The organism is Ornithinibacillus xuwenensis (assembly GCF_039614845.1).
GTDB lineage: Bacteria > Bacillota > Bacilli > Bacillales > Amphibacillaceae > Ornithinibacillus > Ornithinibacillus xuwenensis.
Genome location: NZ_JBDIML010000001.1, coordinates 975,760 through 1,020,078, shown reverse-complemented (window position 1 = coordinate 1,020,078; position 44,319 = coordinate 975,760). Strand labels below are relative to the sequence as shown.

Below are 44,319 nucleotides of genomic sequence, written 5' to 3'. Positions count from 1 at the left end.
GACTTCCCATCACTTCGAGTGAGTAAGATCCCTCAGAGACGATGAGGTTGATAGGTCCGAGGTGGAAGCGTGGTGACACGTGGAGCTGACGGATACTAATCGATCGAGGACTTAACTAACACTTTTTGAGTCGTTGTGTTGCTTATTTAGTTTTCAGGGTATAAAGCTAAAAGCGTTCAAGGAGGTTCGGGTAAACCGTTCACTTCCTATGAACAAACCCGAACGACCTACGTCGTGTAGGCCTGTCTGGTGATGAAGGCGAAGAGGTCACACCTGTTCCCATACCGAACACAGCAGTTAAGCTCTTCAGCGCCGATGGTAGTTGGGGCATTGCCCCTGCGAGAGTAGGACGTTGCCAGGCAACAAAAAAGCCAAGAAGTGATAATGTTATCACTTCTTGGCTTTTTTCTATCTAAAGAAAATTGCTACCACTGTTTATTATCATTGCCAATTTGTTCTTGCATACTCTGTGAGGTAGCATTAGGTTGTATTGGGAACATACCTTGAAGTGGCTTAGCTATTTGTTCTATGGTTTGATTACTCATCAAATTAGAAATACTTTGTGGCATTTTTTGAAAGGTGCCATTTTTAATCCCTTTTGAGATACCATAGATTGCAGCACCTGCTGCACCAATTGTTACCAATGATGTCATCATCTTTCGATTGTCCATATTAAATACCATCCTTTAAATTGTTGATTTTGAGCAAATATCGCCTATAGTTTCCCATCAAATTTAACTCTTTATCCTTCACGATTTGTAATAGGATAAATAAGGAACAAACTATTAAAGTTTGTTCCTCCTGGGTAATTAATTTGAAACTTCTTCTTCAATCTTTTCTGTTGATTCCTCTACAGTATTACTTTTAGTGGAGGTATCACTTAATTTATAGGATAGTCCATCTCGATCTGATACCGCTAATTTGTTATTTCCGACTAATCCTTCAAGTAATTCCTTGACATCAATCCCAGAAGAAGCTTTTAAGGTTTCCTGTAGTGTTGCCATCAAATCTGTAGCATAACCAGTGACCTTATTAGCTCCACCTTCACTACCGCTACCACCGGTATCTACAACAGTTATTTTATCAATATTTCCAAGTGGACTGGCGATTTCTTTTGCATATTCTGGAAGCATACGGATAACCATATCAAGGATAGCCGCTTGACCATATTGTTCAAACGCTTCAGCAATCTTTCGCTTGGCTTCTGCTTCGGCTAACCCTTTTAATCGGATAATATCTGCTTCGGATTCACCTTGTGCTCGTTGTGCCTCAGCTTTGGCTAGACCGTCAACACGTACCTTTTCAGCTTCTGCCTTTGCTTCGGATTCAATACGATATTGGTTCGCATCTGCTGTAGCGATTTGTTTCGCTTTATCAGCTATGGCAGCTTGCTCAACTGCATAACGATCAGCGTCTGCCTTTTTCTTAACTTCAGAATCGTACTGCTTCTCGCGACGAAGAATTTCTTTTTCTTCTAGTTCAATTTGTTTTTGACGCTCAATAATCTTAATTTGCATTTCATGCTCTGTAACCTCTTGTTTTGCGCGAGCTGTTTCTAAATCATAGGCTTGGTCGGCACGTGCTTTTGCAATGTCCTGCTCACGTCTATAATCAGCAGTTTTTAACTGATTTTCTTTTTCAGCCTCAGCAATTTCTGTCGCTCGTTCAAGCTCTGCCTTTTTTGCGTCTTTAGAAGCCTCTGCTTGCTTGATGCGTGTTTCCTTGTCTGCTTCAGCAGTGGCAATATCAGCATCTCGCTTTACTTGAGCAATACGTGGTTTACCTAGGGATTCCAAGTATCCATTTTTGTCACGTACATCTTTAATCGTAAACGAGACAATATTTAACCCCATTTTAGCTAAATCCTGAGAAGCAACACGTTGAACTTCTTGTGAAAATTTCTCTCGATTTTTATAAATTTCTTCAACAGTCATAGACCCAAGTATAGAGCGAAGATGACCTTCTAGTACTTCTTTTGCTTCATTTTCTCTATCTTCTTTCGTTTTCCCTAAAAACTGTTCAGCAGCTGTGGCTATTTCGCTAATAGTTCCTCCAATCTTAATGATTGCAGTACCATCAGCCATAACGGGTACACCCTGTTCCGTATAAACTTCGGGAGTTGTTACATCAAGCTTACTGGACAAAAGACTCAAAGGTTCAGCTTGCTGAAAAACTGGAAGTACAAATGTACCTCCACCACGTATAATCTTAATTTTGTTTCCAGATTCATCTGTATGTACGGTTTTTCCTCCAAGATAGCTACCAGTTACTATTAAGGCTTCATCTGGCCCTGCTGTTCGATACTTCTTAATAAATACGGCTATAAGTGCAATTACAAGAAAGACTGCAACTGCTATTAAGATTGTAAATCCATTAAATAAATTATCAATCATGACTATTCCCCCTTAATCATTATTTAGTTGCTAATCGTCATTTCAGAATCTAGATCGTAAGGAATAACATATAACACGCCTTGTTCAATTTCTAGAACGAGTACATCTGTTCCTTCAGAGATGGGCGTATTTTCATAGCTGGCTGCTGGTTTGGAAATCATGCCACTTTTACTATCAATGACAATTTCTCCGAAACCATCTATAGGGATGGAAATAATGATCTTGCCAACCCGTCCCTTGAGGGACTCCTCAGTATATGCAAGGGATTCCTCAGCTGATGATAGTGGTATTAACACAAAGAAGTTAAGTAAAACATCCATAATTAATGCAAAAGAAATGGATAAGAAGAGTATAAAAAGACTTGAAAAGGGAGTAACTAATTCCAATATATAGCCTGATGAGGATAGGAAAACAATAAAGGCTAAAATAAGTGTCGGATTTAAAAAAGCGATACCTTCACCGACTGCATCCAGGACATCCCCGAAGAAGATGTAAAGGACGGTAATACATCCTGAGATAATAAGTGTAGTTAAATAAATAGTTTGAATATCCACTCCAAACAAAGTCATATACATCATCCTAACTCTAGATTCAAAATTCCGATTAATTATTATACGGTTCTATTGTATATTAAGTTTCAAAAAATATAAATAATTTTCAGAAAAACGAACCAGCACCCAAGGGAAAGGGGTGCTGGTGCTGAATCCGTTATAGTAGGTTTTCTGCATTTAGATAACCATTTCCTTCGAGGCGGGATGGTTGTCCTAAAGTTGAACATGCTTCAATTAGCTTTTGTTTTACTTGAGATGGTAATAAATCTGGTTCTTTTTGTAGTAGTTGAGCAACAATTCCTGCACAAATAGGTGTAGCCATTGAGGTTCCAGATAATGAAATATAATTTGCATTCACTCGAGCTGACTTATTCGTTTTATCAAGAAAGGATCCAGGGGCTCTCAACGAGATAATATTCACTCCAGGGGTTACTAAATCTGGTTTCATAATACCATCAATTGTAGGACCACGACTGGAGAAGTCAGCGATGGAATCGTCTGAACGGTCTGGCGTTCCGTTATCGTCAGTTGCACCTACTGTAATTACTTTTGGACTTATACCTGGACTAGCGATTGTTTCATTTGACGGCCCTGAATTACCAGCAGCAACACATACTACAATTCCGTTGTCCCAGGCTTTTTCAACAGCCTTTACTACTGGATCATCATGTGCAGATTCTACTGCATCTGATCCAAGTGATAACGAGATAATATCAATGCCGTATTTTGATTTGTTTTGAATGCACCACTCTATTCCAGCAATGACAGTTGATAGTGAGCCTGAACCCATTTTGTTCAGAACTTTAACTCCTACTAGCTTTGATTCTGGGGCTGGTCCAACATAGCTTTTGCTTGAAAGCATTCCATTGCCAGCTGCATTACCTGCACAATGTGTTCCATGACCGTTGTCATCATATGGTTCTTGTTTATTACTGACAAAGTCTACAAACCCACTTATTCTGCCTTGTAAATCTTCGTGTGGATAAATACCAGTATCAATTACAGCAATGGTTTTACCAACTCCAGTATAGCCTGATTGGTGTAACTGGTGTGAATTTACGGAAGGCGTTGCGACATCAAGTAATGTCGTAACCTTTCGATCATAATATACTTTTTTAATAGTAGAACAACTTTCTAGCAACCCTTCAATGCTTTCTAATGACATATGCGCTGAGCAACAGGATATTGTTGGGAATTCCTGATAGCTTTTGCATCTAGAATTTCGAACATCTAGCATACCAGCTTCATAGGAATCGGGATTAAATTCGATGAGGATAGGAAATGTCTTCATTTTTTTACGATAGGTTTCAAGTGGCTTGTGAAGAATGCAAGGAATAGATTGAAAAGGGCGGTAAAACTGAATTAATTCCTTACGCAGAGTTTGATCCATTTTTTGACCATTGCGCCTTACCATTTGGATGACAGAATATCCAAGCATTTGTTTTCACTCCTTTTCTATTAAGATGTTGTACGGAATAGCTTACGTAAGTTAATAGAAAAGAGAGTGAGTAATTCGTATAAATAATGGATAAAAAGGCTTTAACATAATAGAAGCTAGCAATAGATAGTCATCCATTGCTAGCTTCTTCTCAATAAATTCGGCCTTCCAATTGGGTAGTATTCTATTTTTTCGCATTCTAATAGCTGCTCTTCTTTTAAACAATTTCTTCCATCAAATATTACTGGCTGCTTCATAAGACTTAGAACCTGGAATAAATCCATCGATATGATTTCGTCCCATTCTGTAATGATAAAAAGAGCATCTGCATTTTCTACGGCTTCATAGAGTGATGTGCAGTAATTAACATTGTCATGGTTTATTACTTGTTCCATATTATTTGATGCAGCTGGATCAAAGGTGGCTACATATGCCTCACTTTTGATGAGTTCTTGAATAATTGTTATGGATGGTGCCTCACGAATGTCATCGGTACCAGGCTTGAATGCTAAGCCTAGCACAGCGAAATTCATGTCTTTTAGCTCTCCAAACCGGTTTTTGGCTTTCTCAATAAGAACCAGCTGTTGTAAATTGTTGATATGCATGGTTTCGCTTAAGAGGTCAAATGTCATCCCGGCATCCCTTGCAGAGTGCTGTAAAGCTAATACATCCTTTGGAAAACACGAACCTCCATAGCCAATCCCAGGTCGTAAAAATGATTCACCGATTCTTCTATCCATTCCCATCCCCTTTGATACGTCCATTACATCAGCACCCACTAGTTCACAGAGATTGGCAATTTCATTAATATAACTAATTTTTAAAGCAAGGAACGCATTTGATGCATATTTAATCATTTCTGCACTACTTATATCCGTTTCGAGAATAGGGATATTTAAGGTACTATATAGCTCCTTCACCTTAGCAATTGCGGAAGGCTTATTAGAGCCAAGGATTATTCTGTCTGCTTTAAGCGTATCTACTATTGCTGATCCTTCCCTTAGAAATTCAGGGTTAGAGACAATATCAACTTTTATATCATCTGCAATATGCTTATCTATTATTTCTTTGATGTGGTTATTAGTCCCAACAGGAACCGTACTTTTAATAACGATAATAGTGTCCTCATTTAGATGACTAGCAATATCCACTGCGGCTCTTTCTAGATAGGATAAGTCAGGCTTTCCTTCAGGACCTTGTGGCGTACCTACTGTCATAACAATAATATCGGAACCTATTAATCCTTCTTCATAGCAGGTTGTAAATGATAATCTTTTAGTATTGATATTTTTTTGGAGAAATCTTTCTAATCCTGGTTCGTAAATAGGAGATATCCCTTTATTCAGCTTTTCAATTTTAGATTTATCAATGTCAATACAAGTTACTTGATGTCCAATTTCCGCCAAGCATACACCAGTTGATAGTCCAACATATCCAGTGCCAATTACTGAGACATTCATCGTTATACCGACTTCCTTTCTGATGTGGACCCTGCTTGCGAATATAATTCTTGTAGGTACACTAATATCTCATCTCGGATGTCTGGTCGAGATAATGCGACATCAACAGTAGCTTTAACGAAACCTATTTTATCGCCAATATCATAACGATTTCCATCAAAATGGTAAGCTAATACTGCTTGCATTTTATTTAGTTCATTGAGGGCATCTGTGAGTTGTATCTCTCCACCTCTTCCAGCCGGTAAATCTTGAAGAATGTTAAATATTTCAGGTCTTAATATATAACGCCCCATAATAGCATAATTTGAAGGGGCATTTTCAATACTTGGTTTTTCAACTAGAGCATCCATATACAATAGATTTGAATGAATATGTTCTCCTTTTGGTTGAATAATTCCATACTTATTTACTTCTTTATTTGGTACTGGCTGTATGGCGACTACAGAGCTGTTGTAGTATTCGAATACCTCAATCATCTGTCTAAGACATGGTTTTTCAGAGAGGACAATATCATCTCCTAGCAGAACAGCAAAAGGATCATTTCCAATAAAACTTCTAGCACAAAGTATGGCATGCCCTAAGCCTAATGGTTCTTTTTGTCTGACATAGTAGATGTCGACTAGATTCGATATTCGTTGTACCTCCTCAAGCATTGAAAACTTGTTCTTTTTAATTAGTGCTTCTTCCAATTCAAATGTCTTATCAAAATGGTCTTCGATCGGCCTTTTACCTCTTCCTGTAACAATGACTATTTCCTCAATTCCAGATTCAACAGCCTCCTCAACAATATATTGGATAGTAGGCTTATCAACTATTGGGAGCATTTCTTTTGGTTGTACCTTCGAAGCTGGTAAAAATCTTGTTCCTAACCCACCAGCAGGAATAATTGCTTTTTTTATCTGCATAATATTCTCTCCCCATACCTTCTTACAACCTTATATATGCTCCGCAGGTGTTACTAGTAACGTTTCTAGCCTATTAAAAGATAAAAAACCTAATTAGTTTTGGTATTAACAAAAGAAGTAAATCCCCAAAGAATATGGTGTATTGTACCTTCCTATTTGTCCATACGCCTTGACCAATAGATGCATAAATTAATGAAAGAGAAGAAATATTTTTCTTGAAAGGGGATTGTTCATGCGAAGAGTATTGCATTTAAATTTACGGGTAGATCCCACGCAGTATATTCCGCAAATACGACAGGTACCAAACTATGACTATATTCATCTTGTTCGACAGCCAAAGTATATGGTAGATAAAACACTATTGAATGAAAAGGTCTACTATTTAAGTGAGATTTTTTCCAAAAAGGATTATGTGGAAAAGCAAAAAATATCACTTATCCATGCTCATCACGGACAACTGGGGATGTTATTACTTCCATTTAAAGAGGAAACAGGATTACCAATAGTCACAAGTATACGTGGAAGAGATGCTACGCTAGCTAATCAACCAGTAGGTTATCTTGAGAATATGAAAAAATTATTTGCTGAAGGCGAACAATTTTATCCAGTATGTAATTATTTAGCAGAAAAAATTATGGACTGGGGATGTCCACCTGAGAAAATTCGTGTGTTATATGGTGGAGTTGATCTAGAACATTTAAGGTATCGCCGACCAATTATTGGTGACACACAAAATATCTTATCGATGGGACGTCTAGTGGAAAAGAAGGGTCATCATATTCTGATGCAAGCCTTTAAAAAGGTTAAAGAAAAGTATCCAAAAGCAACACTTACCATTGTAGGTAGGGGAGAGTTAGAAGAGCACTTAAGAAGATTAGCTGTACAACTGAATTTAGGAGATTCCTTTCAACTTCTTCAACATTTGCCAAAAGAAAAAGTAAGGGAGCAAATGGCGAGGGCTGATTTATTCTGTGCTGCAAGCTTAGAGGCATCCAATGGTGATGTAGAGGGGATACCAAACACGGTAAAAGAAGCAATGGCAATTGGGGTTCCGGTACTTTCAACCAACCATGCTGGTATTCCAGAACTTATTACGCATAATGTAGACGGCTTTTTAGTAGAGGAGAATAGTGTTGCTGAGCTTGCAGATGGCATTGAATTTATGTTTGAAAACAAAGGCTTATGGCGGACATACACGTACCAAGCACGTAAAAAAGTACAGGAGAATTTTGATCAACGCAAACAGCTTATACAACAAAGTAGATTTTATGACGAGTTACTAGAGGGGGTTCATCATGGAAACCTTCAAAAAAATTAAGGTCACCAAAGGTGAAAAGATGTTAGAAATTGAGAACCCAACAAGCTATCCTCTAATAGGAATGGGTGCACAAGGAGCGGTTTTTCAACTATCTGAGGAGAAATGTGTAAAAATTTATCCGGATCCATTAAAAGCAGAAATGGAAAAAGAATCTCTCTTGGCAGGTAAACATCTTGATTTCTTCCCAAGCGTGTATGAATCAGGAGAAAATTATATCGTGATGGATTATTTCAATGCCCCTACTTTAAAGGAATATCTACGAAACTGTACGTATATTCCGGAGTCGATTGCGAGAAAGCTTCTTGAAATTTTAAAGCAATTAAAGGAAGCAAAATTCACCATGATTGATGCCCCACTTCGGCACATTTTTGTATTAGAAAATGAAGAATTAAAGGTAATTGACCACGTAAACGCATTTAAACGACAACATCCAGTTCCACTGAAATTATTACGGGATTTAAATATCATCTTGCTTAAAGAATCATTTCTATCCTATGTAGAGAGTTTAGAGCCAGAAATATACCAAGAGTGGGATGATTATTTTCACAAAAATCAACTGGATTATAAAGAAATTCCTGTTGGTGATGCGAGTGGAAAGGTTAAGACCGATAGTGCGGTTGCACAGCCATTAATCGGAAAGGGGCATCAGGGAGCAGTATACCGAGTATCGGAAGGTAAATGTGTGAAAATATATGGTAAAGTAGACCATGCCAAATTAGAGCAAAAGGTACTCGTATCTGGACAGGAATTATCCTTTATTCCCAAAGTTTATGAAACAGGGAAGAACTATACGTTAATGGAATATTTAACAGGTCCGGATATGAATTCCTATCTAAAGAAACAGTCATCACTTTCACCGGAAACTTCTCAAGGAATACTAGCAATATTAACAGCGATGAAAAAGAGAGGCTTTACGTTAATTGATGCACCATTACGTCATATTATTATCACAAATAAGGGCTTTAAAGTTGTGGATCATGTGTATTCCTTTACGAGGGAACAAAGTCGTCCATTAGAATTATTTGAAAATCTTCACGAGAGAGGATTTTTAGATGATTTTTTAAACCATGTAAAGGTTTTAAATCCACAAGTATATGAGGAGTGGACGAAAGAACCTATTCCACTTCCTGAACCAGTAGAAGAAGTAGGGTGAGGCCCTTGGAAATACTAGTTACAGGTGCAGCGGGATTTATAGGCTATCATGTATCGAAGGGCTTACTGGAGAAAGGATATCGAGTTATTGGTATCGATAATTTAAATGCGTATTATGAAGTTCAATTAAAACAGTCAAGAGTAGAGATGTTAAAAAAACAGGATAACTTTATCTTTTATCCCGATACAATTTGTAATGAAAGTGTATTAGACGATATCTTTACTAATTACAATATTAACATTGTGATTCACCTAGCAGCTCAAGCAGGTGTCCGCTACAGCATAGAAAATCCTCACGCTTATATTGATTCCAATATAAAAGGTTTTATGAATGTACTAGAGGCTTGCCGAACTTATCCCGTCGAGCATTTAATATATGCATCCTCTAGCTCCGTATATGGGGCGAATAGTAAAGTGCCGTTCTCTATAAGCGATAATGTTGATCATCCAGTAAGCCTATATGCTGCCACGAAGAAGTCAAACGAACTAATGGCACATACCTATAGTCATTTGTATCAAATTCCTACTACAGGCCTTCGTTTTTTTACTGTATATGGTCCATGGGGGAGACCGGATATGGCTTATTATATGTTCACAAAAAATATTATTGAGGGAAAACCAATTCAAGTATTTAACCAAGGTGACATGAAGCGAGATTTCACCTATGTGGATGATATTATTGAAGGAATAGTATTATTAATGAATCATACTCCAGAAACAAATTACAATTCTTCTAATTTAGCCATCCGTAATACTCCCTATCAGCTCTTCAATATAGGAAATAATCGTCCTATTCCATTAATGGATTTTATTCGAAAAATAGAGGAATTAATTGGTAAAAAGGCCATTATAGAATATTTACCAATGCAACCAGGAGATGTGAAAGAAACCTTTGCTGATATTACAAGTTTAAATGAAGCAATCGGATTTTCTCCAAGTACACCAATCGAGGTTGGATTAGAGCAGTTTGTTAATTGGTATCGCAGTTTCTATCATCATTAATATAAAAATGTGCTCACTGTAATTATTTGGTGACATAAACTATATTAAAACTACAATAATTAGGTGATTGGAATGGGAAACCATCCTGCCAAAGCATGTCTTCTTGATGATTTGCAAGCAACTAAAAAGGGGAAGATACTGCTATTGCATATTGGGAAAAAGGTTATGCCAATTAAATTTGTATGTGTCATAAAAGAGAACAGTTGTCTCGTAGGTACAACTTCGGATGGCTGCAAGCTTTTTCTAAATAGTGGATGTATTATTGGTATCTCCATTTTAGAAGATTGGCCAATAACTTTGTCTGATAAAACGTTAAAACTAGATCATTCAAACCCTAAAAAGCTTGCAATAGAAGCGGATTCCAGTAAGAGGAATAGTAGAAATCTGACAAAATCAAAGAAGAGATATGGACTATTGGATAGTCCCGAAACCACAGAAAACACGAGAAATGCAATAAACTCAGGAAGTACTAAATTCAAAAGAAACAGGAGAGACTTTGTAAACCCAAGTGATGCAAGTTCCAGAAATAACAGAGGGGCTTTAGAAAATCGAAGTGATTCAAGATTTAGAAAAAACAGAGGAGATTCTGTAAACCAAAGTGATATAAGAGCCTCAAAAAACGTAAGTGAATCAATTAACTTAAAAGACACATTAGAGTCAAAAAGCAGAACACCACTGGAGCGAAAGCAGTCAATAGCTAACAGCTTATTAGATAATAGTACAACAATAAGTAATCAATCAAATTCTTCTATAAAACAGAGCGGAAAATTTTTTACAAACTAGCAAAAAGACAAGAGCACTAAGCTTCTTGTCTTTTTTTAGGATTTCATGAATAAGTGCGAAGTTTCTCTGGATATATGATGATAACATCTATACTCTTTATGGCATTTATTCATAGGATAAAGTAACAGAGAATGGGAGGGGAGAAATATGAATTCTCGTCAACGTGATATCGATTCAACCATTGAACAACTGGTAGAGAACTCTGTTCATAAATATCTTGATGATGTATTAGGTAACTTGGCCATGGATATAAAAAATGAAAATGCTCGTTCAAGTATAAAACAAAGTGGCAATGGAATTGTATATATTGATAACTCCGGCATTGCATTTGCGTTCCTATTGTTCTTTCGATATTTTATGAAGGATCAAATAAATGAAGAGGATTTTCAGGATTTGCAAAGCAAAATTGAAACATTAATGGAAGGAAATCGAAACTCCTTCGTGCAAGCACTCAATAGTTTAAAAGAATCCTAAAATACGAGTGAGTTGTTATCTGGAATACCCTTGCTTAGTGAAGAATTTACAAAGATGTAGCTTCAGCGCCCTGAGAAAAGGAAAGGAATATGCTGATATATTTCCACTCCAAAAGTCTCTTACTAGGGCGCTCTCACTTCTTTTTAGAAAAATGGACATAAATCGAATATTTCTTGACAAAATTGTGAACAAGATGAATAATATAAGTATAAAGGGGGATTTATCATGATAAATTCTAAGAAGGTACTAAGGGCAGTAAGTTTTGTTTGTGGAACATTAATAACAATTGGAATACTTTCTTTTCTATATGGTTTTTTTGCAAACGGTTACGAGGCGTTAACAGGGATTGGAATCGGAACGATCATGGGTGGCGTATTTATTTTCATCATGGGAATCTTCCTCGTAGCGACGGAAGAAATGGTGGATAAGAATAAAGGAAAAACAATATCAAATCAGTAAACTATACTTGACTAATAAAAAAGCTCTGTCACTAGACAGAGCTTTTTTGGTTTTGATTATAGACGATTTTACATATAACCCCATATCAAAGTAAGCAGGGTTCCGAATATCGTTACAAGGGCAATGGCTACACCATAATAAACATTGGTATAAATTGCTTTTTTATCCTCTGTTTCGCCAGCGTGCATAAAGAATACCAGCTGAAGAGTAGCCTGTGCAAATGCTGTCACTAACAGAATGGTCATCCCAACCTCAAATGACATATCAAGGAAGTAAACAGTAAGTGCTACGGCAGTAAGGACTAAAGAAAAGATAAACCCCATTACCTGTTTTACTGGAAATAACTCTTTCATGTTTACATCATTCCTTTCAGGTAGATGAAGCTGAAAATAAAGATCCAGACGACATCTAGAAAATGCCAATAAAGCGAGAAGATAAATGATTTATTCGTTGTTTCTGGTGTGAAACCACGTTTTTTGATCTGAAGGAATATGAAGAATCCCCAGAATAAACCAAATGTTACGTGTGCCCCGTGAGTTCCAAGGGTTGTTAATAAAATGGCAGTAAATGCACTAGTTTGAAGTGTTGCTCCTTCATGATAGTAATGCATGAACTCATATATTTCTGTACTAATAAAGGATAGACCTAAAAGCAATGTGATTCCTAAGAATACTAGTGTTGCTTTTTTATTTTGAATACGCATTGCATGTGTTGCTAATCCAATTGTAAAGCTACTTGTTAGAAGTATGATTGTTTCAATTAATACTGGTGTAATTTCAAACAGTTCAGAACCGGATGGGCCAGAACCGACACCATTTTCTAAGGTGAAAAACGATGCAAATAGTGTACCAAATAGCATAATTTCCGCACCTAAGAAAATCCAAAAACCAAGAATGTTCATTTGATTTTGGTGGGTGCCATATTCAAGAGGTTGCGAGTGATCGATTTTCATTAGTTAGCACCTCCAAATTTATTTTCAGTATCATTAATTTCTTCTTCTGAAATATATCGTCCATGATCAATTTCAAATGTACGATATGCCATACATCCAAGTATTCCTAGTAATGCTACAACAACACCAAGCCAAATACTGAAGACAAAAGAAAAGCCTAGAACAAAGAATAATCCAGCCATGATTATTGGTACACCACTGTTATTTGGCATATGGATTTTCTTGATTTTTCCTTTAAATAGCTTATGTCCATTTTTCTTTGCATCCCAGAAAGGTTCTGAAGAATTAACTTCTGGTGTAATTGCAAAGTTATATTCTGGAACTGGGTTATGCGTCGCCCATTCTAAAGAACGTGCATTCCAAGGATCTTGCCCTACATTTCTAGGTGAGTTACGGAAGCTGTAATACACATTATACACGATAAGAATAAAGGCAATTGCCATTAATCCTGCACCGAAGAAAGAAAGCATATTTAATGGACCAAAACCAGTTTCTTCTGAGTACGTGTACATACGACGAGCTTGCCCATCTAATCCTGTCACATACATTGGGAAGAATGCGAAACAGAAGCCAATGGATAGGAACCAGAAAGCCCATTTTCCGATACGTTCATTAAGCATAAATCCAAACATTTTTGGCCACCAGTAGGTTAGACCAGCAAGCATTGCAAAGACAACACCTGGAATAATAACATTGTGGAAGTGTGCTACTAGGAACATTGTATTATGATATTGGTAGTCAGCACTTGCAATAGCAAGCATAACACCTGTTACACCACCAATTGTAAATAACGGTATGAAGCCTAATGAGTACAGCATTGGTACCGTGAAGCGGATTTTTCCTTTCCACATTGTCAATAACCAGTTAAATATTTTTATTCCTGTTGGTACCGCAATTGCCATCGTAGTGATGGAGAATATCCCATTTACAAGTGCGCCATGTCCCATTGTAAAGAAATGGTGTACCCAAACTAGGAAGGAAAGGAACGAAATAATTACCATTGACCCGACCATAGACTTATAACCATATAGATTACGTTGTGAGAAGGTCGAAATTATTTCACTATAAATACCAAAGGCAGGAAGTATTAAAATATATACCTCAGGATGTCCCCATACCCAGAACAGGTTTGCCCAAAGCATATCCATTCCGCCATTTGTACTTGCAAAGAAATGTGTTCCGAATTGACGATCAAAGGTACCCATTATTAGTGCAATGGTTAACACTGGAAAAGCAAAGACGATAATAACGTTTGTTATCAATGCTGACCATGTAAACATTGGCATTTTCATTAATTTCATACCTGGAGCACGCATTTTTAGTATCGTTACAATAAAGTTAATACCCGTCATGAGAGTACCAATACCTGAAATCTGTAATGACCACATGTAGTAATTAACGCCTACAGACTCACTAAAGTCAGTTCCTGCAAGTGGGAAGTAGTTGGTCCAACCTGCATCAGGTGATCCACCAATTACAAACGAAATATTAAAGAGCATTGCTCCCGCAAAATATAACCAAAAACTAATCGCATTTAATCTTGGGAATGCCACATCACGTGCACCGATTTGAAGCGGTACGATGAAGTTCATTAACCCAATAACAAAGGCCATCGCCATAAAGAAAATCATAACAACACCATGTGTTGTAAATACCTCATTATAGTGTTGTGCATCTAAAAACGTATTATCTGGTACTGCAGTTTGTAACCGCATCATAACAGCATCCGCACCACCACGGAATAGCATTAATAGTGCAGAAATCATATACATAATTCCTATGCGTTTATGGTCAACGGTTGTTAACCATTCACGCCATAGATAACCCCATTTTTTGAAGTAGGTAAGTCCTATGAATATTGCTACGACGGTAAGGCCGATAGCAACCATGGATGCATAAATTAATGGACTTGGATGGGGAATAGCAAACCGATCAAAGAATTCCATTTTTGTTTCTCCTTTCGAGATTGTAAGTTTTTAAGTCTAGTTGATTTTTCCCAAAGCTTTATCAATTAGTGACTTGAATGGTCATCATGTTCACTATGATCCTCATGCTCACTATGGTCTTCATGTTCTTGATGTTGCTCATGTAATTCTTCTTCTTCGGAAGATCCATGGTGGTGACCAGAATTTTCACCTTCAGGAGCTGGTGCAAATTCTAAGTGTGTTCCGGTAAATGTCATTTGTCCTAGGTGACCAGGCTCAAGTAATGTTTCAAATGTTTCCTTGGTAATCGGTTCAGCTGTTGCATGTATTTCTTCTACCCATTTATCGAATTCATCCTGTGATAATGCAGTTGCATTAAAGGTATTTTCAGCAAATCCTTCACCGCTGAAGTTTGCATTACGCCCCATATAATCTCCAGGGGTTTCAGCTACAATATTTATTTTTGTTACCATATCCGCCATTGCATATTTTTGACCTGCAAGCTGTGGAATCCAGAAGCTTGTAATTGGTCCATATGAATAGAGTCTAAACTCAACTGGTTGGTTAGTTGGAATAAATACATAGTTTACTGTTTCAATATCTTGTTCTGGATAACTAAAGTGCCATTTCCAGTTCGAAGAAGATGCATAGATTACTAATGGCTCCTGATTTTCATATCCATCTGGAACTGACTCAACTTCATAGGTTGATTTAACGGATACAATGGATAAGAAAATTACTATTAATACAGGAATACCTATTATTAGTGACTCTACAATTGGGTTCCCCTCAATGTGAGGTGGTTCATAGTCATCCGATTGTTTGGATGCACGATATTTAACAAGCATTACAATAAGAAGTGTAATTACAACAATAACAATTACTGCCATGGTGAAAATGGATATCCATATCACATTAGCTGTTGTTTCTGCTTGAGGACCTTTTGGATTTAATACCAATAAAGGTTCACAACCAGCTAGTATTGTTGTAATCAAAATAGCAAACGTTATAAATGCCAATTTGAGTTTCATGTTCGTTCTCCCTTCACCATGTATAAATTTCTCTGGACAAATTGTAAATTTATTCACAAAGTACTGCTACCATATATTATTACGCTGTGAAGATTATTACAATAGATTGAGAAATCCTTCACAAAATGTTCAAGAACCTTTGTACTTTTTGTGGAGACAGAGGAAAAAGTTGTTTAACAAGGGAATTACCGGGGAAAATCGGTTAATGATATGAACATAGTTTGAGCGGTGAAAAGCTAAAGAAGTAGCCGAAAAGGCTAAAGATCTAACGATAAAAACGAAGCATAGGACTAAAAAAGTTAAGATTCAAAATTTCAAAACTCATTACCTCCCCAAAAGCTTACGCTACGATAAACTATACATTATATTAATACCAACATTCTATGCAAGATGAAACATAAAAAAGAGCACCGCTGTTGATAGCGTATGCTCCTCTAATCATTAATGCCGTTTTATGGCCCACCTCATGGCCATTAGCTTAGAAGAAATATAGGAAATTTCCTAGTTAGCTGTTCCGGTCCATTCTGACATAACTACCTTGGACGGGGAAAGTTCCCCGTCTTCATGTAGTTGCGTTTGGGTGGAAAGTGAGTAAATGCTTTAGATTATAACCAAGCAGCACCTACGATGATAAGAAGGATAAATAATACGACGATTAGCGCGAAACCACCGCCATATCCGTATCCTCCACCGCCGTAGCCGTAACCTCCGTAGCCACCACAGCCGTATCCGAATGACATTCTACATCCCTCCTAACTTGTGATAATGCATGAACGTAAGAGCTGTTACAATAATTTGGTAAACTTTTGCTTACTTTTCATTGGTTAAGGCAGCTCTTTTGTAAACACCAGAATATAGTGTTTGTTAATACTATATGAACGCACAGTTTAATTGATAGGGATAGATACCTAGATAATAGGTAAACTGTTTGAATGCCTAGAATTAATATTATATGGACAGTAATCCAAAGGAGGTTTTACGTTAAATCTAAACCATTTCTTCTGAAGGTGTCACAAATAGATCCTTACTTTTCTTACGTGTTTTCTCAGCATACCTATTTACTAAAAAATATCCAACACTATAGCCAGCCATTTTAGGATAGAAGTTCGTACCATATAATAATTGGTTATGTTTTCGCGATGTTCTTGTTAGATCTTTATTTGGTTTTATTAAATTTTTCCATATATCGTTTAACACATCAGTTGAATAATAAGATGTCCATGGTGCTAAATATTTCTTTCCAAACCGCTCATGAACTGCATTTTCTGCTAGTCCCTCTAATATGATTGCATCAAGAAGTTGGTAATCCTCTTCATTCTTTGGGTCCTTCTTTAGTCGGCAGCAATGGTTATATTCATGTGTGAATAATGCTTTAAGTTCTGTTTCTGAAGTATCCTCAGAGATAAATAGAAATAGCTTATCTTTAAATGCTAATCCAGATTTTCCATTGTAGTGGTGCATGATTTTTCTGTTGTAGGTGTTGGAGGGGAGGATAAAAATCGAGACGTTTTGTCCATTCCATTGTCTTTTGAGTGTTTGCTCTTCTTGGTTCACAATTTGCCAAACATTCTTTTCCTGATAGGATTGAAGTAGGGATTCACTATTAGCAACTGGTTTTTGATACATTCCATGCTGTGTAAGAAGTGAAGCTACCTCTTCTGGATTAGCGCGATTAAAATAACTTGATAACTTCTTATAAAGGTGATGGGGATTGTCATAATCCTTTTCAAGCCATTTGTCGGTTGCGATTACAGTCATAATATTCACTCCTAATTATGTTATGTAGAAATGAAAAGGACTCGACTAAATAAACATAGCCGAATCCGTGAGCATCAATCAGCATCGATGTCAATGAAATTTCTGGCAGAGTTCTGTTTCGGGATTGTGATGACTAGAACATGGTTACGAAAAGAGGCTTTTGTTTCTTTTTTTGGAATATCGAATGGGAGAGTAATGACACGTTCATTTTTATTCAATCGCTGTTTCCTATAATGGTATGCACGCTTTGAATCCTTTTCATCCTCTATTTCATGGTCCTCAACACCAATTCGAAGTTGATTCCCTGTTACTTCAATTTGTATTTGATCCCTTGTGTATCCGTCTAGATCTGCCTCGATTATAAACTGTTTTTCATCTTCTGTTACATCTACCCAAAAAGGCTTAAACTGAAAATGCTCATTCATCTGTTTAAAGGAATTGTTAAAGAAGGAATCCATTTGTCTCATAAAGTCATGTAAAGGAGTCATGTCAATTTCGAAGCGATTCGGATTTCTATTATTCCTAGAACTCATTAACATCACCTCAGGTAAGGTTAATTTTTACTATTAAACTATGCGCATGCAAGTAAAAGTAGTGGGCGAATAGGAATAATTTGTGAAAGGAAAGAGGGAAGTTAGGAGAAGTTTATTGATTACTTCATCCTAACTCCGGTAAAGGATAGAATTTGCTTCCACAATTCATTAGGCTTTTCCTCTGTAATTAAGTGACCGGCCTTATCATATGAAATAAGCTGAGCGTTTGGGAGGTCTTGGCATAGCTTTTTGCCAATAGTGAGTGGTACCACTTTATCTTCTTCTCCCCAAAGTAATAGAGCTGGAATATGAATATTCCGAAGCTCATTACTACTCAAATCACCTTCACGATGTCTTAGCAAGCGAATGAGTGATTTAGGGAAGTTCTTATCCTGAAGCGGTTTCCCGTATTCTTCAATTTGATCTTTTGTTATTAAGGAGTGATCATAAAATACATTCTTTAGATTTCTTACAACACTTTGGGCATTTATTTTTCGTTTGGCTATCAGTTGGAAAAAAGGTAAGTAAGAGCTGTAAATCAGATATGGATTTGCCCTGGGTAAATAACCTGAACTGCAAAATAAGATAAGCTTCTTTACTCTCCTTGGTGATTTTATTGCCGTATACATTGCAATTTGTCCACCCATAGAATGACCAGCAATAAATGCTTCGTCAAGCTGAAAATGGTCCATGCACTTTAACACTAGCTCAGCATAATTATCGAATGAATAGGTGAAGGTTGTGGATTTTTCACTTTTGCCAAACCCAGGAAGGTCAATGGCAATTACTGAAAAATCGTTTGCAAGCATGGGCTTTAACCGATTAAATGTATAGGAAGATGCCACAAATCCATGTATTAATAAGATTGGTGGCTTATCTTGTATAGCATGTTCACAATAAATATTGGTATTTAATAATCGTATGTATGTTTTTGTATAGTCCATTTCTTCTTCGTCTTCACCACCGATTTGTAAAGTCATTATAGTATTTACAGTATACAGTATAGTCTAAAAGAAGGTATTTCAAAAATAATATTAAAGCACGAGGGGAGGAAACGTTAATAGCTAGAAAATTATGCAGTGCGAGTATTACTGCGTTTTTGTGCGGGATAAATGAAAATAGGGCAAATGGGTATACTTTACCTAAGTTACAATAAAGGAGTTTTTTTATTAATGCTTGTCCGACTTGGTTATTCAGCGATCAGTGTAAACTTACAAAATAGCTCAACCTCCAAAACAATGACATATTCCACTTTTTCAAAGCTAGAAGATCGTGAGGCAGCAATACGAAAATTAGAGGATATTGCAAAAGCAAATTTAAATAATTTATTGCGAGTGCTGAAGTATAATCTTGCCGAAGACATTCACTTTTATCGGATATCGTCAAAATTAATCCCACTCGCCGATCATCCGGATACTGCCGATTGGGATTATATTGAGGCTATTAAAGAATCGCTTATGGCGATTGAACAGTTTTTAAAGGCTCATCAATCCATGCGAGTAGACTTTCATGCGGATCACTTTGTCTTAATTAATTCCCCAAAATCTGATGTATTAAAAAATTCGATTAAGACATTACGCATGCATTATAAACTTTTAAAGGGAATGGGCGTAATTCCAAAGAATCGTTGTGTCATGCATGTTGGTGGAGGATATGGAGATAAAGACCGTGCATTAGAGCAATTCATATTAAACTTTGCTTTTGTTTCGCCAGATTTACAGCAGATGCTAATGCTTGAAAATGATGATAAGACATTTAATTTACTGGATACACTGTATTTATGTGAGAAACTGGCAATTCCTCTTATTTTTGACTACCATCATCACCTAGCTAACCATGAAGAGGAAAACTGGGTTAAAGATTGGGACCGGGTCATTCAGACATGGAGTCATTCATCATTACCAATTAAAATGCATATATCTAGTCCTCGGTCAGAAGAAAAATTTCGCGCACATGCCGATCATGTCGACCCAGCGATGTTCTTAACCTTTCTAAATGAGATTAAAGGAAGTGTTCCGCAGATTGATTGTATGATTGAGGCAAAACAAAAGGATGAAGCACTGTTGGTATTAATGAAAGAGCTAGCGAAATACTCTGAAATTGAAGTCGTTGATGGTGCGAGTTTTTATATGAAATAGTGATTTTAGTAGCTTGGAATCAATCCAAGCTTTTTTTATGTCCGTAGGAATTTTTGACTACAACTTCAAAAACATATTCTGTTACCTTTCCCACTTTTTATAGGATTCCATGCTTACATGAAACTTCTAGTTGCGAAATATAAATCTTAACGTAACAAAAAAGAGGAGGGGTTTCATGAAGAAAACTTGGTTAGGTGGTTTGGTAATTGCGGTTCTAGTATTGCTATTCCCAGTGGTAGGAAGTGCTGCTGAGAGTGAGGGATTGCTTGGGAATAGTCCTGGGGAATCTGCAGTTAACAAATCCATAGAAAAAGGGAAATATGCAAAAGGTGAGGTAATTGTTAAGTTTAAAGATAAGGTATCGGTTTCTTCCAAGAATAAGGTATTAGCAGATGTTGGTGCAACGTTACAAGCAGATGTTGATGCGGTTGCATCGCCATTTTCAGTGCTTGAGGTTAATAATGTGGAGGAAGTAGTAAAGGCGCTTAGCAACAACCCAAATGTTGAGTATGCTGAGCCAAACTATGAGCTGCATGCTACTTGGACTCCAAACGACACATATTTTAGCACAAGTTATCAATATGGGTTATTTAATACAGATGCCAACCTTGCATGGGATGTAGCTAGAGGAAGCTCAGGTCAAGAAGTGGCTGTTCTTGATACAGGTGTTGATTACAATCATCCAGATTTAAATGGAAAAGTAATCCGTGGGTATGATTTTGTTCAAAATGATAATTATCCGATGGACCAAAATGGTCACGGTACACATGTAGCAGGGATAGCTGCGGCAGAAACAAATAATGCTACTGGTATTGCGGGTATGGCACCGAATACTAGAATTCTAGCGGTTCGTGTATTAGATGCAAATGGTAGTGGGTCTTTAGCGGACATTGCAGATGGTATTATTTATGCTGCTGATGCAGGTGCTGAAGTTATTAATCTATCACTTGGCTGTAATTGTGATACCCAAACATTAGAGGATGCTGTAAACTATGCTTGGAATAGCGGTGTAGTTGTAGTCGCTGCTGCCGGTAATGATGGTGTTAGCACAACATTTGAGCCTGCGTCTTATGCAAATGTTATCGCAGTTGGTGCTGTTGATTCTAATAACCAGAAGGCAAGCTTTTCAAACTGGGGAACATGGGTCGATGTAATGGCACCAGGTGTTGACATTGCCTCCACATATCCAGGCAATAGTTATGTATACTTATCAGGAACCTCAATGGCTTCACCATTTGTTGCTGGTCAAGCGGCACTATTAACCGGTCAAGGTAGAAGTAACTCACAGGTTCGTGCCGCTATTGAAAATACTGCTGATAGCATGAGCGGTGTCGGTTACTATGTAGAGCATGGGTTAATTAATGCAAACGATTCTGTTCGATATTAATAGTTAATACTAACAAACGGAACAGCTTATAAGATAAGCTGTTCCGTTTGTTTTCTGTTGTTATATGTTTTTAGGAAATACTTGACCTTTCTCCTATTGTTTTCTTGATTTGTTCCACTGTTCCAGGATCTTCAAGACCAGTTATATCCCCCATGACTGAGCCATTAATGATTATTTCTTTTAATAGGCGACGCATGATTTTACCACTTACTGTTTTCGGTAGTGCATCTGACACAATGATTTCTTTTGGTCTTGCAATAGCTCCGATTTGGCTTACAATACTGTTGCTCATTTCTTCTATGAGTTCTTTTGTTTCCTCAAATCCATCAGCTAATCGAACAAAGACGATGGGGACTTCTCCTTTTATTTCGTCTGGAACACCGATTACTGCTACTTCTGAAACACCTTCTACTTCAAGCACGGAACTTTCCATTTCCATGGTACTAAGGCGATGTCCAGCTACATTAAAAGCGTCGTCAGATCTTCCGACAACCCAGAAATAGCCATCTTCATCTTCTAATGCAAGGTCACTTGCGAAATAACAACCTTCTACTTGGCTGAAATACGCATTATAATAACGTTCAGGTTCTTTCCATAACGTTCTACACAGCATAGGAAATGGCTTTCGAATGACAAGGTTTCCTAATGTTCCGGGTTTTACTGGGTTTCCTTCATCATCAACAATTGCAACATCGGCACCGAGGAACTGTAAACCGGCTGATCCAGGCTTCATTGGTGTCAACCATGCTGCTCCTGCTATTGGGCAACCAGCAGTTTCAGTTTGTCCCCATGTGTTGTTGACACTAATTTGTTTTTTTCCTAGTGTTTCATAGGTCCAATGCCATGTTTCAGGATCAAATGGTTCTCCTACAAGAGAAATAACATCAAGGCAGGATAAATCATACTTGTCCAGTACTTTTTCTCCCATACTCTTTAACATGCGTAATGCGGTTGGAGCTGTAAAGAGTTTATTTACACGATATTTCTCCATAATTTGATAGAAGCGATCTTTAGAAGGATAATCTGGAGCTCCTTCATAAACAACGGTTGTGACCCCATTTGCTAATGCACCAACGATTCCCCAAATATGCATCGTTAGCCAACCAATATCAGCAGAGCACCAAAACACGTCATCTTCTTGATGAGCCATATGGTACTTTGCATACATATAATTTTGAATAACAAACGCCATCCCGGAATGAACGACACCTTTTGGCTTACCAGTTGTTCCACTAGTATAGAATACAATACCTGGCTCATTGGCTTCGATTCGCTCTGGTTCACACTTCATACTCATGTTTGCGGTTATTTCCTGCCACCAAACATCACGTCCTGGTTGCATGGATGTGTCTGTTCCAAAGCGATTTACAACAATCACTGCTTCAATGGATGGGATTTCTTGTATAACATGATCTACTTTTTCTTTTAGATGAATCATTTTACCACGGCGCTGTGTTGCGTCTGCGGTTACCATTACCTTTGGTTCAAATGCTGTTAAGCGGTCTTTGAGCGACTTTTCTGAGTATCCAGAGAAGATTGTGTTATAGACAGCGCCGATACGAAAGCAGGCTAGCACAGCAATGAATGCCTCTGCCAAATTAGGTAAATAAATCGCAACACAATCTCCTTTTTTTACACCGAAAGATTTTAAGGCATTTGCAAATCGATTTACTTCTGCAAGTAGCATGTGATAAGTGAAGAACTTTGTATCGCCATTTTCTCCTTCCCATATTAAAGCCGTGCGATTGCCAGCTCCATTTTCAACATGTCGGTCAATTAAGTTAACACATGGGTTACTAATTCCATCCTTAAAAAAGCGGAAATCTGGTAGTTTTCCTGTAATGGTTTCCTTCCATGGTTCGTACCATACAAGCTCCTGTGCGACAGACTCCCAAAAACTAGCTGGATCTTGTTGGGATTGCTTTAATAATTCTTCAAATGCCTCTGTAGAGCCAATTGCAGTGTTTTTTACTTTTTTTTCATTCGGATAAACCAATTTACTGTTTTCTACGACCTGTAAAATACCACTTACATCCATCAGAATTCCTCCTCTAAAAAGAAAATGCCTGCCTATTGTATTAGTATACATAATTTTCAGACTAAATAAATGAAACTTTGGTAGGAATTATTAATACCTGGTACTAAAAATAAGGATAACAGAAGGACAAAGCAGATATATATTGCTCTGTCCTTCATCAATTATTTTGTTTCCTTTGATTCAGGTATGTTTCTACGGTCAATATAAATGGTAGGGGAGCGATATTCTTTCATCGCTCTAATATCCTGCCCAGCTGCTTTAACAAAGGAAAGCGCGAGTAATATCATGATAAACATAACTGGAAACCCAGCAACAATACTTGCTGTTTGTAAGGATTTCAAATCACCTATGAACATGAGTACTAACGGAAGTAGTAGCAATGCAAATGCCCAAAAAAGTCGATTCCATCGCATCGCCTCTCCACCGGGTACATGTTTTTGTACGACTGCAGCTAATATATACGATGCCGAATCAAAGGTGGTGGATAGAAATACAATGGCTAATATCGTAAACACAATGACAATAAAATCAGCAATTGGCAATTGGGTGAGTATTGCAATAATCGTTGCTGGTGCACCATTTTCATTCATAAAACTAATTACATCAAATGAGTCAGAGAGCTGTAAGAATAAGCCGAAGTTTCCAAGTATACCGAAGAAGAGTACACATCCGAGTGTTCCATAAATCATCGTACCAAATATCATTTCACGGATAGTCCGCCCATGGGATATTCGTGCAACAAACAATCCGACGAATGGCGCATAAACAACCCACCAAGCCCAATAAAAGACCGTCCATGTTTCTGGGAAGCCTGTTTCTTTAAAACCGTTGATTTGTGCCAATGGTTCTAGCCAGGTTGCCATATGGAAAAAGTTATCCGCAAGTATACCTAGACTTGTAAAGGTTGTCTCACTTATAAATACAGTTGGACCAAAAATAAAGATAAAAATTAGTATAAAAAGCGCGAGCCATAAATTGATATCACTTAAGACTTTAATTCCCTTATTCAACCCTGAATAAGCGCTTATGGCGAAGATTAGCGTACATAATATCATGATTCCAGCTTGAACTCCAAGCGTAACCGGTATTCCTGTAATATCATGCACACCTTCTGCAATCATAGGAGTACCAAGTGCAAGTGTGGTTCCAGCTCCGCCTAATAGACCAAATATAAATAAGACATCAATTAGTACTCCTAATGGACCGTCAGCAAGCTTTCCAATTAGTGGTTTTGTAGCTGCGCTTATTTTTAGAACTGGCTTTTTTCTTACGTAATAGAAATAAGCAATTGGCAATGCAGGTAATGTATATATTGCCCAAGCAATGGGACCCCAATGAAATAATCCATAGGTGGCAGCCAGTTCAATCGCTTCTTTTGTTTCTGGTGTTACACCAAAGGGAGGACCTTGATAATAATAAGCCCATTCAATCATTCCCCAGTATAAAATACTTGATCCGATACCTGCTGAAAATAGCATTGCAGCCCAAGAAAATGAACCAAATTCTTTTTCTGTTCCTCGCTTGCCTAATTTTATTTTGCCAAATTTACTAAATGCAATATATAGCAAGAATAAAAAGGCTAATAAGCCAAGCGCTAAATAAAGAACGCCGAAATTTCCTGTTAAAAAGCTATTTGCCATATTTATCGCTGCGGCTCCAGCTTCAGGGTAAAAAATTAATGGTAATGATACGGCAAGTAATACAAGTATCGCTCCGATAAACGTTGGCCAGTCAATGAGCTTTGCGTTCATGTAAACATTCCTTCCTTTTAAATAGTACATAACCTTAATATGCTCACTTTCCTAAATTCCATTAGGAATTGAATATGGATGAAAAATATCCCACTAATAATAAGCTAAAATTGATTCAGTCTATAAATGAAAGGGGAGGTTATTACATGAATCAGCAAATCCGTAAAATTATGACATCAAATGTAGTAACGGTTAACGATTCACAAACTGTTCAAGAGGCCGCTGCGTTAATGAGCCAGTACAATGTCGGTTCACTTCCAGTTGTGAATAATAACGGTCAAATGGTAGGGATGATTACTGACCGTGACATCACACTTCGTACAACGGCACAAGGGGAGAATCCCGAAGAAAGAGTAGCAGACGTTATGACAGCACAACAGATTGTGCAAGCAACTCCTGATATGGATGCTCATGAAGCAGCTCAACTAATGGCACAACAACAGATTAGACGCTTGCCAGTAGTTGAAAATGGACAGGTTGTCGGCATGGTAGCATTAGGTGACCTAGCTGTTGATAATCAGCTTGATAATGAAGCAGAACAAGCATTATCAAGTATTTCTACCCCTTCTGCACCACAGAAATAACTTTTTTATGGTACAGAAAACAGGCCTTCTTAGCTGTTTTCTGTACCTTTTTTGTTTCATCTTCCACATGAATCATGTAAATTGATTGTAAAGGTATGAAGGAGGGGTAGGGTTGATTCAGAAAGTAGGAATTGATGCTGGTGGTTCACTTGTTAAAATCGCTTATGAGGAGCAAGAAAGGCTACATACGAAAATCTTTTCCAGTCTTGAAATAGACCAACTTATTCAGTGGTTAACGACGTTAGCTCCGAATACTAAGCTCGTTTTAACTGGTGGAAAAGCTGGTTATATAAAGCGTCTTGCTACGAATAATTGTTCTATCGTTAATGAGTTTGATGCAGTAACTGCAGGAACTAGATATTTGCTGCAAACAGAGAAGGATATAAGAGAAGAGGATTTTATTTTAGTTAACATTGGTACGGGAACGTCTTTTTTTCATATGACAGAAGGCTCCTTCGAACGTGTTTTAGGTAGTGGGATTGGTGGAGGAACTCTGATGGGATTAGGCCATCTTATTACTGGAAAACAGGATTTTCAATTATTTACATCGATGGCTGAAAATGGCGATAATCGCAATGCTGATTTATTAGTACGAGACATTTATGCACCGGAAGAACCTCCAATTTTTGGCGACTTAACTGCTGCTAATTTCGGAAAAGCTCATTTAAATGAACATGCTACTGAGCAGGATTATTTAGCAAGTGTGATGCAATTGATAGGGGAAACAATTATCCTGCTTGCTGGTCAAGTGGCATCTTCGAAACAAGCTAGTAAGATTGTATTTGTTGGGGGAACGGTTTCAAATAATAAGGCCTTACAAGATGTCTTAGGTCGTTTTCGTGACATGATGTCCTATGAACCTATTTTTCTAAAGAAGGGCTCACATGCTGGTGCAATCGGTGCTTTAATTAGTTAGACGCTTAAATTATGATGTAGCTGCCAACATGTTTACTGGCAGCTACGCACGATGTCCCCCAATTTTCTTACTGCGATCTAATGTGACTCCAGCATCTGTGTAGCTACTTGCTCGGAGTATTGCTGTGGCCCCATATTTATCACGAATAGCGTCCATGACATAACCAATATCCGTTTTTTTCGACCGGTCCTCAAATAAATTTAATTGCGTTTCTGCTTTTTCAAATAAGTTATCTAATGTTACGTAGACATGGCGGATATTACTTTGACCATCGTAAAATTCTTCAAACAGCTGTAAGCAAACCTGGTACATATCCATGGTTACATTAGTAGGAATTGAAATCGACCTGGAGCGTGAAAATCCTCCTCCAGTTTCTTTGGAATAGGCAATACCAAGATGAATCGTTTTTCCGATTTTACCTGCTGTTCGCGCTCTACGGCAAACCTCCTCACAAAGGTCTAGCATACAAACTGCGACTTCATCCTTCGTGTAATCTCGTAAAAGAGAAATGCCATGACCAAAGCCTTTTTGTTCATGCTTAACAAAGTCACCATAGACTGGACTTAAGTCGATTCCCCATGCATGCCAGTAGAGTTGCTCACCCATAACACCGAATCGTTTTTTGAGATGATCGAGGTTGAATTTAGCGAGTTGTCCGAGGGTAACGATTCCCATTCGATTTAAATTGTGTTTCATGCGACTACCGATTCCCCATATATCTTCTACAGGGAAGGGCCATAGTTTTTCTTCAACATCCTCATATCTACATTCAGCAATTCCAACCTGTTTTGCGTGTAAATCCATGACAACCTTGGCTAAAAACTTATTATCGCCAATACCAATTGAGCAAGTGATTCCGAAGCTGTCCAGAATATCTTGTTTAATCTTTTCAGCAACCTCCCAGTAACTCCCGAATAGCTTGTGAAGCCCGTTCAATGTGACCCATACTTCATCTACAGAATATTGATGGATTGCTTCTTTTGGAGCATATTGATTAATTAATCTTGTAATTTCTACAGAGACTTGAAGATAATCAGCCATATGAGCCGGCACAATATGAATATCTGGATCATTTGGTAATTCAAAAAAACGGCTCACATTGCTAATGCCGTACTTTTGCTTTAGGGCTGGGGAAGCAGCTAACACGATGCTTCCAGATCTACTCGGATCGCCGACAACTGCAAGCATCGTCTTCATCGGATCATGCCCTAGCTTAACAGCCTCGACACTAGCATAAAAGGAACGCATATCAATACAAAGCACATCATTACGAGGATAAGCAGAGTAATCCAATCTAATTCACCACCAAGTAGAACGTTTGTTCTTATTATATGATGCTAGTATTGGATTATCAATGGAAATTTATGCTAGTGAAATGAGAGTTTTTTATTAAAAGCTGAATATGCAGCAGGAAATGCTGAAGATTCGCAGAAAAGCTAAAGTCCTAGCTGAAAAAGCTAACTCCCAGTCGAAAAAGCTAAACATCAGCTTCCAAACACTAAACATATAATGAACTGTGTGAATTTTGCAAAAATGCGCAGGCGGGCAACGTATATGTGCTATTCTGTAAGCGAAAGAAGCATAGGGAGGGGAATAAATAATGAAAGGCTTTATTCGAACTGCTGAATTACTATTAGGTATCTTATTTTTAGGGGCGGGATTAAACGGCTACTTCGTGTTATTCGGCTTTGAGCCATTTGCACCAACAAATCCAGCTGCAATGGAATTTTTAGGGGATGGCTATTTACTGGCAATGGAGAAAGGTGTAGAAATCATAGCAGGAATTTTACTAATTATTCGCAGGTTTATTCCATTGGTATTAGTTGCGCTAACAGGCATCATTGTAAATATTTTTGCGTTTCATATATTTGTTGACCCGGAGTTATTGCTATTAGCAATCGTATTAGTGGTTCTAGAAGGAATCTTGGTATGGGCTTATCGAGAAAATTACAAAGGAATAGTGGAAAGTAAGCCTCATTGGAAGAGTTAATAGAAAAGGAGTCCCTCCAGCATTTATCATGCATATAGTGTTATATGGAATTTTTAGGGAGGGAAATCTAGGTGTACTATTGCTATCCAGTGTATTATTACTCAGCTTATCCATATCGTTATGATACGAATCGTCAGTTTCCAAATGTGAATCCGGATCATTTGTATGAAGCTGCCAATGAAACAAGGGTATTAATGCGTGAAGCTAGTGTTGTATTAGATCGGTTTGCAGGATCGAAGGAATTTGGGAAGCGCGTCATGAGTGCGGCTCAGAAATCCAATATGCCAGAGGTTAAACGGTTAATTAAGTCAATAGGTGTAACATCAGATATTGATGTGAATTATAACCCAGACGAATTAAGAATGGCGTTTATATCCAAGATTAAGAATACAGAATGCTGTAGATTAACCGTTGCATTACGGTGGAGCTAGCAAATTAAAAAATGCCAGTTATCTAAAAAGCTGCATCTTGTTAAACAAGGCTAACAATTGATACAGTTTTTGGAAACTGGCATTTCTTCATTAAAAAGTCGAGTATTGATTTGTTTGTTGAAATTTAATTTCTCCACCTATAATGGTCATTTCAACCTTGGTATCTAGCAACTCATCTGGGTCGAGCATGGAAAATGGATTGTTAGAAAGTACTGTCATATCAGCAAGTTTCCCTCTTGAAATGGTTCCTTTCATCGTTTCTTCATTGGTAGCATAGGCTGTTAAATCAGTAAATAGGCGAAAAGCTTCGTACATCAATAATTTTTCTTTAGGATTCCAACCACTATGAGTTTCTCCAGGTGCTCTTCTTGTAACGGCAGCGTGAATTCCAAGTAATGGATCTGCTGGTTCAACAGGGGAGTCTGATCCTCCCGTACATATTACGCCTTTTTCCATTAAGGTTTTCCAAGCATATGCAAGCTCAATTCTTTTTTCCCCAAGTCGCTCTTTGACCCAAGGAAAATCACCAACAACGAATCTTGGTTGGATATCCGCAACTCTTGAAGGAACTGCTAGACGCTCAATTAGTTCCTTACGAAGTACTTGTGCATGGATTAGTCGATCACGATGGGAGACAGCTGGGAATAAATCGAGAACATCCAATACATTTTCAAGTGCTTGGTCACCAATCGTATGCACTGCAATTGGCATCGACAGTTCTCGTGCTTTCCTGACAATCGCGATTAATGACTCTTGATCTAACATGGCTTCTCCATAGTTATTGGGATCATCGTGATACGGTTCTGTTAATAGTGCGGTTCTCCGTCCGAATGCACCATCAGCAAAGATTTTGATTGCGCCAATATTAAGCGTTTCATTTCCGAATCCAGCGTACATCCCAGCAGCTCTAATGTCTTCTATAAAGTCATGATTAATTAAGAGGTTAGCACGGAGTCCTAGTTTTTCTTGGTTTAAAAGTGTGTCATAAATTCGATAGGTCTGTTCAAGCCCACCTAGAAAAAGAGGATCATTAGTATGCACACTAGTTAAGCCTCTCTCCATTGAATAATGAATCGCTTGACGCATGGAACGTAATAGTTCCTCATAGGATTTCTCAGGAATATGCTGTTGAAAAATTTCGGAAGCAGATTCTAAGACAAGTCCAGTAGGTGTTTTCGTTTGTTCATTTAATACAATGCTCCCCCCTTCAGGAATAGACATTGATGGGTGATAGTTGCTTCTTTCTAGTGCTCTCGTATTGACAACTGCAGCATGTGTACAAATTCTAGTTAAGAATAAAGGATTATAAGGAGAAACATAGTCGAGCTCCTCAATTGTTGGAATTAATCCTTCTATAAATAAGTTCTCATCCCAACCACCACCGAGCAACCATTCATTCGGCTTTAAAGTACGTGCTTTATCCCTGATTTTTTCTAACATCTGGCTTTTGGAGGTAACACCGGTAAGATCAAGGTTCATGAATTGATCGGCAATCAAGGATAGGTGAAGGTGGCTATCTACTAATCCTGGTGTTACTGTTTTACCACCAAAGTTAATCACCTCACATGTAGGATTACTCCAATGAAGTAACATTTCACTGTCTGTCCCCATATCAATAAACCGACCATTTTCGATAACCACGGACTGAACAAGTGGTTTTGTAGAGTCCAACGTGTAGATATTTCCGTTGGTATAGATTTTTCTCATGGTGCATTCTCCTTAACTATGGAATGTGTTTTCTTACTGATATCATATAAATTTAAAATTAGAATGGGATTGTTTTCGATAAAAGGGCAGATTGATTGTAAAGAGGATGAAGAGAGGGTGGATGTATCAATATACAAAAAAGCAACAATAGCTTGAAAATAACCTATCATTGCCTTAACAATATACGCTATCATCCAATTCGATCAGTAGTTCTCCATGCAAAATTCTCTTTACATGACAGTCTGCCCCTTGTTCAGGAAACATCCCAACATAAATAAGCTTGACTCTTATTATGCTTCGGCAAGTAATCCTTTTATCCAATCATCATAGTTGTCATTCTCCGATGGACTACTAATATTACTCGCGCCTCTACCTCACCGATCTGATAAGGTAACTTATAAAATTTAAGTCAATCATACTAATCAAGTGGTAGTAAGTCAATAGAATAGTACTATAGTAGATATAATGAATGAAGAAAACAGGAAATATACACGGGAATTTTATCGGGATTTGTTGTAATTTGATGATTATTCTATTATTATTTGATTAGTAGGATAAAAGAAATAGGAATATATTCTTAAAGAAATGGAGTTCAGCTATAAACCATAAATACCTGGCTATTTATACGATAGAATAATATTTTAATTAGACATATACATACTTGGGGGATGGACATGGCTAGAAAACTTAAAGTAAAGATACCAAAAGTTAAATCAATAAAACTACGAAATATAAAGATAGGATGGAAATATGGTCTTACATTAGCACTTGTAATATTGCTATTTATTGGTTCATCAACAATCGTATCAAATTCCATCATGGGAATCGGTAATGATATTAAACGATTAGATGAAAAAAGCAATATTGCCATGAATATTTCGGAAATGGGTTCACTAACTCGTAATATGGGTATTTATGTTGTGTCTTACTATCAGGAACAAGATGAAGGATATGTTGAGGCATTTAAAGAAAATCAATTGCAATACAATGAGTTAGCTAATGAAGTTCGAATTAATTTACAAACTAATGAGCAAAAAGAAATTTTTCAAAAGGTGTCATCGAATAATCAAGAGCTATACCGAGTATTTACGAATTATATTGTTTCTGCTATTGAGAATAATAGCATGACTTCTGCGGAATCATTTGTCATGCAATCAAATGAATTACGTGAAGAAACAGTAGGGTTATTAGATCAGTTAGTGATAACAATGGATTCTGATCGCAAGAATGCGATTAGTAATGCACTTGATAATCAAAAGCAGACATTTATTACACAGATTGTTTTTATAACTGCATCGATTATTATTGGAGTTATATTAATGATATTAATCAGTCGTGCTATTTCTCGTAATTTGAAAAAGGTTGTTCAAGTTAGTAATCGTATAGCAGAGGGAGATCTAACCGTCTCAGATATTGAATATGTTGGTAAGGATGAAATCGGACAGCTCGCTTCTTCTATTAGTAAAATGAGTGCATACTTGAAGGATATTATTAAACAGGTTTCCACTGTATCGGATACTGTAACAGGTCAAAGTGAGCAATTGACACAGTCGGCTAATGAGGTTCGTGCAGGAGCTGAACAAGTTGCAACTACTATGCAGGAATTAGCATCAGGATCAGAAAAACAAGCGGACAGTGCAACTAATTTATCACAAAAAATGCATAGTTTTTCATCAAAAGTACAACATGCGAATGAAAACGGTGAGAAGATACAATATTCATCTGAATCCGTTTTAGACTTAACTGGACATGGAAGTCAGCTAATGCAAGCATCTGGTGAGCAGATGAAACGAATTGACCGTATCGTGAAAGAGGCAGTAGGTAAAGTTCAAGGTCTAGATGAGAATTCACAAGCAATAACACAGCTTGTTTCCGTAATACGGGATATTGCAGAGCAAACGAACTTGCTGGCGCTAAATGCTGCAATTGAAGCAGCGCGTGCAGGTGAGCATGGAAAAGGATTTGCAGTAGTAGCAGATGAGGTAAGAAGATTATCTGAACAGGTGTCCTTATCCGTTACAGATATAACAGATATTGTGAAGAAAATCCAAACTGAAACGAGCGCTGTAACCGAATCATTAGAAGAGGGTTATCAAGAGGTTCAACAAGGTACAAAGCAAATCATTACAACGAACGAAACATTTGCGGATATTACTCAGGCAGTGAACGAAATGGTTGACAGTATCAAGGAAGTTAAAGATAACTTATTCGAAATCTCAGGAACTACACAAGAAATGAGTACATCTGTAGAAGAAATAGCTGCAATTTCTGAAGAGTCCGCAGCTGGTATCGAACAAACATCTGCTTCCTCACAGCAAACTAGTGGTTCAATGGAAGAAATGGCCAAAAGTTCAGAGGATCTTGCGAAATTAGCAGAGGAGTTAAATACGCTTGTTCGTAAGTTTAAACTATAAATTGAAGGAATAGACCGTGAATGTGAACGGTCTATTCTTTTTTAGTATTGACAATCAAAAATGATTACATTATAGTAAACGTAATTATATCGGAAAGGGTGTTACTTGGGCAGATGTTAAATTAATCCATTCTTAAACGTGAATCGAATCATTGCATTTAATAATATGGGGACACCCATTATTTGTCATGCAATTCATTCGTACACGAAGAATAGGATTAAAATCTGCACATGTAAACACAATTAATCGAATCATTAATTTGTTTATTTGGCATGGCTTTTGCTTCCTATTCTTCGTGAACAGGGAGCTTTTTTTGTTCAAAAAGAATTGGGGTGAATATATGCTTTTATTAGAAGCACAGAAAATAACATATGAAGTGGACGGCAAAGAGATACTAAATACTGATCTTTTACAAATTCAAAAAGGTGACTTTATTGGCATTGTAGGTAGAAATGGTAGTGGGAAAACCTCTTTAGTTAATATCTTAACGAAACAAACTTCGAACTATAGTGGAACGGTACAAACAAATGCAAGTGTTGAACTACTTCCACAACTTAAAAGAACGAATACAACAAAAAGCGGTGGAGAAATCACACAGCAATATATTAATCAAATCCTTGCGAATAAGCCCGAAATCCTATTTGCAGATGAGCCAACAACAAATTTGGATAGAGAACATATAGAGAAGTTAGAAAAGCAGTTAAAAAGATGGGTAGGAACAGTGGTTATGGTTTCCCATGATAGAGCATTTCTAGATGCTCTCTGTACTAAAATATGGGAAGTGAAGGATACGAAGGTCACAGAATATAAAGGGAATTATACAGAGTATCAGGAACAAAAGGAATTGGAAATCCAAAAACAACAAAATGAGTACAATCAATACATCTCTAAGAAGAGACAGCTAGAAAATGCGTTAGAATTAAAAAAGAAGAAAGCTGCACGTGCAACAAAATATCCAAATAAGAAAACGGATTCTGATGCTAATCAAATGGGAGGGAAACCGTATTTCGCCAAAAAACAAAAAAAGCTTGAAACGACAGCAAATGCTCTGAAAACCAGAATAGAGAAGTTAGAAAAAGTAGAAAAAGTGAAGGAAGAGCCTCCATTAAATATGGACGTTATCCATGCTGATGTATTGGATAATAAGGCAATTATTCGTATCGAAGAGCTTGAAGGGAAAATAAAGAATAGATTGCTTTGGGATAAAGCAACCTTTCAAATACACGCTCGTGACAAGGTTGCTATTATTGGAAATAACGGTGCGGGTAAAACTACATTTATCAAAAAGCTACTGTCTCGAGAAAAAGGGATAGAAATATCACCATCTGTGAAAATAGGATACTTCAGTCAGAACCTTGATATTTTAAATGTGAATGAGACTATTCTAGACAATGTTACGAGCACTTCATCACAAGAAGTGTCATTAGTGCGAACTGTTTTGGCTAGATTACACTTCTTTAAAGAGGATGTATACAAACAAGTCCACGTATTAAGTGGCGGAGAGCGAGTAAAGGTTGCTTTTGCTAAGATTTTTTTAAGCGATATTAATACAATTGTTCTAGATGAGCCAACTAACTATCTGGATATAGCCGCAATGGAAGCCCTAGAATCATTATTAATTGAATACGAGGGGACAGTTATTTTTGTATCACATGATAGAAGATTCATTCAACATGTCGCACAAAAGGTTATCCATCTAGATCAACAGAAGATGAAATTATTTGATGGAGACTATGAAGCATACTTGCGTTTTAAACCTGAGGTATTGGATGAGTCAAAGCAAAGTTTATTGATTATTGAAACGAAGCTTACAGACGTATTAAGTAGGTTAAGTATTAATCCTACTCCAGAACTAGAAGAAGAGTTTCAGCTACTCTTACAGCAAAAAAAGAAATACTTGAAAGAGGAAGAGTTGTAGTCTGTCTACAACTCTTTTCTTTTTATGGTAAACTAAACGAAAAAGAGGGTATTAATAGGTGAGGTGAAAATCGATGAAAAATGAGCCTATTTATGTAGAACTATCAATAGATTCGGAAATGGACAAGCTTTGGAATGCAACTCAAAACCCTGATTTGCACCAGCAATGGGATTTGCGTTTTTCGGAAATTAAATATTTACCAAAGGAGGAAGGAAAGCCACAGGAGTTTCTTTATCGAACGAACATCGGGTTTGGTAAATCAATTGAGGGTTGGGGGAAAAGTGTTGGAAGTCATCATACAGAGGATGGATCGAAAACGTCATCCTTACATTTTGGGACGGATCAGGCAATTTCTATAATAAAAGAAGGAAGAGGCTATTGGAAGTACATACCGCAGTCAGATCATTCAATCCAGTTTTTAACACAATATAACTATGAACCCAGTTTCGGTCTTCCTGGTAAACTATTTGATCGTTTCATTTTTAGACCCATGATGGGCTGGGCCACTGCACTCAGCTTTGATGTGTTAAAGAGATGGATGGAGACAGGTGAAACACCAGCTTCCCAATATACTCGATTCTTCAGCAATGTATTGCTATCATTTTTCTTTAGCTTTTTATGGATTTATCATGGAATTGTTCCAAAGCTTATAGCAATGCATCCAGATGAAGTTTTGATGGTCACTAATATACTTCCATTAACAAATAATGAGGGTGAATTAATCGTATTAGTTGCCGGTGTTCTAGAAGTGTTAGTTGGTATTACATGGATGCTTTACAAGAATAAGAGAAGACTGTTCTGCTTTCAAGCAATAGCCTTTCCAATTTTAATGGCTACCGCTATTGTTTCTGATATACATTATATATTTCTTCCGTTTAACCCATTGACTTTTAATCTCGCACTATTGGTTCTATCTATAATTGGTATACGCATAAGTGCTAATATACCAACTGCAACAAGCTGCAAAAGAAAACCATAGGGGGTTTTGATATGTCAATTTATTATAAAGCTCTAGGTGATCGATTCGAGGATCTTCACCCGAAACTTCAAGAACGTTATCGCTTAATGGGAAGAGAGACCTTCTATGGAACCGGACTAATGAAAGAAATCAAAGGTGGTCCAAGATGGTTGTATCCTTTCTTTCGTTATGGGATTAAGTGGAAGTTGCTTTTTCCAGAACGCGGGGAAGATATTCCGTTCACGATTCGCAATACACCAATTCTTGAAAAAGGTGGTGAAGCAAAAATTCACTGGGAGAGAGTTTTCATGTTCGGGAAGAAAAAACGGTATTTTAATGCGCTAATGAGCTTCGATAAGAAACGAAATATTATTAAAGATTACTTAGGTGAACCCACAAGGCTTTATTCTGATTTGGAGCTTATGATAAATGAAGACAGGAGTCTCACAATAATATCAAATAAACAGCGTATTGTAATTGGTAAATTTGAAATACCATTGCCAAAGTTTTTGCAAGGAATTGCTAAAGTACGTGAGGGGTACAATGAAAGAGAACAGGTATATACAATAAGTGTGGATGTACGTAATCCGATTATTGGTACATTGTTCTCGTATGAGGGAGTGTTTCTTCAAAATGAACTTTCGTAGTGTTACTATCGTGAACTTTGTGTTATTAATCCTATTATTATTGCTTCAAGAATCTACATGGTATTTATACTTGTTGACGGTCGCACAAATAATCTATGTTCCTCTTATACTCGATATCATTACAAGAGATGAAGTAGGAAATTATGAACGTTTTCTCCCTTATGCTACCTTGTTTGCTTCATTTGCTGTATTCTTCATGCAGTTATTTTACCAACCAATTCTACATATGATTTGCGCCGGTATTTATTTGATCTTTACTATATTAGTTGCGATTTATGGTGTGAAACGGTTCCTAGATAGAGGTTTTATATATTTTGAAGAATTTATGATTGATATTGGTCTAATTTATTTAGCAATAGGTGGATTATGGTTCTTTGCGTATGAGGTAAACATTGACACCGGTTTTTCACCAATTCTTACTTGGTTAACAAGTATACACTTCCATTATTCAGCTTTTTTATTTCCAATCTTTCTAGGTCTACTTGGTAGATTAATAAAAAATAAACTGTATCAATGGGCTGGAGCAATTATTCTAGTATCTCCAATCGTTGTTGCACTTGGTATTACTTTCTCTGTGCTTTTGGAAGTAATTTCCGTTCTTCTCTACATAATAGGTATTTATGCTTGTATTCTATTAAGCTCTAAGGTCCCTTTTATAAGCAGGATTCAGAAACTTTTTGTAAGGCTTTCCTTTGGTTCTATAGGTATTACGATTTTATTTTCATTAGCTTATGCTTTTGGTAATTTTACAGGTTACTATACTATAACAATTAATTTCATGTTAGTTTTCCATGGCTTGATTAATACAGGATTATTTGGGCTTGTAGGAATTATCGGATGGTTCATAGTGGTTCCTCGATCAAAAGAAATAAAACCCTCATTTCCAATAAGTAAAATCAGAGGAAGGTTTGTAATAAGTGAAACTGTATTAAACGAAAAAACGGATGATAAAACCTATAATGGTCTAGTAGATAAAATGGGGGTCTATCAAACAATCGATTTAGAAAAATTGGCACCATCAATTGCTGATTTTTATGAGAATACAAATAATTATAGACTTATGGCTGAAGTAAAATGGCATAAATGGTTTATACCATTTGCTGGTATATATAAATTGTTTAGTAGAGTCATAAAACAGTTGAATTTACCATTATCGAATAAAAAAGTAGAAATGCCAGGAAATATTATTTCGGTTATAGATAAGAAAGATGGGAGAAATGAAGTACGTGCCTGGATTAGGAAGATAGAAGAAGAAACAGTATTTATCGCATTGTATTCCCAACATTATTCTAATGGGAAAACATATATGAATATTGCTTTGCCCCTGCCATACTCAACCATGATAGGTGTACTTGATCTTCAGCAGATAGGTGAAAATCTCCGTCTAACCAGTAAAAGACAGACCAATGGGTCTGCCAATTCTGGTATTTATCTGAGTTTTGGTAACCTTGTAATGAAGTTACCATTAGAAGAGCAATTTGATGTTTCTGAGGTGAGGAAGGATGTCTTAGAAGCAAAACATCAAATGTGGATATTTTCTTTACCATTCTTATCGATAAAGTATGTAATACAGAGGAAGTGAAGCGGGGATGTATAAGTCAGTGGAACTGTCTAATTTCATTCCTGCTTTGTCAGGAGAAGGTAAGAAAATTTTTTGTTTGCTACAATTTGCTTGTTATTAGTACCAAGGATCCGGCTCTTCATCATTTAAATCAGGGTCTGCAAACTCATTATCTTCATTAAAAGAAGATATGGAATTTGCAGTAACGACGAGACTCCCTGATACAAAAAGAAAAGTCAACAAGAGTACTGTTAGAATAAAATGCTTCAATTTAGTTCACCTCCTTTCAAATATTAATAATTTTGGAAATAGTTTTGAATGCTTCTTCATAATAGTAAGTAGATAATTTATACTTTCGGTTTTGTTTATAATAATTCGCAAGAAGTTCTAAGTAGACAGATTTTTCATAGTAAAGTTCTCGCGCTTCAAAAAATGGAATGATTTTTTTAATAATTAGTTTTTCAAAAGAGTTATCATAACCAGTAATTAAAAAATTATAGACGTCAAATTCATATACATAAACTGAATCAATAGGCTCTAAAGACTTGCACAAATTTAATCCAATCTCAAGCCAAACTTGTGAATTTTTTATATCACCTAAAGAGTAATATTCCTTCATTAAACTTGAAACGGGTACAATTCTCCTATCAACTCTATCGTTTTTTCTTAATTCGTAGCTTTTTAGAAAGTAATCAATTGCTTCTATAGAATCTTTACCAATTGAGTTAAGTGTTCCGAGGTTTTGATAACCTAGTTTTAGAGTTTCCTTATCCTCAATCTTCTCAGCAATATTTATTGCATATCGATAGCTTTCTTTAGCTTTTTCAATTTCGTTTATTCTTCGATAAGAAATACCTTGAAGAATATGGCATTCAGCACATTTTTTTAAGTCATAGTTGCTCTGATAATATTCAAGTGCGCGTATCGTATAAAGTAGGCATAAGTGTGTTTGCCTAACCTTACTCGCCACATTACCAATTAAATAGTAAAGATTATTGATTTCCTCGTTTTGATGAAATATTTCCGATTTACCATATTGTTCTGCTGTTTGGTAGTATTCCAGAGCCTTTTTGAAAGACAGTAGGGAATAATGATAGTTTCCAAGAAACTTGTAGTAATAGTATTTTTCAACTTCGTTAAATCGCTTGGAACTTTTTTGTAGAGAAAAGACGAGGTTCTCTGCCTCAGTTTTGTCATTAATTAGGATGTAGTAATGAAGCTTGTGTATCTCAATGAGTGATAGTAATTTTTTGTCAATTGCGTTCGTTAAATTATGTCTGAGCTTGTTGTAGATTCGAATGGACTCATCAACATTTGAACGAAGAAGATGATGAAACCATCGGATTACGGTATTGTGATCAATTTGTATTCCAGGTTCCAGAGGATTTAATTGTAATCTTTCACTTAGAAGCTCAAGTACCTCATGTGGTGGCTCTGCAGTACCATTTTCTATTTTGGATAAGTAAGAAACCGATATTATACCTTTTGCTAAATCAGATTGTGTCATATTCAATCGCAGCCGATTAATTTTAATAGCTTGTCCAACATCAATTCCCACATTCTCACCTCCATGGGTTTCATTATAATGAAAAACAACTTAGAATACTATATCATCGTGGCAATATTCAATAAAGTGTAGAAAAGGGTAGAATTTTGCTTCTTCTGGAGGAAAATCAGGAAAGTTTTCCTGAAAAAAGGGCAATTTACTTTAAAATTTAATTGAATTTTCAGTGATTTAGTGAATATCCTTCAATTAATACATTAAATAAATGAAAAAAGGTGGGGATTTTTTGAATGAGTTCTGGGATAGTTTTGAGTCCAAATTTAAGAAAGAAGCAAAATTAACTGGTTCTCTAATTGGCGTAAGTATACGTTCTAGGAAGTCAGGTGAATTAGAGTATGAACATATGGGAAATATTCGATTACATCCAGCATCTAATTTGAAGCTTTTTACTTGTGCAGCGGGTTTAGATGTATTAGGAGAGGATTATTTATTTAAGACAGAGCTGTGGACGGACGGTGAAATAGTTGATGAAAGGTTATTAGGAAATCTTTATCTGAAAGGAAAAGGAGATCCAACGTTATTAATAGCTGACTTTGAACGATTCGCTCACGTTTTAAAAGAGCGAGGAATCAGTCAAATTACTGGAAACATCATTGGTGATGATTCTTGGTATGATAGTGTTCGATTATCAAAAGATTTAAATTGGAGTGATGAGCATTGTTACTATGGCGCTCAGGTTTCGGCATTAACCGCTTCGCCAACTGAAGACTATGATTCGGGTACAATCATGCTAGAAATTTCTCCAACTAATCATGCTGGAGATAGTCCCAATATTACCGTGACACCAGAGAACGACTATGTACAGATTATAAACAAAGCAATTACTAGCTATTCCACGACTAGTGAAGAGGAGCCAGAGCTGACAATAACCAGAAGACATGGCGAAAATCTTGTTATTGTAGAGGGGATTATTCCAACAGACTCAGAAGCTGTTCGAGAGTGGATTGCCATATGGGAACCAACATATTACGCCCTACACTTGTTTCAACAAGCCCTATCAAAGAAAGAAATTAAATTAAATGGAAATATTATCACAGGAACAACTCCTAGTCAGGCATTGTTAATAAGTGAGTGCCAATCTATGCCATTAGCAGAGCTTTGCACTCCATTTATGAAGCTAAGTAATAATGGTCATGGAGAAGTACTCGTTAAAGAAATGGGAAAGGTAATGAAGGGAGATGGAAGCTGGGATAGCGGATTAGAAGTGCTAAACTCAAGAATCCAGGAATGGGGAGTAGATATAGAAAAGTTAGTTGTCCGAGATGGATCAGGTATCTCACATGTTAATCTTGTACCAGCCAACGAAATATCAAAATTATTATTTCATGTGCAAAAAGAAAAGTGGTTTCCCTCTTTTTATCAATCACTACCAGTTGCGGGGGATCAAAATCGGATGGTAGGCGGAACATTACGAGATCGACTGGATGGGTTAAATGTAAATGCCAAGACTGGTACTATTATGGGAGTCAGTACATTATCCGGATACTTAACAACAAGGGAAGGAGAAGAGTTAATCTTTTCCATAATGCTAAATAATTTATTAGATGAAGAGGATGGTCCACCAATCATTGATAGATTAGTAAAATATATCGTCACAGAAAAGAACAGAACAATCGTTTCATGATTGTTTTGTTTTTTATGTACAGCTCTCTAGAAGTAACAACACCAGAGGACATATCGTAATTGGGCTTCTTGGTAGTCACCAATCACTTTGATGATGAATACCTAATTAAAGAGTGGTTATTTTACCTAGAATAGAAGGAGTGAGGGTGTTGTTTTATCACGTAAAGGAATTACAGTATCGAGCGAAGCCAGACCGTCCAGATCCAGTGTTTGCACGTAGACTGCAAGAAGTACTTGGTGGGCAATTTGGTGAGATTTCGGTTGCGATGCAGTATTTATTTCAGGGATGGAATGTTCGAGGTGGCGAAGGTAAATATAAAGATTTATTAATGGATACAGGGGCAGAGGAATTAGCACATATTGAAATGTTAGCTACTATGATTGCTAGATTATTAGATGGCACGCCTGATTTAGAATTAGATGATTCTGTAAATCCAGTAGTAGCTGCTATATTAGGTGGGTCTAATCCTCAACATACAATTGTTTCCGGATTAGGAGCAATGCCAGCTGATAGTAATGGAAATCGGTGGACTGCAAACTATATTATTGCCAGTGGGAATCTATTAGCAGATTTCCGTCATAATCTAACAGCAGAATCTCAAGGAAGATTACAGGTATCTAGACTGTATGAGCAGACTGATGACCGTGGCGTTAAGGATATGCTATCTTGGTTAATAGCAAGAGATACAATGCATCAAAATCAATGGTATGCAGCAATTCGTGAATTGGAAGAAAAAGAAAATATTGTTGTACCAAGCACATTCCCTCGTAAGCTAGAGAAGCAAGAGGTTTCATACACATTGTTTAATTACTCAAAAGGTGATGAAAGCGCAAAAGGTCGATGGGCTCATGGACCGAGTATGGATGGATTAGGCGTATTTAATTATGTTGATCATCCTGTGGCATATGGTAAAAAACCAAAACTGTCACCAGCACCACCATATATCTTTAATACGCCACCAGCAGTATTGAGGAAGTCAGATGATACACCAGATCCAAATACGAAGTAATAGCTCTTGGTATCGAACTGTCTTAGTTAAATTGCTAAGACAGTTTTTAACTTACATTATTATTTTCAATTATAGTATAATAGATTCACTCATGTATTCTTCTATAAAAAACTCCGAAAAACAATCGCTTTTATCCTTCCGATTTTTTTCTAATTGAAAGTAGGTGTACCAATGAAATTAATACTTGCAGAAAAACCTTCAGTTGCCAAAAATATCGCCGATGCACTTGGGATAAAGGTTAAGAAGGATGGCTATTTTGAGGGAAATCAATACCTTATAACCTGGGCATTTGGACATTTGCTACAGTTGAATGATGCAAAAGACTATGATAATAAAATGGCCAGGAGGAAAATGGATAATTTTCCATTTATCCCAGCCAAGTTTGAATATAAAGTGAAAAGTAACCCAAAGAATAGACAATGGGCAGACCAAGGTGCGAAAAAGCAACTGAGCATCATCCATTCCCTTATGAAAAGACAGGATATTTCTGCAATTATTTCGGCTTGTGATTATGATCGAGAAGGGCAATTAATTGGAGACAGTATTATTTACCGAGCTAAGCCGGTTAAGCCTGTATACCGATTATTATTAAATGAATGGACAAAGGATGAAGTACTGAAAGGATTAGAATTATTACGTCCAAATGAAGAGCTACGACCTCTACAAGATGCTGGTGTTAGTCGACAGTGGGCAGACTGGGTAATAGGCATTAACTTAACCTCAGTAGCAACCTTAAAATATCAAAAAGGGAAGGGGAAGGCGTTAAACATTGGGAGGGTATTACTTCCTACTTTGAAGATTATTTATGATCGTGATAAAGAAATTAAATCTTTTGTACCAGAAGATTATTTTAAACTTATGGCTACTTTTCAAACAGAAAATAATGATATCTATGAGGGAGCCTACATCGAAAATTCTGAGGATAAATTTAAGCAAAGAGAAAATTTGGATACATTACAAGAACTAATTCAACAAAAAGAAGCAATTGTTATCGATAAAAAAGTTGAGAAGAAAAAGGAATTTCCACCATTTCTGTTTAATCTCTCAAGCTTACAAGGACATATTACTAGTAAATATAAGGGATGGACTTCGGACAAGGTTCTAAAGGTTGCACAGTCACTATATGAGAAAAAGTTTATTACCTATCCTAGAACATCGAGTACTGCTCTAGAAGAAACCTTAGTAGGGAAAACAGCTAAGGTATTAGACACGTTAGCAGAGGATTTACCCTATAAAAGTGAAATTAAATTTATGAAGACGAATCGTGTTTTTAATAATGCTAAAGTAGAAAGTCATAGTGCGATAATTCCAACATATATGAAACCAAAACGGTTAAGCGTTGACGAGCAAATTGTTTATGATGGAATCAAGAATCGCTTCATAATGCAATTTATGCCGGTAGCTGAATTTGAAGAGACAAAGATTCATACGAAAATAGTTGATGAAGCAGTAAAAGGGATATTTGAATCAAAGGGGCGTGTGCAGCTTGTTGAAGGGTGGAAGAAGGTAGAAAAAATCGTTTCAAAGGACAAGCTATTGCCAATCGTT

General features: G+C 36.9%; 40 protein-coding genes, 2 rRNA genes and 1 riboswitch (1 of these 43 only partly in view). Of the genes, 22 read left to right on the top strand and 20 right to left on the bottom strand.

Annotated features, from left to right (window positions below):
- A 23S ribosomal RNA gene (locus ABC228_RS05790) occupies positions 1-119 on the top strand; the annotation flags it as partial.
- A 126-nt stretch (positions 120-245) separates the two neighbouring features.
- Positions 246-361, top strand: a 5S ribosomal RNA gene (gene rrf, locus ABC228_RS05785).
- Positions 362-425: 64 nt separating this feature from the next.
- On the opposite strand, the gene ABC228_RS05780 is transcribed toward rrf, so the two are convergent.
- From ABC228_RS05780 to galU, 6 genes are all read right to left on the bottom strand, one after another.
- Entirely contained in the window at positions 426-671 is a 246-nt protein-coding gene (locus ABC228_RS05780) for a hypothetical protein (protein ID WP_345824137.1), read from the bottom strand.
- Between the two features lie 138 nt (positions 672-809).
- Entirely contained in the window at positions 810-2,393 is a 1,584-nt protein-coding gene (gene floT, locus ABC228_RS05775; protein WP_345824136.1) for a flotillin lipid rafts scaffold protein FloT, read from the bottom strand.
- A gap of 23 nt (positions 2,394-2,416) precedes the next feature.
- On the bottom strand, positions 2,417-2,962 hold the full coding sequence (locus tag ABC228_RS05770; protein WP_345824135.1) for an NfeD family membrane protein: 546 nt from the start codon (positions 2,960-2,962) through the stop codon (positions 2,417-2,419).
- Between the two features lie 139 nt (positions 2,963-3,101).
- Complete coding sequence (locus tag ABC228_RS05765; protein ID WP_345824134.1) at positions 3,102-4,382, bottom strand: S8 family peptidase; 1,281 nt, start codon at positions 4,380-4,382, stop codon at positions 3,102-3,104.
- A gap of 140 nt (positions 4,383-4,522) precedes the next feature.
- A complete protein-coding gene (locus tag ABC228_RS05760) occupies positions 4,523-5,842 on the bottom strand; it encodes a UDP-glucose dehydrogenase family protein (protein WP_345824133.1) in 1,320 nt (439 codons plus the stop codon).
- Positions 5,843-5,844: 2 nt separating this feature from the next.
- On the bottom strand, positions 5,845-6,747 hold the full coding sequence (gene galU, locus ABC228_RS05755) for a UTP--glucose-1-phosphate uridylyltransferase GalU (protein WP_345824132.1): 903 nt from the start codon (positions 6,745-6,747) through the stop codon (positions 5,845-5,847).
- A gap of 232 nt (positions 6,748-6,979) precedes the next feature.
- Between galU and ABC228_RS05750 the strand changes: the two genes are divergently transcribed.
- The 6 genes from ABC228_RS05750 to ABC228_RS05725 all read left to right on the top strand — a co-directional run bounded on the left by ABC228_RS05750 (position 6,980) and on the right by ABC228_RS05725 (position 11,935).
- The gene (locus tag ABC228_RS05750; protein WP_345824131.1) at positions 6,980-8,065 is read left to right on the top strand and encodes a glycosyltransferase; all 1,086 of its coding nucleotides are present in this window, start codon (positions 6,980-6,982) and stop codon (positions 8,063-8,065) included.
- The gene (locus ABC228_RS05745; RefSeq protein WP_345824130.1) at positions 8,043-9,218 is read left to right on the top strand and encodes a hypothetical protein; all 1,176 of its coding nucleotides are present in this window, start codon (positions 8,043-8,045) and stop codon (positions 9,216-9,218) included. Before ABC228_RS05750 ends, ABC228_RS05745 begins: the two co-directional genes overlap by 23 nt.
- A 5-nt stretch (positions 9,219-9,223) precedes the next feature.
- Entirely contained in the window at positions 9,224-10,219 is a 996-nt protein-coding gene (locus ABC228_RS05740; RefSeq protein WP_345824129.1) for an NAD-dependent epimerase, read from the top strand.
- A gap of 72 nt (positions 10,220-10,291) precedes the next feature.
- Complete coding sequence (locus ABC228_RS05735) at positions 10,292-11,002, top strand: hypothetical protein (RefSeq protein WP_345824128.1); 711 nt, start codon at positions 10,292-10,294, stop codon at positions 11,000-11,002.
- 147 nt (positions 11,003-11,149) lie between these two features.
- Positions 11,150-11,476 carry a hypothetical protein gene (locus ABC228_RS05730; RefSeq protein ID WP_345824127.1) on the top strand — a complete coding sequence of 109 codons (327 nt, stop codon included), beginning with the start codon at positions 11,150-11,152 and terminating at the stop codon, positions 11,474-11,476.
- Positions 11,477-11,701: 225 nt separating this feature from the next.
- Positions 11,702-11,935, top strand: a complete 234-nt coding sequence (locus ABC228_RS05725; RefSeq protein WP_345824126.1) for a hypothetical protein — start codon at positions 11,702-11,704, stop codon at positions 11,933-11,935.
- Positions 11,936-12,003: 68 nt separating this feature from the next.
- Here the strand turns inward: ABC228_RS05725 and qoxD are convergent, their stop codons facing one another.
- The 8 genes from qoxD to ABC228_RS05685 form a co-directional block, all read right to left on the bottom strand.
- Entirely contained in the window at positions 12,004-12,288 is a 285-nt protein-coding gene (gene qoxD, locus ABC228_RS05720; RefSeq protein WP_345824125.1) for a cytochrome aa3 quinol oxidase subunit IV, read from the bottom strand.
- 2 nt (positions 12,289-12,290) lie between these two features.
- Positions 12,291-12,887: a cytochrome (ubi)quinol oxidase subunit III gene (locus ABC228_RS05715; protein ID WP_345824124.1), complete on the bottom strand. Its 597-nt coding sequence runs from the start codon at positions 12,885-12,887 to the stop codon at positions 12,291-12,293.
- Positions 12,887-14,833 (bottom strand): cytochrome aa3 quinol oxidase subunit I, encoded by a 1,947-nt coding sequence (qoxB, locus tag ABC228_RS05710; RefSeq protein WP_345824123.1) that lies wholly within the window; start codon positions 14,831-14,833, stop codon positions 12,887-12,889. Before qoxB ends, ABC228_RS05715 begins: the two co-directional genes overlap by 1 nt.
- Positions 14,834-14,898: 65 nt before the next feature.
- Entirely contained in the window at positions 14,899-15,843 is a 945-nt protein-coding gene (gene qoxA / locus ABC228_RS05705) for a cytochrome aa3 quinol oxidase subunit II (RefSeq protein WP_345824122.1), read from the bottom strand.
- Between the two features lie 605 nt (positions 15,844-16,448).
- Positions 16,449-16,583: a YjcZ family sporulation protein gene (locus ABC228_RS05700; protein ID WP_345824121.1), complete on the bottom strand. Its 135-nt coding sequence runs from the start codon at positions 16,581-16,583 to the stop codon at positions 16,449-16,451.
- 247 nt (positions 16,584-16,830) lie between these two features.
- On the bottom strand, positions 16,831-17,601 hold the full coding sequence (locus ABC228_RS05695; RefSeq protein WP_345824120.1) for a DUF2268 domain-containing putative Zn-dependent protease: 771 nt from the start codon (positions 17,599-17,601) through the stop codon (positions 16,831-16,833).
- A gap of 74 nt (positions 17,602-17,675) precedes the next feature.
- Entirely contained in the window at positions 17,676-18,134 is a 459-nt protein-coding gene (locus ABC228_RS05690) for an Hsp20/alpha crystallin family protein (protein WP_345824119.1), read from the bottom strand.
- 119 nt (positions 18,135-18,253) lie between these two features.
- Positions 18,254-19,114: an alpha/beta fold hydrolase gene (locus ABC228_RS05685; RefSeq protein WP_345824118.1), complete on the bottom strand. Its 861-nt coding sequence runs from the start codon at positions 19,112-19,114 to the stop codon at positions 18,254-18,256.
- A 192-nt stretch (positions 19,115-19,306) separates the two neighbouring features.
- Between ABC228_RS05685 and uvsE the strand changes: the two genes are divergently transcribed.
- Together uvsE and ABC228_RS05675 are read left to right on the top strand one after the other, a co-directional pair.
- A complete protein-coding gene (gene uvsE / locus ABC228_RS05680; RefSeq protein WP_345824117.1) occupies positions 19,307-20,272 on the top strand; it encodes a UV DNA damage repair endonuclease UvsE in 966 nt (321 codons plus the stop codon).
- A 175-nt stretch (positions 20,273-20,447) separates the two neighbouring features.
- Positions 20,448-21,659, top strand: coding sequence for a S8 family peptidase (locus ABC228_RS05675; protein WP_345824116.1), 1,212 nt, complete (start codon positions 20,448-20,450; stop codon positions 21,657-21,659).
- A gap of 70 nt (positions 21,660-21,729) precedes the next feature.
- Here the strand turns inward: ABC228_RS05675 and acs are convergent, their stop codons facing one another.
- Both acs and ABC228_RS05665 read right to left on the bottom strand, forming a co-directional pair.
- On the bottom strand, positions 21,730-23,697 hold the full coding sequence (gene acs, locus ABC228_RS05670) for an acetate--CoA ligase (RefSeq protein WP_345824115.1): 1,968 nt from the start codon (positions 23,695-23,697) through the stop codon (positions 21,730-21,732).
- A 161-nt stretch (positions 23,698-23,858) separates the two neighbouring features.
- On the bottom strand, positions 23,859-25,448 hold the full coding sequence (locus tag ABC228_RS05665) for a BCCT family transporter (RefSeq protein WP_345824114.1): 1,590 nt from the start codon (positions 25,446-25,448) through the stop codon (positions 23,859-23,861).
- A gap of 146 nt (positions 25,449-25,594) precedes the next feature.
- Here ABC228_RS05665 and ABC228_RS05660 point away from each other — a divergent pair, with 146 nt between their 5' ends.
- Positions 25,595-26,032: a CBS domain-containing protein gene (locus tag ABC228_RS05660; protein ID WP_345824113.1), complete on the top strand. Its 438-nt coding sequence runs from the start codon at positions 25,595-25,597 to the stop codon at positions 26,030-26,032.
- Positions 26,033-26,144: 112 nt separating this feature from the next.
- On the top strand, positions 26,145-26,948 hold the full coding sequence (gene coaW / locus ABC228_RS05655; protein WP_345824112.1) for a type II pantothenate kinase: 804 nt from the start codon (positions 26,145-26,147) through the stop codon (positions 26,946-26,948).
- 42 nt (positions 26,949-26,990) lie between these two features.
- Here the strand turns inward: coaW and ABC228_RS05650 are convergent, their stop codons facing one another.
- Complete coding sequence (locus ABC228_RS05650) at positions 26,991-28,241, bottom strand: DNA polymerase IV (RefSeq protein WP_345824111.1); 1,251 nt, start codon at positions 28,239-28,241, stop codon at positions 26,991-26,993.
- Between the two features lie 307 nt (positions 28,242-28,548).
- Here ABC228_RS05650 and ABC228_RS05645 point away from each other — a divergent pair, with 307 nt between their 5' ends.
- Complete coding sequence (locus ABC228_RS05645; protein ID WP_345824110.1) at positions 28,549-28,938, top strand: hypothetical protein; 390 nt, start codon at positions 28,549-28,551, stop codon at positions 28,936-28,938.
- A 71-nt stretch (positions 28,939-29,009) separates the two neighbouring features.
- On the top strand, positions 29,010-29,369 hold the full coding sequence (locus ABC228_RS05640) for a YuzC family spore coat inner layer protein (protein ID WP_345824109.1): 360 nt from the start codon (positions 29,010-29,012) through the stop codon (positions 29,367-29,369).
- 90 nt (positions 29,370-29,459) lie between these two features.
- Here ABC228_RS05640 and ABC228_RS05635 read toward each other — a convergent pair whose 3' ends face one another.
- Entirely contained in the window at positions 29,460-31,076 is a 1,617-nt protein-coding gene (locus ABC228_RS05635; RefSeq protein WP_345824108.1) for an amidohydrolase, read from the bottom strand.
- Between the two features lie 199 nt (positions 31,077-31,275).
- A riboswitch (Lysine riboswitch) is annotated at positions 31,276-31,456 on the bottom strand.
- 294 nt (positions 31,457-31,750) lie between these two features.
- Between ABC228_RS05635 and ABC228_RS05630 the strand changes: the two genes are divergently transcribed.
- The 5 genes from ABC228_RS05630 (at position 31,751) to ABC228_RS05610 (ending at position 38,595) form a co-directional block, all read left to right on the top strand.
- Positions 31,751-33,490 carry a methyl-accepting chemotaxis protein gene (locus ABC228_RS05630; protein ID WP_345824107.1) on the top strand — a complete coding sequence of 580 codons (1,740 nt, stop codon included), beginning with the start codon at positions 31,751-31,753 and terminating at the stop codon, positions 33,488-33,490.
- A 340-nt stretch (positions 33,491-33,830) separates the two neighbouring features.
- A complete protein-coding gene (gene abc-f / locus ABC228_RS05625; protein WP_345824166.1) occupies positions 33,831-35,408 on the top strand; it encodes a ribosomal protection-like ABC-F family protein in 1,578 nt (525 codons plus the stop codon).
- A 73-nt stretch (positions 35,409-35,481) separates the two neighbouring features.
- Positions 35,482-36,387 (top strand): DoxX-like family protein, encoded by a 906-nt coding sequence (locus tag ABC228_RS05620; RefSeq protein WP_345824106.1) that lies wholly within the window; start codon positions 35,482-35,484, stop codon positions 36,385-36,387.
- Between the two features lie 11 nt (positions 36,388-36,398).
- Positions 36,399-37,013, top strand: a complete 615-nt coding sequence (locus ABC228_RS05615) for a DUF4166 domain-containing protein (protein WP_345824105.1) — start codon at positions 36,399-36,401, stop codon at positions 37,011-37,013.
- A complete protein-coding gene (locus ABC228_RS05610; RefSeq protein WP_345824104.1) occupies positions 37,000-38,595 on the top strand; it encodes a YndJ family protein in 1,596 nt (531 codons plus the stop codon). Before ABC228_RS05615 ends, ABC228_RS05610 begins: the two co-directional genes overlap by 14 nt.
- A 96-nt stretch (positions 38,596-38,691) precedes the next feature.
- Here the strand turns inward: ABC228_RS05610 and ABC228_RS05605 are convergent, their stop codons facing one another.
- Positions 38,692-38,844, bottom strand: a complete 153-nt coding sequence (locus tag ABC228_RS05605; protein WP_345824103.1) for a hypothetical protein — start codon at positions 38,842-38,844, stop codon at positions 38,692-38,694.
- A gap of 16 nt (positions 38,845-38,860) precedes the next feature.
- Positions 38,861-40,132 (bottom strand): helix-turn-helix domain-containing protein, encoded by a 1,272-nt coding sequence (locus ABC228_RS05600; RefSeq protein WP_345824102.1) that lies wholly within the window; start codon positions 40,130-40,132, stop codon positions 38,861-38,863.
- Between the two features lie 232 nt (positions 40,133-40,364).
- Here ABC228_RS05600 and dacB point away from each other — a divergent pair, with 232 nt between their 5' ends.
- From dacB to ABC228_RS05585, 3 genes are all read left to right on the top strand, one after another.
- A complete protein-coding gene (dacB, locus tag ABC228_RS05595) occupies positions 40,365-41,762 on the top strand; it encodes a D-alanyl-D-alanine carboxypeptidase/D-alanyl-D-alanine endopeptidase (protein ID WP_345824101.1) in 1,398 nt (465 codons plus the stop codon).
- Positions 41,763-41,910: 148 nt separating this feature from the next.
- On the top strand, positions 41,911-42,771 hold the full coding sequence (locus ABC228_RS05590; RefSeq protein WP_345824100.1) for a manganese catalase: 861 nt from the start codon (positions 41,911-41,913) through the stop codon (positions 42,769-42,771).
- 171 nt (positions 42,772-42,942) lie between these two features.
- Positions 42,943-44,319, top strand: partial view of a type IA DNA topoisomerase gene (locus ABC228_RS05585; RefSeq protein ID WP_345824099.1) — the 5' portion only. It continues 789 nt past the right edge of the window; the window shows 1,377 of its 2,166 coding nt (coding positions 1-1,377); the start codon lies at positions 42,943-42,945; the stop codon falls past the right edge of the window.

Bases quoted from the DNA above. Each gene is read 5' to 3' on its own strand.
- ABC228_RS05780 (WP_345824137.1), bottom strand. From the start codon at position 671: ATGGACAATCGAAAGATGATGACATCATTGGTAACAATTGGTGCAGCA.
- floT (WP_345824136.1), bottom strand. From the start codon at position 2,393: ATGATTGATAATTTATTTAATGGATTTACAATCTTAATAGCAGTTGCA.
- ABC228_RS05770 (WP_345824135.1), bottom strand. From the start codon at position 2,962: ATGACTTTGTTTGGAGTGGATATTCAAACTATTTATTTAACTACACTT.
- ABC228_RS05765 (WP_345824134.1), bottom strand. From the start codon at position 4,382: ATGCTTGGATATTCTGTCATCCAAATGGTAAGGCGCAATGGTCAAAAA.
- ABC228_RS05760 (WP_345824133.1), bottom strand. From the start codon at position 5,842: ATGAATGTCTCAGTAATTGGCACTGGATATGTTGGACTATCAACTGGT.
- galU (WP_345824132.1), bottom strand. From the start codon at position 6,747: ATGCAGATAAAAAAAGCAATTATTCCTGCTGGTGGGTTAGGAACAAGA.
- ABC228_RS05750 (WP_345824131.1), top strand. From the start codon at position 6,980: ATGCGAAGAGTATTGCATTTAAATTTACGGGTAGATCCCACGCAGTAT.
- ABC228_RS05745 (WP_345824130.1), top strand. From the start codon at position 8,043: ATGGAAACCTTCAAAAAAATTAAGGTCACCAAAGGTGAAAAGATGTTA.
- ABC228_RS05735 (WP_345824128.1), top strand. From the start codon at position 10,292: ATGGGAAACCATCCTGCCAAAGCATGTCTTCTTGATGATTTGCAAGCA.
- ABC228_RS05730 (WP_345824127.1), top strand. From the start codon at position 11,150: ATGAATTCTCGTCAACGTGATATCGATTCAACCATTGAACAACTGGTA.
- ABC228_RS05725 (WP_345824126.1), top strand. From the start codon at position 11,702: ATGATAAATTCTAAGAAGGTACTAAGGGCAGTAAGTTTTGTTTGTGGA.
- qoxD (WP_345824125.1), bottom strand. From the start codon at position 12,288: ATGAAAGAGTTATTTCCAGTAAAACAGGTAATGGGGTTTATCTTTTCT.
- ABC228_RS05715 (WP_345824124.1), bottom strand. From the start codon at position 12,887: ATGAAAATCGATCACTCGCAACCTCTTGAATATGGCACCCACCAAAAT.
- qoxB (WP_345824123.1), bottom strand. From the start codon at position 14,833: ATGGAATTCTTTGATCGGTTTGCTATTCCCCATCCAAGTCCATTAATT.
- qoxA (WP_345824122.1), bottom strand. From the start codon at position 15,843: ATGAAACTCAAATTGGCATTTATAACGTTTGCTATTTTGATTACAACA.
- ABC228_RS05700 (WP_345824121.1), bottom strand. From the start codon at position 16,583: ATGTCATTCGGATACGGCTGTGGTGGCTACGGAGGTTACGGCTACGGC.
- ABC228_RS05695 (WP_345824120.1), bottom strand. From the start codon at position 17,601: ATGACTGTAATCGCAACCGACAAATGGCTTGAAAAGGATTATGACAAT.
- ABC228_RS05690 (WP_345824119.1), bottom strand. From the start codon at position 18,134: ATGAGTTCTAGGAATAATAGAAATCCGAATCGCTTCGAAATTGACATG.
- ABC228_RS05685 (WP_345824118.1), bottom strand. From the start codon at position 19,114: ATGACTTTACAAATCGGTGGTGAAGACGAAGAAGAAATGGACTATACA.
- uvsE (WP_345824117.1), top strand. From the start codon at position 19,307: ATGCTTGTCCGACTTGGTTATTCAGCGATCAGTGTAAACTTACAAAAT.
- ABC228_RS05675 (WP_345824116.1), top strand. From the start codon at position 20,448: ATGAAGAAAACTTGGTTAGGTGGTTTGGTAATTGCGGTTCTAGTATTG.
- acs (WP_345824115.1), bottom strand. From the start codon at position 23,697: ATGGATGTAAGTGGTATTTTACAGGTCGTAGAAAACAGTAAATTGGTT.
- ABC228_RS05665 (WP_345824114.1), bottom strand. From the start codon at position 25,448: ATGAACGCAAAGCTCATTGACTGGCCAACGTTTATCGGAGCGATACTT.
- ABC228_RS05660 (WP_345824113.1), top strand. From the start codon at position 25,595: ATGAATCAGCAAATCCGTAAAATTATGACATCAAATGTAGTAACGGTT.
- ABC228_RS05645 (WP_345824110.1), top strand. From the start codon at position 28,549: ATGAAAGGCTTTATTCGAACTGCTGAATTACTATTAGGTATCTTATTT.
- ABC228_RS05635 (WP_345824108.1), bottom strand. From the start codon at position 31,076: ATGAGAAAAATCTATACCAACGGAAATATCTACACGTTGGACTCTACA.
- ABC228_RS05630 (WP_345824107.1), top strand. From the start codon at position 31,751: ATGGCTAGAAAACTTAAAGTAAAGATACCAAAAGTTAAATCAATAAAA.
- abc-f (WP_345824166.1), top strand. From the start codon at position 33,831: ATGCTTTTATTAGAAGCACAGAAAATAACATATGAAGTGGACGGCAAA.
- ABC228_RS05620 (WP_345824106.1), top strand. From the start codon at position 35,482: ATGAAAAATGAGCCTATTTATGTAGAACTATCAATAGATTCGGAAATG.
- ABC228_RS05615 (WP_345824105.1), top strand. From the start codon at position 36,399: ATGTCAATTTATTATAAAGCTCTAGGTGATCGATTCGAGGATCTTCAC.
- ABC228_RS05610 (WP_345824104.1), top strand. From the start codon at position 37,000: ATGAACTTTCGTAGTGTTACTATCGTGAACTTTGTGTTATTAATCCTA.